At 70.2% G+C, this 53214-nt stretch carries 64 protein-coding genes (1 of these 64 only partly in view); 43 read left to right on the top strand and 21 right to left on the bottom strand.

The window, feature by feature from the left end; genetic code table 11:
- Positions 1 to 99: 99 nt before the first annotated feature.
- Positions 100 to 738 carry an HD domain-containing protein gene (locus J5X75_RS23930; RefSeq protein WP_208469736.1) on the bottom strand — a complete coding sequence of 213 codons (639 nt, stop codon included), beginning with the start codon at positions 736 to 738 and terminating at the stop codon, positions 100 to 102.
- 29 nt (positions 739 to 767) lie between these two features.
- Here J5X75_RS23930 and J5X75_RS23935 point away from each other — a divergent pair, with 29 nt between their 5' ends.
- Both J5X75_RS23935 and J5X75_RS23940 read left to right on the top strand, forming a co-directional pair.
- The gene (locus J5X75_RS23935; protein WP_208469737.1) at positions 768 to 1886 is read left to right on the top strand and encodes an FUSC family protein; all 1119 of its coding nucleotides are present in this window, start codon (positions 768 to 770) and stop codon (positions 1884 to 1886) included.
- Positions 1887 to 1899: 13 nt separating this feature from the next.
- The gene (locus tag J5X75_RS23940; RefSeq protein WP_208469738.1) at positions 1900 to 3294 is read left to right on the top strand and encodes a PrsW family intramembrane metalloprotease; all 1395 of its coding nucleotides are present in this window, start codon (positions 1900 to 1902) and stop codon (positions 3292 to 3294) included.
- On the opposite strand, the gene J5X75_RS23945 is transcribed toward J5X75_RS23940, so the two are convergent.
- Positions 3285 to 3581, bottom strand: coding sequence for a GroES family chaperonin (locus tag J5X75_RS23945; protein WP_183222745.1), 297 nt, complete (start codon positions 3579 to 3581; stop codon positions 3285 to 3287). The two genes, J5X75_RS23940 and J5X75_RS23945, sit on opposite strands and share 10 nt — an antisense overlap.
- Before the next feature lie 156 nt (positions 3582 to 3737).
- On the opposite strand from J5X75_RS23945, the gene J5X75_RS23950 reads away from it, so the two are divergent.
- Positions 3738 to 4994, top strand: coding sequence for an AI-2E family transporter (locus tag J5X75_RS23950; RefSeq protein WP_208469739.1), 1257 nt, complete (start codon positions 3738 to 3740; stop codon positions 4992 to 4994).
- 48 nt (positions 4995 to 5042) lie between these two features.
- Here the strand turns inward: J5X75_RS23950 and J5X75_RS23955 are convergent, their stop codons facing one another.
- The 5 genes from J5X75_RS23955 to J5X75_RS23970 all read right to left on the bottom strand — a co-directional run bounded on the left by J5X75_RS23955 (position 5043) and on the right by J5X75_RS23970 (position 8425).
- Positions 5043 to 5381, bottom strand: a complete 339-nt coding sequence (locus tag J5X75_RS23955) for a DUF1416 domain-containing protein (RefSeq protein ID WP_208469740.1) — start codon at positions 5379 to 5381, stop codon at positions 5043 to 5045.
- A gap of 5 nt (positions 5382 to 5386) precedes the next feature.
- The gene (locus J5X75_RS23960) at positions 5387 to 6235 is read right to left on the bottom strand and encodes a sulfurtransferase (RefSeq protein WP_208469741.1); all 849 of its coding nucleotides are present in this window, start codon (positions 6233 to 6235) and stop codon (positions 5387 to 5389) included.
- A gap of 178 nt (positions 6236 to 6413) precedes the next feature.
- The gene (locus J5X75_RS46415) at positions 6414 to 6491 is read right to left on the bottom strand and encodes an Ms5788A family Cys-rich leader peptide (protein WP_311733677.1); all 78 of its coding nucleotides are present in this window, start codon (positions 6489 to 6491) and stop codon (positions 6414 to 6416) included.
- A gap of 71 nt (positions 6492 to 6562) precedes the next feature.
- Complete coding sequence (locus J5X75_RS23965; protein ID WP_307798228.1) at positions 6563 to 7354, bottom strand: LmeA family phospholipid-binding protein; 792 nt, start codon at positions 7352 to 7354, stop codon at positions 6563 to 6565.
- Positions 7355 to 7423: 69 nt separating this feature from the next.
- Positions 7424 to 8425, bottom strand: a complete 1002-nt coding sequence (locus J5X75_RS23970; protein WP_307798229.1) for a hypothetical protein — start codon at positions 8423 to 8425, stop codon at positions 7424 to 7426.
- Positions 8426 to 8700: 275 nt separating this feature from the next.
- On the opposite strand from J5X75_RS23970, the gene J5X75_RS23975 reads away from it, so the two are divergent.
- The 6 genes from J5X75_RS23975 to pstB all read left to right on the top strand — a co-directional run bounded on the left by J5X75_RS23975 (position 8701) and on the right by pstB (position 14641).
- Positions 8701 to 9417, top strand: a complete 717-nt coding sequence (locus tag J5X75_RS23975; protein ID WP_106315799.1) for a winged helix-turn-helix transcriptional regulator — start codon at positions 8701 to 8703, stop codon at positions 9415 to 9417.
- Positions 9418 to 9432: 15 nt separating this feature from the next.
- Positions 9433 to 10314, top strand: coding sequence for a mycothiol synthase (gene mshD, locus J5X75_RS23980; protein WP_208469742.1), 882 nt, complete (start codon positions 9433 to 9435; stop codon positions 10312 to 10314).
- Positions 10315 to 10551: 237 nt separating this feature from the next.
- Entirely contained in the window at positions 10552 to 11640 is a 1089-nt protein-coding gene (gene pstS, locus J5X75_RS23985) for a phosphate ABC transporter substrate-binding protein PstS (protein WP_208469743.1), read from the top strand.
- A 54-nt stretch (positions 11641 to 11694) separates the two neighbouring features.
- Entirely contained in the window at positions 11695 to 12765 is a 1071-nt protein-coding gene (gene pstC, locus J5X75_RS23990; RefSeq protein WP_208469744.1) for a phosphate ABC transporter permease subunit PstC, read from the top strand.
- Between the two features lie 32 nt (positions 12766 to 12797).
- Positions 12798 to 13847 carry a phosphate ABC transporter permease PstA gene (gene pstA / locus J5X75_RS23995; protein WP_372450942.1) on the top strand — a complete coding sequence of 350 codons (1050 nt, stop codon included), beginning with the start codon at positions 12798 to 12800 and terminating at the stop codon, positions 13845 to 13847.
- Positions 13848 to 13864: 17 nt separating this feature from the next.
- Positions 13865 to 14641 (top strand): phosphate ABC transporter ATP-binding protein PstB, encoded by a 777-nt coding sequence (pstB, locus tag J5X75_RS24000; protein ID WP_208469746.1) that lies wholly within the window; start codon positions 13865 to 13867, stop codon positions 14639 to 14641.
- A gap of 390 nt (positions 14642 to 15031) precedes the next feature.
- Here the strand turns inward: pstB and J5X75_RS24005 are convergent, their stop codons facing one another.
- Entirely contained in the window at positions 15032 to 15808 is a 777-nt protein-coding gene (locus J5X75_RS24005; RefSeq protein WP_208469887.1) for an NUDIX hydrolase, read from the bottom strand.
- A gap of 59 nt (positions 15809 to 15867) precedes the next feature.
- Between J5X75_RS24005 and J5X75_RS24010 the strand changes: the two genes are divergently transcribed.
- The gene (locus J5X75_RS24010; RefSeq protein ID WP_208469747.1) at positions 15868 to 16857 is read left to right on the top strand and encodes a Gfo/Idh/MocA family protein; all 990 of its coding nucleotides are present in this window, start codon (positions 15868 to 15870) and stop codon (positions 16855 to 16857) included.
- On the opposite strand, the gene J5X75_RS24015 is transcribed toward J5X75_RS24010, so the two are convergent.
- The 3 genes from J5X75_RS24015 to J5X75_RS24025 all read right to left on the bottom strand — a co-directional run bounded on the left by J5X75_RS24015 (position 16847) and on the right by J5X75_RS24025 (position 19519).
- Positions 16847 to 17857: an inorganic phosphate transporter gene (locus tag J5X75_RS24015; protein WP_208469748.1), complete on the bottom strand. Its 1011-nt coding sequence runs from the start codon at positions 17855 to 17857 to the stop codon at positions 16847 to 16849. The genes J5X75_RS24010 and J5X75_RS24015 overlap by 11 nt on opposite strands.
- Positions 17858 to 17860: 3 nt before the next feature.
- Positions 17861 to 18487, bottom strand: a complete 627-nt coding sequence (locus J5X75_RS24020; RefSeq protein WP_208469749.1) for a DUF47 domain-containing protein — start codon at positions 18485 to 18487, stop codon at positions 17861 to 17863.
- An 84-nt stretch (positions 18488 to 18571) separates the two neighbouring features.
- Positions 18572 to 19519, bottom strand: coding sequence for a PI-PLC domain-containing protein (locus J5X75_RS24025; RefSeq protein WP_208469750.1), 948 nt, complete (start codon positions 19517 to 19519; stop codon positions 18572 to 18574).
- A 99-nt stretch (positions 19520 to 19618) separates the two neighbouring features.
- Here J5X75_RS24025 and sigJ point away from each other — a divergent pair, with 99 nt between their 5' ends.
- Positions 19619 to 20491 carry an RNA polymerase sigma factor SigJ gene (sigJ, locus tag J5X75_RS24030; RefSeq protein ID WP_208469751.1) on the top strand — a complete coding sequence of 291 codons (873 nt, stop codon included), beginning with the start codon at positions 19619 to 19621 and terminating at the stop codon, positions 20489 to 20491.
- On the opposite strand, the gene J5X75_RS24035 is transcribed toward sigJ, so the two are convergent.
- The gene (locus J5X75_RS24035) at positions 20468 to 20977 is read right to left on the bottom strand and encodes a DUF402 domain-containing protein (RefSeq protein ID WP_208469752.1); all 510 of its coding nucleotides are present in this window, start codon (positions 20975 to 20977) and stop codon (positions 20468 to 20470) included. The two genes, sigJ and J5X75_RS24035, sit on opposite strands and share 24 nt — an antisense overlap.
- Positions 20978 to 21132: 155 nt before the next feature.
- On the opposite strand from J5X75_RS24035, the gene J5X75_RS24040 reads away from it, so the two are divergent.
- From J5X75_RS24040 to J5X75_RS24050, 3 genes are all read left to right on the top strand, one after another.
- On the top strand, positions 21133 to 23028 hold the full coding sequence (locus J5X75_RS24040; RefSeq protein ID WP_238489100.1) for an ATP-dependent DNA helicase: 1896 nt from the start codon (positions 21133 to 21135) through the stop codon (positions 23026 to 23028).
- Positions 23029 to 23097: 69 nt separating this feature from the next.
- Positions 23098 to 23508, top strand: coding sequence for an NUDIX hydrolase (locus tag J5X75_RS24045; protein WP_307798230.1), 411 nt, complete (start codon positions 23098 to 23100; stop codon positions 23506 to 23508).
- A 25-nt stretch (positions 23509 to 23533) separates the two neighbouring features.
- Positions 23534 to 24454 carry a hypothetical protein gene (locus J5X75_RS24050; protein WP_238489041.1) on the top strand — a complete coding sequence of 307 codons (921 nt, stop codon included), beginning with the start codon at positions 23534 to 23536 and terminating at the stop codon, positions 24452 to 24454.
- Here J5X75_RS24050 and J5X75_RS24055 read toward each other — a convergent pair.
- Positions 24448 to 24822, bottom strand: coding sequence for a DsrE family protein (locus J5X75_RS24055; RefSeq protein WP_208469754.1), 375 nt, complete (start codon positions 24820 to 24822; stop codon positions 24448 to 24450). The genes J5X75_RS24050 and J5X75_RS24055 overlap by 7 nt on opposite strands.
- 14 nt (positions 24823 to 24836) lie before the next feature.
- Here J5X75_RS24055 and mtfM point away from each other — a divergent pair, with 14 nt between their 5' ends.
- The 4 genes from mtfM (at position 24837) to ygfZ (ending at position 27061) form a co-directional block, all read left to right on the top strand.
- The gene (gene mtfM, locus J5X75_RS45555; RefSeq protein ID WP_043533180.1) at positions 24837 to 24941 is read left to right on the top strand and encodes a small membrane protein MtfM; all 105 of its coding nucleotides are present in this window, start codon (positions 24837 to 24839) and stop codon (positions 24939 to 24941) included.
- Positions 24938 to 25540: a heme-binding beta-barrel domain-containing protein gene (locus J5X75_RS24060; RefSeq protein WP_208469755.1), complete on the top strand. Its 603-nt coding sequence runs from the start codon at positions 24938 to 24940 to the stop codon at positions 25538 to 25540. Before mtfM ends, J5X75_RS24060 begins: the two co-directional genes overlap by 4 nt.
- Positions 25541 to 25601: 61 nt before the next feature.
- Positions 25602 to 26024 (top strand): Fur family transcriptional regulator, encoded by a 423-nt coding sequence (locus J5X75_RS24065; protein WP_208469756.1) that lies wholly within the window; start codon positions 25602 to 25604, stop codon positions 26022 to 26024.
- An 8-nt stretch (positions 26025 to 26032) separates the two neighbouring features.
- Positions 26033 to 27061: a CAF17-like 4Fe-4S cluster assembly/insertion protein YgfZ gene (ygfZ, locus tag J5X75_RS24070; RefSeq protein WP_208469890.1), complete on the top strand. Its 1029-nt coding sequence runs from the start codon at positions 26033 to 26035 to the stop codon at positions 27059 to 27061.
- Positions 27062 to 27094: 33 nt separating this feature from the next.
- On the opposite strand, the gene J5X75_RS24075 is transcribed toward ygfZ, so the two are convergent.
- Genes J5X75_RS24075 through J5X75_RS46420 form a run of 3 tightly spaced genes read right to left on the bottom strand, consistent with a single transcriptional unit; the run spans position 27095 to position 27817 of the window.
- Positions 27095 to 27328, bottom strand: coding sequence for a DUF397 domain-containing protein (locus J5X75_RS24075; protein WP_208469891.1), 234 nt, complete (start codon positions 27326 to 27328; stop codon positions 27095 to 27097).
- A gap of 28 nt (positions 27329 to 27356) precedes the next feature.
- Positions 27357 to 27734, bottom strand: a complete 378-nt coding sequence (locus J5X75_RS24080) for a Scr1 family TA system antitoxin-like transcriptional regulator (RefSeq protein WP_238489108.1) — start codon at positions 27732 to 27734, stop codon at positions 27357 to 27359.
- Positions 27734 to 27817: a hypothetical protein gene (locus J5X75_RS46420; RefSeq protein ID WP_372450943.1), complete on the bottom strand. Its 84-nt coding sequence runs from the start codon at positions 27815 to 27817 to the stop codon at positions 27734 to 27736. The genes J5X75_RS24080 and J5X75_RS46420 overlap by 1 nt, the downstream gene beginning before the upstream one ends.
- Here J5X75_RS46420 and J5X75_RS44570 point away from each other — a divergent pair.
- The 7 genes from J5X75_RS44570 (at position 27782) to J5X75_RS24115 (ending at position 33925) form a co-directional block, all read left to right on the top strand.
- The gene (locus J5X75_RS44570) at positions 27782 to 28156 is read left to right on the top strand and encodes a hypothetical protein (RefSeq protein ID WP_238489043.1); all 375 of its coding nucleotides are present in this window, start codon (positions 27782 to 27784) and stop codon (positions 28154 to 28156) included. The two genes, J5X75_RS46420 and J5X75_RS44570, sit on opposite strands and share 36 nt — an antisense overlap.
- A 213-nt stretch (positions 28157 to 28369) precedes the next feature.
- On the top strand, positions 28370 to 29203 hold the full coding sequence (locus J5X75_RS24090) for a beta-keto acid cleavage family enzyme (RefSeq protein ID WP_208469759.1): 834 nt from the start codon (positions 28370 to 28372) through the stop codon (positions 29201 to 29203).
- Complete coding sequence (locus tag J5X75_RS24095; protein WP_208469760.1) at positions 29200 to 30108, top strand: asparaginase; 909 nt, start codon at positions 29200 to 29202, stop codon at positions 30106 to 30108. The genes J5X75_RS24090 and J5X75_RS24095 overlap by 4 nt, the downstream gene beginning before the upstream one ends.
- Before the next feature lie 1684 nt (positions 30109 to 31792).
- Positions 31793 to 32176 carry a helix-turn-helix domain-containing protein gene (locus tag J5X75_RS24100; RefSeq protein ID WP_208469761.1) on the top strand — a complete coding sequence of 128 codons (384 nt, stop codon included), beginning with the start codon at positions 31793 to 31795 and terminating at the stop codon, positions 32174 to 32176.
- Positions 32173 to 32643 (top strand): hypothetical protein, encoded by a 471-nt coding sequence (locus J5X75_RS24105; RefSeq protein WP_208469762.1) that lies wholly within the window; start codon positions 32173 to 32175, stop codon positions 32641 to 32643. The genes J5X75_RS24100 and J5X75_RS24105 overlap by 4 nt, the downstream gene beginning before the upstream one ends.
- A 63-nt stretch (positions 32644 to 32706) precedes the next feature.
- Complete coding sequence (locus tag J5X75_RS24110; protein ID WP_208469763.1) at positions 32707 to 33024, top strand: DUF2516 family protein; 318 nt, start codon at positions 32707 to 32709, stop codon at positions 33022 to 33024.
- Between the two features lie 13 nt (positions 33025 to 33037).
- Entirely contained in the window at positions 33038 to 33925 is an 888-nt protein-coding gene (locus J5X75_RS24115; protein ID WP_372450939.1) for an alpha/beta fold hydrolase, read from the top strand.
- A gap of 261 nt (positions 33926 to 34186) precedes the next feature.
- Here the strand turns inward: J5X75_RS24115 and J5X75_RS24120 are convergent, their stop codons facing one another.
- Complete coding sequence (locus tag J5X75_RS24120) at positions 34187 to 34426, bottom strand: hypothetical protein (protein ID WP_208469765.1); 240 nt, start codon at positions 34424 to 34426, stop codon at positions 34187 to 34189.
- Between the two features lie 39 nt (positions 34427 to 34465).
- On the opposite strand from J5X75_RS24120, the gene J5X75_RS24125 reads away from it, so the two are divergent.
- The 3 genes from J5X75_RS24125 to J5X75_RS24135 all read left to right on the top strand — a co-directional run bounded on the left by J5X75_RS24125 (position 34466) and on the right by J5X75_RS24135 (position 36854).
- Positions 34466 to 35266: an EI24 domain-containing protein gene (locus J5X75_RS24125; protein ID WP_208469766.1), complete on the top strand. Its 801-nt coding sequence runs from the start codon at positions 34466 to 34468 to the stop codon at positions 35264 to 35266.
- Positions 35263 to 35784: an O-acetyl-ADP-ribose deacetylase gene (locus J5X75_RS24130; protein WP_208469767.1), complete on the top strand. Its 522-nt coding sequence runs from the start codon at positions 35263 to 35265 to the stop codon at positions 35782 to 35784. The genes J5X75_RS24125 and J5X75_RS24130 overlap by 4 nt, the downstream gene beginning before the upstream one ends.
- Before the next feature lie 77 nt (positions 35785 to 35861).
- Positions 35862 to 36854 carry a calcium-binding protein gene (locus J5X75_RS24135; protein ID WP_208469768.1) on the top strand — a complete coding sequence of 331 codons (993 nt, stop codon included), beginning with the start codon at positions 35862 to 35864 and terminating at the stop codon, positions 36852 to 36854.
- 96 nt (positions 36855 to 36950) lie between these two features.
- Here the strand turns inward: J5X75_RS24135 and J5X75_RS24140 are convergent, their stop codons facing one another.
- From J5X75_RS24140 to J5X75_RS24150, 3 genes are all read right to left on the bottom strand, one after another.
- On the bottom strand, positions 36951 to 37964 hold the full coding sequence (locus tag J5X75_RS24140; RefSeq protein ID WP_208469769.1) for a LacI family DNA-binding transcriptional regulator: 1014 nt from the start codon (positions 37962 to 37964) through the stop codon (positions 36951 to 36953).
- Between the two features lie 22 nt (positions 37965 to 37986).
- The gene (locus J5X75_RS24145) at positions 37987 to 39390 is read right to left on the bottom strand and encodes a GH1 family beta-glucosidase (RefSeq protein WP_208469770.1); all 1404 of its coding nucleotides are present in this window, start codon (positions 39388 to 39390) and stop codon (positions 37987 to 37989) included.
- Between the two features lie 89 nt (positions 39391 to 39479).
- Positions 39480 to 40241 (bottom strand): maleylpyruvate isomerase family mycothiol-dependent enzyme, encoded by a 762-nt coding sequence (locus J5X75_RS24150; protein WP_208469771.1) that lies wholly within the window; start codon positions 40239 to 40241, stop codon positions 39480 to 39482.
- Positions 40242 to 40300: 59 nt separating this feature from the next.
- On the opposite strand from J5X75_RS24150, the gene J5X75_RS24155 reads away from it, so the two are divergent.
- Positions 40301 to 41332: a UDP-N-acetylmuramate dehydrogenase gene (locus J5X75_RS24155; RefSeq protein ID WP_208469772.1), complete on the top strand. Its 1032-nt coding sequence runs from the start codon at positions 40301 to 40303 to the stop codon at positions 41330 to 41332.
- Between the two features lie 4 nt (positions 41333 to 41336).
- On the opposite strand, the gene J5X75_RS24160 is transcribed toward J5X75_RS24155, so the two are convergent.
- Positions 41337 to 41957, bottom strand: coding sequence for a CAP domain-containing protein (locus tag J5X75_RS24160; RefSeq protein WP_307798232.1), 621 nt, complete (start codon positions 41955 to 41957; stop codon positions 41337 to 41339).
- Positions 41958 to 42319: 362 nt separating this feature from the next.
- On the opposite strand from J5X75_RS24160, the gene J5X75_RS24165 reads away from it, so the two are divergent.
- From J5X75_RS24165 to J5X75_RS24230, 14 genes are all read left to right on the top strand, one after another.
- Complete coding sequence (locus J5X75_RS24165; protein ID WP_208469773.1) at positions 42320 to 43018, top strand: response regulator transcription factor; 699 nt, start codon at positions 42320 to 42322, stop codon at positions 43016 to 43018.
- Positions 43019 to 43103: 85 nt separating this feature from the next.
- Entirely contained in the window at positions 43104 to 45449 is a 2346-nt protein-coding gene (locus J5X75_RS46065; RefSeq protein WP_208469774.1) for a chemotaxis protein CheA, read from the top strand.
- Position 45450: 1 nt separating this feature from the next.
- The gene (locus J5X75_RS24175) at positions 45451 to 45888 is read left to right on the top strand and encodes a chemotaxis protein CheW (RefSeq protein ID WP_208469775.1); all 438 of its coding nucleotides are present in this window, start codon (positions 45451 to 45453) and stop codon (positions 45886 to 45888) included.
- Complete coding sequence (locus J5X75_RS24180; protein WP_208469776.1) at positions 45888 to 46760, top strand: hypothetical protein; 873 nt, start codon at positions 45888 to 45890, stop codon at positions 46758 to 46760. The genes J5X75_RS24175 and J5X75_RS24180 overlap by 1 nt, the downstream gene beginning before the upstream one ends.
- Before the next feature lie 13 nt (positions 46761 to 46773).
- Positions 46774 to 47934 carry a protein-glutamate methylesterase/protein-glutamine glutaminase gene (locus tag J5X75_RS24185; protein ID WP_208469777.1) on the top strand — a complete coding sequence of 387 codons (1161 nt, stop codon included), beginning with the start codon at positions 46774 to 46776 and terminating at the stop codon, positions 47932 to 47934.
- A complete protein-coding gene (locus J5X75_RS24190) occupies positions 47931 to 48776 on the top strand; it encodes a CheR family methyltransferase (RefSeq protein ID WP_208469778.1) in 846 nt (281 codons plus the stop codon). The genes J5X75_RS24185 and J5X75_RS24190 overlap by 4 nt, the downstream gene beginning before the upstream one ends.
- Positions 48777 to 48781: 5 nt before the next feature.
- The gene (locus J5X75_RS24195) at positions 48782 to 49168 is read left to right on the top strand and encodes a response regulator (protein WP_196418635.1); all 387 of its coding nucleotides are present in this window, start codon (positions 48782 to 48784) and stop codon (positions 49166 to 49168) included.
- A complete protein-coding gene (locus J5X75_RS24200; RefSeq protein WP_208469780.1) occupies positions 49165 to 49650 on the top strand; it encodes a chemotaxis protein CheX in 486 nt (161 codons plus the stop codon). Before J5X75_RS24195 ends, J5X75_RS24200 begins: the two co-directional genes overlap by 4 nt.
- The gene (locus J5X75_RS24205; protein ID WP_208469781.1) at positions 49647 to 50009 is read left to right on the top strand and encodes a response regulator; all 363 of its coding nucleotides are present in this window, start codon (positions 49647 to 49649) and stop codon (positions 50007 to 50009) included. Before J5X75_RS24200 ends, J5X75_RS24205 begins: the two co-directional genes overlap by 4 nt.
- Positions 50010 to 50016: 7 nt before the next feature.
- Positions 50017 to 50505, top strand: a complete 489-nt coding sequence (locus tag J5X75_RS24210; RefSeq protein ID WP_208469782.1) for a hypothetical protein — start codon at positions 50017 to 50019, stop codon at positions 50503 to 50505.
- A gap of 150 nt (positions 50506 to 50655) precedes the next feature.
- A complete protein-coding gene (locus tag J5X75_RS24215) occupies positions 50656 to 51087 on the top strand; it encodes a flagellar hook assembly protein FlgD (protein ID WP_208469783.1) in 432 nt (143 codons plus the stop codon).
- 34 nt (positions 51088 to 51121) lie between these two features.
- The gene (locus J5X75_RS24220; RefSeq protein WP_208469784.1) at positions 51122 to 52396 is read left to right on the top strand and encodes a flagellar hook protein FlgE; all 1275 of its coding nucleotides are present in this window, start codon (positions 51122 to 51124) and stop codon (positions 52394 to 52396) included.
- 195 nt (positions 52397 to 52591) lie between these two features.
- Positions 52592 to 52873 (top strand): flagellar FlbD family protein, encoded by a 282-nt coding sequence (locus J5X75_RS24225; RefSeq protein ID WP_208469785.1) that lies wholly within the window; start codon positions 52592 to 52594, stop codon positions 52871 to 52873.
- On the top strand, positions 52873 to 53214 hold the start of the coding sequence (locus J5X75_RS24230; RefSeq protein ID WP_208469786.1) for a flagellar motor protein. It continues 447 nt past the right edge of the window; the window shows 342 of its 789 coding nt (coding positions 1–342); it begins with the start codon at positions 52873 to 52875; the stop codon falls past the right edge of the window. The genes J5X75_RS24225 and J5X75_RS24230 overlap by 1 nt, the downstream gene beginning before the upstream one ends.

Here is a 53214-nt window from a genome sequence, read left to right on the forward strand (position 1 = left end):
GTGGGGTGGGGGGGGGCCCCCACCCCCCCCCCGGTGCGCGCGCGTTTGGGGGCCCCCCCCCCCCCGACGGGCGAAATGCGTTGTGGTCGGGCTTAACCCCTACGCCAGTTCCTCCAGCTCAGCCCGAAGGTTGGCGCGGGCCCGGTCTTCCCAGCGGTCGCGGATCTCGGCGTGGCGGTAGATGGACGGCAGGTTCAGGAGCTCGGTGAGGACCCGTGAGCGGCCGCCGCGGAAGGCGTCGTCGGGGACGTGGGCGTACTCGCGGCGGATCGCGCTGGTGTAGCGGACGTACCGGTCGGCGTCGGCGGCCAGGATCGACAGGTCGGCGTCGCAGAGCAGTTCGCCGTCCGGATCGTTCTCCCCGGTCGCGTGCCCGGCGGTCAGGCTCACCAGGCGGGCCACCTCGGCGGCCACCTCGGCCGGGGCGCCCAGGCTGGTCAGCAGACCCTCGGCGAACTCGGCGCTGTCCCGCTCGTTGGCGTCGCCCAGGGCACGCGGGTCGTACACCGCGTCGTGCAGCCAGGCGGCCAGGCGTACCCGGTCGGGGTGGGGCGCCAGGTGGGCGAAGCGGTCGACCACCTCGAGCACCGCGGCGAGATGGGTCACGTCGTGATAGTGGCGCTGCGGCTCGGTCCAGCGGCCGAGCAGGTAGTTCGCGGCGGCGTCCAGGTCCGTGTCGCTCGCGGTGGCGCCGGCGCCGCGGGCCGCGGACCGGAAAGCTTCGGGCAGAGAGGTCACTCAGGCATCCTGACACGTAGGTTGTTGTCATGATCGGCAAGAAGCGGGTCCCGGTGTTTCTGGCCCGGGGCCGGGCCGGGCTGATGCTCGCGATGCAGGCCGGTCTCGCCGCCGGCCTGGCCTGGTATGTGGCACACGACCTGTTCGGCCGCCCGATGCCGTTCTTCGCGCCGATCGCCGCGGTGATCGCGCTCGGCTCGTCGGTGGGCCAGCGTCTGCGGCGGACCGCGGAGCTGGTCATCGGGGTGGCGGTCGGCATCGGCCTGGGCGACGGCATCATCCTGCTGATCGGCAACGGCCCGGTGCAGATCGGGCTGATCGTGCTGCTCGCCGTGCTGCTCGCGACCGCGGCCGGCGGCGGCGCCGCGCTGATCGTGCAGTCCGCCTCCTCGGCGGTGCTGGTCGCCACCCTCACCTCCGGCACCGGACAGCCCTGGACCCGCTTCCTGGACGCTCTGGTCGGCGGTGGGGTGGCCCTCGTGGTGATGACCGTGCTGCTGCCGCTGAACCCGCTGACCGTGGTGCGCCGGGCCGCCGATCCGGCGCTGCGTGCTTTCACCGACGGCCTGCACGACGCGGCACGCGGGCTGGCCGCCGCCGATCCGGACGTGCTCCAGGCGGCCCTGGAGCGGCTGCGGGCGGCCGAGGACACCTTCGCGGCGTTCCAGTCCGCGATCGAGGCGGCCGGGGAGAACGTGGCGTTCGCGCCGGCCCGGTGGCGGGCCCGCGGCGCCCTGACCCAGTACGTCGAGGGCGCCCCCCAGCTCACCTACTCGCTGCGCAACGTCCGGGTGCTGCTGCGCCGGGCGCACACCGCGCTCAACGACCACGAGCCGGTCCCGGCGGTTCTGCCGGTGTCGGTCCGGCACCTGGGTGACGCCGTGGAGCTGCTCCGGCAGGAGTGGGCCCGGGGTGTGGAGCCGGTCGCGGCCCGGGAGCGGGCGCTGCGGGCGGTCACCGAGTCGGGCCGCGCCTACCAGGAGGGGGTCGGCTACTCCGGGGGCGTGGTGGTGGCGCAGACCCGGACCGCGGTGGCCGACCTGCTGCGGGCCACCGGCGTCGAGTACGCGGAGGCGACCCGTCAGGTGCGGGCCGCCGTCGGCTGGCGGGGGCGGCCCCACGGAGCACGCCGTCGTACCGGTCGATGACTAGGCTTGCGGCATGGCCGACGATCCCGCCCCCGAGACGACCGAGGCTGTCCCTCCCTATCCCGAGGTGACCGAGGCCGCGAAGGCGCCGGTCCCCGGGCGCACCGCCGGGTGGCGGCGCTGGCTGCCGGTCGCCCTGGTGATCGCGCTGATCGCCGGCGCGGCCGTCTTCATGCTGGTCTTCCTCGGCTACAACATCGGCATCACCGGCCTGGCCGTCGGCCTGACCGCGGCGATCCTCCCGGTTCCGCTGCTGGCCAGCAGTTTCGTCTGGCTGGACAGATACGAGCCGGAACCCGCGAAGTACCTGGTCTACTGCTTCGCCTGGGGCGCCGCCGTGGCGACCGCGGTGGCGCTCGGGGTGAACAGCGGCGCCGCCTGGCTCTTCGACCGGGTGGGCCTGCCGGACGCGCTGGTCGCGGTGCTGGTGGCCCCGCTCATCGAGGAGTCGATGAAGGTGCTGGGCCCGCTGCTGCTGTTCTGGCGCCGCCGCGGCGAGTGGTCCGGCATCACCGACGGCATCGTCTACTGCGGCCTCTCCGCGCTCGGCTTCGCCATGGTGGAGAACGTGCTCTACCTGGGCGGGCACGGCTACGCGGCGGGCGCCGACGAGTACGGTCCGGCCACCGGCCTGCAGAACGTGTTCCTGATCTTCATCGTGCGGATCCTGTTCACCGGCTTCGCCCACCCGCTGTTCACCTCGATGGCCGGGATCGGGCTGGGGATCGCCGCCCGCTCCGGCGACCGGACCGTCCGGCGGCTCGCCCCGGTCGCCGGCCTGCTGCTCGCGATGATCCTGCACGGCATCTTCAACCTGCTGCCGACACTGGCCGGCGCCACCGGCGAGACCATGATCATGCTGTACGGCTACCTCGGCTTCATGGTGCCGTTCTTCTTCCTGGTGGTCGGGTTCGCGATCGCGCTGCGCAGCTGGGAGGGCCGCCTCGCCGAGCGGGTGCTGTACGAGTACGCCGCCGCCGGCTGGTTCGCCCCGTCCGAGGTGGCCGCCCTCGGCACGCTCGGCCGCCGGCACGCCGCCCGGGAGTGGGCGTCCCGGGTCGCCGGCCCGCTGGGGCGCCGCGCGATGCGGGACTTCCAGTTCGCGGCGACCCGGCTGGCGCTGCTGCGGGACGGGTTGCGGCGGGGGCTCCCGCGGACTCCGTACGAGCTGCACCACGCAGGCGAGGAGGAGCGGGAGTTGTTGACGGCGATCAGCGGGTACCGTGCGGTCTTCGCCGGGCGGGACCCACAGACGCCGCCGTCCTGGTGGGACGGGCGGTATTACCGGATCGCCTTCCCGGACGGGGTGGTGCGGACGGTGGCGCCGCCGCCGGAGCCGGTCATGCCGGTGCCGGTGCGGCTGGGCTACTACATGGGCCCGCCTCCGCCGCTTCCGCCTCAGAGGTAGAGGCCGGTGCCGTCCGGCTCGACCCGGGTGGCCGCGACCGCGTGCACGTCCCGCTCGCGCAGCAGCACGTAGCCCTTGCCGTGCAGCTCCACCTCGGAGCGGTCGTCCGGGTCGAAGAGGACGCGGTCGCCCACCACGATCGACCGGACGTTGGGCCCGACGCCGACCGCGGTCGCCCAGGACAGGCGCCGTCCCATCGAGGCGGTGGCCGGGATGACGATGCCGGCGGTGGACCGCCGCTCGCCCTCCCCACCGTCCTGACGGACGAGGACGCGGTCGTGCAGCATCCGGATCGGCAATCCGGTCTCGGTACGGGCGGTGTCGGCACTCACGATTGCAGACGGTACGCCGCCACCAATTCCCGTCGTCGCGGGGTAAGGCGATACGGACGCCTGCGTACTAGCGTGATTACCGCGCATTCGAGATTCGAGGGGGTATGGCGGTTGAACCGCTTCCGACGGGTCCGGGACAACCTGAGGAAGGCCTACGACTCCGGCCGTGACTCGGTGCGGCAGGGCCGGCCCGACCGTGCCGAGGAGGAGGCCGACCGGTACGAGGAGTTCATCGCACCACCTCCCGCGCCGGAGCTCACGCATCATTCGACGGCCAGCCGGGACGACGCGGACGTGCCGCAGCCGTTGCGGATCGCGGCGGCCTGGAGCTGGCGCCTGATCGTGGTGGGCGTGATCGGCTGGGCGCTGCTCAAGCTGATCGGCATGGTCAGCATCGTGATGATTCCGCTGGCCATCGCGCTGCTGCTGTCGGCGTTGTTCGGCCCGGCGGTGGGCTGGCTGCTGCGGTTGCGCCTGCCCCGGTCGCTCGCCACGTTCCTGGTGATGGTCACCGGGATCGCCGCGGTCGTCGGCACCCTGACGCTGGTGGTGAACCAGTTCATCGCCGGGGTGCCGAAACTGACCGAGAACGCGAGCGCCGGTGTCCGGCAGATCCAGCAGTGGGCGCGGACCGGGCCGCTGCATCTCTCCGACGCCCAGGTGGATCAGGGCATCGACGCCGGCCAGGAGTGGATCAACGCGAACACCACGTCGCTGACCTCCACCGGCATCGCCACCGTGGCGACCATCGCGGAGCTGGTCACCGGCCTGCTGCTGGTCCTCTTCGCGACGTTCTTCTTCCTGCGGGACGGCCGGTCGATCTGGCGGTTCATCGTCCGGCTCTTCCCGGTGAACGCGCGCTGGTCGCTGGCCGACGCGGGCGACGCCTCCTGGGCCACCCTGGGAGCGTACGTGCGGGCCACCGTGCTGGTCGCCTTCATCGACGCGGTCGGCATCGGCCTGGCGCTGGTGGTGCTGGAGGTGGAGTTCGCCTTCCCGCTGGCCGCGCTGGTCTTCCTGGGCGCGTTCATCCCGATCGTCGGCGCCAGCGTGTCCGGTGTCGTCGCGGTCCTGGTGGCGCTGGTCGACGAGGGCTGGGTGGTCGCTCTGATCACGCTGGCCGCGGTGATCCTGGTCCAGCAGATCGAGGGGCACGTGCTCCAGCCGCTGATCATGGGCCGGGCGGTGTCGGTGCACCCGCTCGCGGTGATCATCGGAATCGCCTGCGGTGTGGTGCTGGCCGGGATCATCGGGGCGCTGGTGGCGGTGCCGCTGATCGCGGTGCTCAACACCGGCATCCGGCGGCTGTCCCGGCGGCGTCCGGAGATCCCACCGCACGCCGAGGTGGTCACCACCGGAGTGGCATGAGAGAAGGGCGGGACCCCGAGGGGTCCCGCCCTTTCAACAGAGCGTGGGTCAGGCGGTGGCCACGTTCAGAGCGATCTCGTTGACGCCGAGCACGGCGTCGACCGCCAGCTCGCCGTTGCCGTGCCGGCTGAGGGCCTTCACGGTCCAGGAGCCGGGCGCGGCGAAGAACCGGAACACGCCCTCGGGCGAGGAGACCACCTCGGCGGTGAACTCGCCGGAGGAGTCGAGCAGCCGCACGTACGCGCCGCCGACGGCCTCGCTGTCGGCGTTGCGGACGATGCCGGTGATCACCGTCTCCTTGGCCAGGTCCACGCTGCTGGGGAGGGGCGCGGACTGGTCGGGGGCGGCGCAACCGGCTGCGGTGTTCGCGGTGGTGGGAACGGTCATGATGATCAGGCCTTTCCGGGCTCGTCGCCGAGGGCGATCGGCACACCGATGAGGGAGCCGTACTCGGTCCAGGAGCCGTCGTAGTTCTTCACGTTCTCGTGACCGAGCAACTCCTTGAGCACGAACCAGGTGTGCGAGGAGCGCTCGCCGATGCGGCAGTACGCGATGGTGTCCTTGCCGCCGTCCAGACCGGCCTCACCGTAGATCTTGGCGAGTTCCTCGTCGGACTTGAAGGTGCCGTCCTCGTTCGCGGCCTTGCTCCACGGCACGCTGATCGCGGTCGGGATGTGGCCGGCCCGCTGGGACTGCTCCTGCGGCAGGTGCGCCGGGGCGAGCAGGCGGCCCGCGAACTCGTCGGGGCTGCGCACGTCGACCAGGTTCTTCACGCCGATGGCCTGGACCACCTCGTCACGGAACGCGCGGATCTCCAGGTTCGGCGCCTTGGCGACGTAGCTGGTCTTCGCGCGGACCGGAACGTCCTTGGTGTAGACGCGGGCGTCCAGCTCCCACTTCTTGCGGCCGCCGTCGAGCAGCTTGACCGCCTCGTGGCCGTACAGCTTGAAGTACCAGTACGCGTACGCCGCGAACCAGTTGTTGTTGCCGCCGTACAGGATCACGGTGTCGTCGTTGGAGATGCCGCGCTCGGAGAGCAGAGCGGCGAACTGCTCCTGGTTGACGAAGTCGCGCCGGACCGGGTCCTGGAGGTCCTTCTTCCAGTCGATCTTGATAGCGCCGGGGATGTGGCCGCCGTCGTAGGCGGTGGTGTCCTCGTCGACCTCGACGAAGACGAGACCCGGGGTCTCCAGGTTCTCCTCGGCCCAGTCGGCCGAGACGAGTGCGGTGTCGCGACTCATCGGTTCACTCCCTGATGGTGGGTGATGGGTGAGTCAGCGCACGGAAGTGTCCTGTTCAGTCGCACTCCGCGCGGACCCATGGGTGGTTGGGATCACGGGCTGCTTGTGCGACGGCGCCACTGCCGGGCTAGAAAAGCCCTGGGCTATCAGAAAAGGTGCTCAGCACCGGGTGGCCCCGTCAGTGGACGGGGCGACACAGGCACGCGGCCACGCGGCACAGGTCGACCGCGCGCCTTTTCGTGAGCAACAGGCTCATGGGAAACGACCCTACCAGCGGGCTCAGCCAGCGGAACAGCACCGACCACCATCCGGGAAGGCGCGACCCGGTCAGGCGCCCGCCCCGGTGAGCGCCACGTCGCTGGCGCCGAACGTGACCCGCAGGCCCTCGGGCAGCGGGGTCAGCTCCTGGACCTGGAGGTTCATCGGCAGTTCCGGGACGTCGACGGTGAACGTCATCTGCTTCACGTACGAATCGATCTGGCCCTGGACGAACGGGTTGGGCGCCACGTCCTTGGCCGTCACGTCGGAGAAACGCACCTGAACCTTGCCCTTCACGACGCTCAGGTCGGCGGCGCCGGCCAGTGCGACGGTCTGCAGGCCGGAGATCTTCAACTCGGCCGTGCCGACCACCTTGCCGTCCTTCTCGGCCAGGGTCAGGCCCGGCTGGCCGGTCGCCTCGGCGATCAGGTCGTAGTCGATGGTGCCGGTGCCGGTGACCGATTTCGCCGTCACGTCACCGGTGCCGTCGCGCAGGGCGCTGAGCGGCGCGCTGACGTCGGCGGCCCGGATGTCCAGCGCGTCCATCCGCACCGTGACGTCGGTGTCGGTCGGGGCCGAGAAGTCCGGCAGCGTGATCCGGATCTCCTGGTACCGGCCGGCCAGGACCTGGGTCAGGAACGGGACGCCGGCGATCTCCACCTCCGGGGTGCCGCTGGTGGCGCCCCGGTCGGCGACCTGCTGGGACACCTTCTCGGCGAGAACGCCCTCGGCGTACGACGAGCCGATCCGGTCGATCACCACCACCCCGAGGAACAGGAGCAGCAGCAGCGTCAGGACGACGACCGTCAGGGCGCGCCCACGACGACGGCGGGGACGTCCTGGTACGTGCACCTCGGTCACTGTTCCTCCCGGCTCATCCACCCTGGGGAACGTACATGCCCGGGTCGAGGGTTCACCGAAACAGGTGTGTCAGGTGAGGTAGAGATGGACCAGTGAGTACGCCGCGAACGCGGTGAGCGCGAACCCGCCGAGCGGCCCCTGCATGTGCCGTGCCAGCCAGAAGGTGGGCGCCTCCCCGGCCAGCCGGCGCCCCGCCTCGCCGAAGTTGACGGCCAGGTCGATCAGGTGGGCGGCCACCGCGGCGACCAGGCCCAGCACCGCGCCCTTGGCCGGGGTGAACGGGAGCACCAGGTAACTGCCGAGCAGGGAGGCGGCCAGGGTGCCGAGCATCGCGCCGAGCACGATGCCGGTCGCGCCGCGCGGCACCTGGAGCGCGATCCGCGGTTTCGGGAAGACCGCGTCGGCCAGCCGGGCGGTCAGCAGCGCCACCCCGGCGCCGGTGCAGCAGACCAGGATGGCCTGGGCGCCGAGCGGCTCACGGACCAGCAGAATCATGATCGAGTACGCCGTCGCGCCGCTGACGATGATCAGTGTGGTCCGCCACGAGTCCTTCGCCCGTTGCCGGTCCCCGGCCCGGATCAGCTGCGCCACCAGCGTCACCACGAAACCGCCGAGCGTCACCCAGACCAGCGGGAGCAGCGCGTCACCGCCGGTGACCGCCAGGTAGTCGGCGGCCAGCGCGGTCACCGCGACGATCGCGGCGGTGGCGCCCGCCGCCGGCGGGTGCAGGGCCATGGTCCAGGCGAGCAGGCCGAGCAACTGCACCCCGAAGAGCACGATCGCGTACGACACGCGCGAACCCGGGCCGGTCGCGTGCGCCCCGATGATCAGCGCGACGGCGAGCAGCGCGGCGAAGCCACCGATCGCGGCCGACAGCCTCGGCCGAACCGGGGCTATCGGGATCTCGTCGAACTCGTCGTCCTCGTGATCGGTGGAGTCGGGACGGTCGTCCTTCTCCTCTTCGGGGACAGCGCCGTAGAACCCGGCCTTGGGGCGGCCTGGATTCATCCGGGCGACCTGCTGGGAGGCTTCGGCGTCCCACGGGTCGTCGTTCGGCATGGAGGGAAACACGACTGCGATCGTGCCAGACCCGGGTCCGCGGACCCAATCGCCGGGCGTGGCATTCCTCGGGTAAAAAGCCGGTTAAGGATCGGCCGTTCGGCCACCTTCGACGCGTTCTCTACATCACTTGCGAGTTCGACCCGGGTGTTCAGCCTGATGTTTCGGTTAAGGTAACCGCAACCCACCCGTCGGTGACGCCGGGCCCCAAACTCCGGTGGCGAAGCCTCGCGTGCTGCGCAGACCGGGTCACCCGAGCGGCCTGTGCCGCGAGGACGGAGGTGAGTGTGGAGATCCTTCTGCTGGTCACGGCACGTGCCGGCGAGCCTTCTGCCGTACTGCCCGCTCTGGACCTTCTGCCCCACTCGGTTCGTACCGCTCCGCGCGACGTGCGGACCCTGGTGTCCGGGCCGAGCCCCGACGCCGTCCTGGTGGACGCCCGCTCCGAGCTCTCGGAGGCGCGCGCCACCTGCCGGATGCTGCACGCCACCGGTATCGGCGTCCCGCTGATCGCGGTCGTCACCGAGGCCGGGCTGATCGCGCTGAACGCGGACTGGGGCGTCGACGACGTCATCCTCGCCAGCGCCGGACCGGCCGAGGTCGAGGCGCGGCTGCGCCTGTCGGTCGGCCGTCTCAACAACGCGACCGCCGGCGCCGGCGGCTCGATCCGGGCCGGTGAGCTCAACATCGACCCGGACACCTACGCCGCGAAGCTCAAGGGCCGGCCGCTCGACCTCACCTACAAGGAGTTCGAGCTACTCAAGTTCCTCGCCCAGCACCCGGGCCGGGTCTTCACCCGCGACCAGCTGCTGCGCGAGGTGTGGGGGTACGACTACTTCGGCGGCACCCGCACGGTCGACGTCCACGTCCGGCGCCTGCGTGCCAAGCTCGGCTCGGAGTACGAGTCGATGATCGGCACCGTCCGCCAGGTGGGCTACAAGTTCGTGGTCCCACCGTCGGGCCGCCAGCTGCCGGACAACGAGCCCGTCTCGCTCCCGGTCTGATCTAGAGTTTCCGCCATGACGTCGCGACAGCCGGTCCGTGCCACGGGTCGGCTGTCGTCGTCCGAGGTGGACGACGTGCTGGCCCTGGCCGCGGCCGCCGGGTATCTGGACGGCGTCTACCCACTCTCCGAGGACGTCGTGCTGCGGGTCCGCGGCGGCGTCTCCGATCAGGGGCGGCACCTGCTGGCCTACGCCGGTGACCGGCTGGCCGGCTACGCCTTCGTGGAGGACTCCTCCGGCGAGCTGATCGTCCATCCCCAGTTCCGCCGGTCCGGCGTGGGCACCGAGCTGCTGGCCGCCGCCGGTTCGGGGCCGCTGCGGTTCTGGGCGCACGGTGACGATCCCGGCGCGGCCGCCTTCGCCGCGCGGAACGGTTTCGAGCGCGCCCGGGTGCTGTGGCAGATGCGCCGCTCCCTGCTCGAGCCGCTGCCGGACATCCCGCTGCCCGAGGGCGTGACCGTCCGGGCCTTCCGTCCCGGCGCCGACGAGCAGGCCTGGCTCGAGGTGAACGCGAAGGCGTTCGCCCACCATCCGGAGCAGGGCCGCTGGACCCTCCCGGATCTGCTGACCCGGGAGGACGAGCCCTGGTTCGACCCGGAGGGCTTCCTGCTCGCGGTGGACGTCGCCGACACGGTGGTCGGTTTCCACTGGACCAAGGTGCATCCGGCCTCCGGTGACGAGCCGGCGATCGGGGAGATCTACGTGCTCGGTGTCGACCCGTCCGGGCACCGGCGCGGGCTGGGCGCCGCGTTGAGCGTGGCGGGTCTGCGGCATCTCGCCGGGGCCGGTCTGACGGTCTCCAGCCTCTATGTCGACGAGTCGAACACGGCCGCCGTGAAGCTGTACCGGCGTCTCGGGTTCGAGGTCTACAAGACCGACGTCAACTACCGCCGGTAACGGCACGGACAAGCGGTTGTCTCGCCGAGGTCACGGCTGACCGTATATACCCGACATTTCGGGTAGCAGGAGCGCAGTTCACTTAACGGACAACTGCCTCTAGGGGGATGGCTACCTTCTGGGACTTACGTGTTCACTCCCAGTTCATTTACGGCCGGGAATCCGGTCACCTGGCCTTCTTAGCTTTTCGGGTGTGAGCCGGTGAGAGACCGGCTGCATAACCCCGAAGGGACTACCGTGAAGCTCCAGCGGTCCGGTTTCGTGGCCGGCATTGCTTTGACTGCGGCGATCGCGCTCACCGGGTGCGGGTCCGACAACGAGTCCGCCGGCGGCACCTCGTCAGCGGCGCCGGGCGACTGCGTCGGCGGCAGCCTGACGGCGCAGGGCTCCACCGCTCAGAAGAACGCCATGGACGACTGGATCAAGGCGTACCAGACCACGTGCGCCGACTCCAAGGTGGACTACCAGGGCACCGGCTCCGGCGCGGGCATCGAGGCCTTCATCGCCGGCACCGCCGACTTCGCCGGGTCCGACTCGGCCCTCAAGGAGGAGGAGCAGCCGCAGGCCGACGCCAAGTGCGCCGGTGGCAAGGCGCTCAACCTCCCGATGGTGATCGGCCCGATCGCGGTCGTCTACAACGTCGAGGGCGTCGACGGCCTCCAGCTGTCCTCCGCCACCATCGCGAAGATCTTCGGCGGCAAGATCACCAAGTGGAACGACGCGGCGATCGCGGCGGAGAACACCGGCGCCAAGCTGCCGGACGCCAAGATCGAGACGGTGCACCGGGCGGACGAGTCGGGCACCACCGACAACTTCACCAAATACCTGAGCAAGACCGCCGAGGCGGACTGGACCTACGGCAACGCCAAGGCGTGGAAGGCCCCGGGCGGCACCGGCGTCTCCAAGTCGGACGGCATCGCCACCAAGGTCAAGGGCACCCCGAACACCATCTCGTACGTCGAGCTGTCGTTCGCCGAGAACAGCGGCCTCCAGACCGCGAAGATCAAGAACGGCGCCGGCGAGTACGTCGAACTGTCCGGTGAGAGCGCCGGCAAGACCTTCGAGAACGCCGAGATCAAGGGCACCGACGGCGACCTGGCCCTCAGCCTCGACTACGCCACCACCACCCCCGGCGCGTACCCGATCGTGCTGGTGACCTACGAGATCGCGTGCAGCAAGGGCAGCGCGAAGGCCAAGGAGGTCCAGGCCTTCCTGAAGTACACCTCCAGCAGCGAGGGCCAGAAGGCGCTCGCGGACCTGGGTTACGCCCCGCTGCCGGAGACCCTCCGCACCAAGGTCGCGGACTCGGTCGCCAAGATCTCCTGACCCATCCGTCGATCTTCCTCCCGGCGGCCCTCCTAGACGACAGCGAGCGCGCAGATGGGTGACTACCCTTCCCGCTCGGTGAACGCCACCGCCGGCGACCTGGGCGTGACCCCGCGTCACGCTCAAGGCGCCGGCTACGGCAATTCCCCGAGCAACTACAACGAGCCCCCGCTCGGTGGCGGTGGCGCACTGCCCAAGAAGACCCGCTTCTCGATAGAGACGGGTTTCCGTGGCCTGTCCACGGCCGCCGGTGCGATGGTGCTGGTCATCATCGTCGCCATCGCCGTCTTCCTGATCTCCAAGGCGGTGCCGGCCCTCCAGGCCAACAACGCGAGCTTCCTGACCGAGCTCACGTGGTTCCCGAACGACACGGAACCGGTCTTCGGTATCGCCGCGCTCGCCTTCGGCACCGTCCTCAGCTCGATCATCGCGCTGATCGTCGCGGTGCCGATCGCACTGAGCATCGCGCTCTTCCTGTCGCACTACGCGCCGCGGCGCCTGGCGACCCCGTTGGGCTTCGTGATCGACCTGCTCGCGGCGGTGCCCAGTGTCGTCTTCGGTCTCTGGGGCCGGGACGTGTTCCAGGAGCCGGTCCGCGACTTCTCGATCTGGCTCAACGAGTACTTCGGCTGGATCCCGCTCTTCGGCGGCGAGGGCCCGTTCGGCCAGTCCATCATGCTCGGCGGCCTGGTGCTGGCGATCATGGTGCTGCCGATCGTCACCTCGCTCTCCCGCGAGGTGTTCCAGCAGACCCCGGGCATGAACGAGGAGGCCGCCCTGGCCCTCGGCGCCACCCGCTGGGAGATGATCCGGACCGCGGTCCTGCCGTACGGCAAGCCCGGTGTGATCGCCGCCGTGATGCTCGGCCTCGGCCGCGCGCTCGGCGAGACCATCGCCCTGGCGCTGACCCTCAGCATCGCCTTCAAAATCAACGTCAACCTGATCGAGAACGGCGGCAACTCGATCGCCGCCAACATCGCGAACGCCTTCGGTGAGGCCAACGAGACCGGCCGCGGCGCCCTGATCGCCTCCGGTCTGGTGCTCTTCGTCATCACGCTGGTGGTCAACATGACGGCGCGCGCGATCATCTACCGCCGTCGCGAGTTCCGGGACAGTGCCGCATGAGCATTTTGGAACGTCAGGTGCCGGGCGTCGTCATGACCCCGGACAACATCCGCAGCCGCAAGCTCCCGGTCGTCACCAACGTGCTCGTCGCGGTCGCCGCCTTCGCGGTCGCCGCGGTGGTCGTGCTCGGCACCGGGATCGGCAACTGGGTGCTGGCCGTCGTGGTCGGCGCCGTCCTCTACCTGGTCGGCCTGTACTTCGCCGCCGGCCGGGTGGAAGGCAGGCGGGCCGCCAAGAACCGCACCATGCAGGCGCTCATCTACTCCGCGTGCGTCCTGGCCATCCTGCCGCTCGCCTCGGTGGTGTGGACGCTGGTCTCCAAAGGCATCGAGCGCCTCGACGCGAACTTCTTCAGCACCTCGATGAACAACATCGGCGCCCGGGACCCGCTGGGCGGCGCCTACCACGCCATCATCGGCACCCTGGAGCAGGTCGGCATCGCCACCCTGATGGCGGTGCCGCTCGGCGTGCTCGGCGCCATCTACCTGGTCGAGTACGGCCGCGGAAAGTTCGCCGGCACGGTCCGCTTCTTCGTCGACGTGATGACCGGCATCCCGTCGATCGTGGCCGGCCTGTTCATCCTGTCGTTCTGGGTGCTGATCGTCAGCCCGTGGTTCAACGACGGGCAGCCGCGGTTCTCCGGCTTCGCCGCCTCACTGGCGCTGGCCGTGCTGATGCTGCCGACGATCGTCCGCTCCACCGAGGAGATGCTGCGCCTGGTGCCCGGGCCGCTCCGCGAGGGCTCGTACGCCCTCGGCGTCCCCCAGTGGAAGACGATCCTCAAGGTCGTCCTGCCGACCGCCCTGCCCGGCATCGTCACCGGCGTCATGCTCGCCGTCGCCCGCGCGGCCGGCGAGACCGCCCCGGTGCTGCTGGTCGCCGGCGGCGCGGCGGCGATCAACTTCGACCCGTTCGGCGGGAACCAGCAGTCCCTCTCGCTCTTCGTCTACCAGCAGGCCGGAGACGCCTCCCGATACGCGCCGGCCCGCGCCTGGACCGCCGCGCTGACCCTGGTGGCGCTGGTCCTGATCCTGACCATCGCCGCCAAGTTGCTCGCCCGACGCAACAAACTGTCCCGGTAAAGAAGGTGTACCCCGCCATGGCAAAGCGCATCGAGGCGAGCAACGTCTCCTCCTACTACGGTTCGTTCAAGGCCATCGACAGCGTCTCGATGACGGTCGAGCCGAAGACGATCACCGCTCTGATCGGCCCGTCCGGGTGCGGCAAGTCCACGTTCCTGCGGTCCATCAACCGCATGCACGAGGTGCTGCCGGGCGCCCGCATCGAGGGCCGCCTCACCATCGACGACCAGAACATCTACGACCCGGACGTGGACGTCACCGCCGTCCGGCGCATGATCGGCATGGTCTTCCAGCGGCCCAACCCGTTCCCGACCATGTCGATCTACGAGAACGCGGTCGCCGGCCTCAAACTCAACGGCGTCAAGAAGAAGTCGCTGCTGGACGAGGCGGCCGAGAAGTCGCTGCGCTCGGCGAACCTGTGGGACGAGGTCAAAGACCGTCTCGACCGGCCCGGCGCGGGTCTCTCCGGCGGCCAGCAGCAGCGTCTCTGCATCGCCCGCACCATCGCGGTCGAGCCGCAGGTCGTGCTGATGGACGAGCCGTGCTCCGCGCTCGACCCGATCTCGACGCTGGCGATCGAGGACCTGATGTTCAAGCTGAAGGACCGCTTCACGATCATCATCGTCACGCACAACATGCAGCAGGCCGCCCGGGTCAGCGACAAGACCGGCTTCTTCTCGATCGACAAGACCGGCGACCCGGGCCGCCTGATCGAGTACGACGACACCCAGAAGATCTTCAGCAACCCGTCCCAGAGGAAGACCGAGGACTACATCACGGGCCGCTTCGGCTAGATGTGTTTGATGGCTCCGCTTCGCTCCGCGGCAAAGCTGTGCCTGATGGCTCCGCTTCGCTCCGCGGCAAAACGCCTTGTAACCGGTGTCGAGGCAGGTGATTTCCCGCCGCCAGCACACCCCGCTGGCGTCGGGAAATCACTTGCCTCGACACCGGCGGCGTTTTGCGGGGGGCGTTGAGTGCGCCGCCGGTGGGGTTGGAGGGGTGTCACGTGGGAAGGGTGGCTGGAGTAGCGATCTGCGCCCGGCGGGCGCGGCACAGGCTGGATTCGGCAGGTGCTCGCGCGGAGCGGGCGGGACGGCCAGGATTTTGTGCTTGGCTGCCCTCCGCGTACAAAAGGCGGTTCTGTGGGGTTGATCCGGGCCGAATCGGGTTGAACTGAGCCGGGATCAGGACGGGATGTGGAGGGTGACCTGGCCGTCGGGGGTGACCTCGATGCGGGGGTTGAGCGGGGTCGCGGCGTCGCGGTGGGCGGAGGCGGCGACGACGTCCGGGATGGTCTTGCAGGCGGCCAGCTGGTCGAGGGTGCGCCGGGTGGGCGGCAGCATCGGCAGGCCGGCGGTGTCCTCGATGGTGATCCAGGCGGTGCGGTCGGCCTCGCCGGAGACGTCGCGGGCGGTCTGCGACTCCGGGAGCAGCGCCACGAAGAACCAGGTGTCGAACCGTTTGGGCTCGAAGTCCGGGGTGATCCAACGGGCCCAGGGCAGCAGCAGGTCGTCGCGCAGGCGCATGCCGCGCCCGGCGAGCAGCTCGGTCATGGTGAGCTCGCGGCGCTGGACGGCGGCGCGGTCGGTCTCCCAGTCGACGCCGTCGGTGGCGGCGGCCGTGTGATCCGGTTCGGCGAGCGGGCCGGCCAGCAGGATGCCGGTCTCCTCGAAGAGTTCCCGGGCGGCGGCGCCGACCACCGCGTGCGCCTCCTCGGTGGGCACGCCGAGACGCGCGGGCCAGTCGGCGCGGATGGTGTCGGGACGGTCCGAGGGGTCCACGGTCCCGCCCGGGAAGGCGTAGAGGCCGCCGAAGACCATGGTGGAGGCCCGGCGGAGGACGTAGACCTGGAAGGTGTCGGCGTGCGGCCGGAGCAGGACCACCGTGGCCGCCGGGCGGGCCGGGACCGGTGGGCCGGTGAACTCACGTGCGCGCTGTGACATGGCGGGCGGAAGCGGCATCGAGTCGGTCACCGGTCGATCCTGCCACCACGGGTGGTCCGGGCGATACGGTATCGATCATGACTGGACAGAAGGTGCGCTGGGGGATCCTCGGACCCGGCGGGATCGCCGCCACGTTCGCGGCCGACCTGCCTCTCGTGGCGGGCGCCGAACTGGCCGCGGTCGGCTCGCGGAACCTCGCGGGCGCCGAGGCGTTCGCCGAGCGGTTCGGGTTCGCCCGGGCGCACGGCTCGTACGCGGACCTGGCCGCCGACGACGGCGTCGACGTGATCTACGTGGCCACGCCGCACGCCTTCCACCTGGACGCCGCGATGCTCTGCGTGGAGGCCGGCAAGGCGGTGCTCGTGGAGAAGCCGATCACCGTGGATCTGGCCTCCGCCACGTCGCTGATCGAGGCGGCCCGGGCCCGTGGGGTGTTCCTCATGGAGGCCATGTGGATGCGCTGCAACCCGGCGATCCGCAAGATCGCCGAGTTGATCGCCGGCGGCGCGATCGGTGACGTCAGCGCCATCCACGCCGACTTCGGGCTCCAGGGCCCGTTCGAGGCCACGCACCGGCTGCGTGATCCCCGGCTGGGCGGCGGCGCGCTGCTCGACCTGGGCGTCTACCCGATCCATCTGGCGCATCTGATCCTGGGTGCGCCGGCTTCGGCGCACGCCTGGTCGCATCTGACCCCGGAGCGGGTGGACGAGAACACCGGCGTCCTGCTGGGCTACGAGGCCGGCGCCGTGGCCGCGCTGACGTGCAGCATCAACGGCGCCAGCCGGAACGCGGCCTCGATCACCGGGACCGCCGGGCGGATCGACCTGCCGGTCGGCTTCTTCGTGCCGCGCTCGTTCGTGCTGAACCGGCCGGACCGCGCCCCGGAGACGTTCGAGTTCCCCTTCGAGGGCAGCGGCTACCAGTTCGAGGCGGCCGAGGTGCAGCGCTGCCTGCTCGCCGGTGAGCTGGAGAGCCCGCTGGTCTCGCAGGCCACCACGCTCGAGGTGATGGCCCTGCTGGACGCGCTGCGCGACCAGATCGGTGTGGCCTACCGGTTCACGGACTGAACAGCGGCCGGACCACGAAGTAGATCACGCAGGCGATGAACGCGGCGGCGGGGAACGTCGTGATCCACGCGATCACGATGTTGCCCGCCACGTTCCAGCGGACCGCGCTGAGCCGCTTCGTCGCGCCCACGCCCATGATCGCCGAGGTGATGGTGTGCGTGGTCGAGATCGGCGCGCCCAGCACCAGGGCGTTGAAGTAGAGCACCGAGCTGGCCACGGTCTCGGCCGCGAACCCCTCGGACGGGCCCAGGTCGATGATCTTGCGGCCCAGGGTGCGGATGATCCGCCAGCCGCCGGAGTAGGTGCCGGCCGCCAGCACGGTCGCGGACGTCCAGTACACCCACTCGGGGATGTGCGTGGGGTCGTCCTGGATGCCGCCGGTGTAGAGGGCCAGCACCACGATGCCCATCGTCTTAGCGGCGTCCTGCACGCCGTGCCCGACGGACATCGCCGCCGCCGACACCGTCTGCGCCCACCGGAAGCCGCGGTTCAGCCGGCCCGGGTGGCCGCGCCGGAAGATCCACATGATCGCGACCATCATCGCGAAGCCGAGCATCAGCCCGACCACCGGCGACACCACCATCGGGATGAGCACCTTGTTGACGATGTTGTCCCACTGGACCTCGCCGGCCGTGGCGAAGAGGGTGGCGCCGACCAGGCCGCCGAAGAGCGCGTGCGACGAGCTGGACGGCAACCCGAAATACCAGGTGATCAGGTTCCAGGCGATGGCGCCGAGCACGCCGGCGAACACGACGCCGAGGCTGGCGATCCCGGTCGGCAGGTCGACCAGGCCGTCACCGACCGTCTTGGCCACCTCGGTGCCCAGGTGGGCGCCGATGAAGTTGCCGACCGCGGCCATCGCCAGCGCGACCCGCGGGGTCAGCGCCCGGGTGCTCACGCTGGTGGCGATGGCGTTCGCGGCGTCGTGGAAGCCGTTCGTGTAGTCGAACGCCATCGCGGCCACGATCACCGCCACGACCGCTATGAATTCGGGATCCAAGGTCTAGGACTCCTTGACCGCGATGGTCTCGACCGTGTTGGCCACGTGCTCGAAGGCGTCGCAGGCCGCCTCCAGCTCGTCGACGACCTCCTTCATCTTCAAGACGGTCAGGGCGTCGTACTCCCCGGAGAAGAGCCGGACCAACAGCATCCGGTAGGCGCGGTCGCCGTCGTTCTCCAGACGGTTGATCTCGATCCAGTAGTCCTCGAGGCCCTTCATCGAGCGCAGCCGGGGCATCGCCTCGGCGGTGATCTTCGCCTGCTGGTCCAGCACGGTGACCAGCTCGTGCATCTCCCGCGGAAGCGACGGCAGGTCGGTCAGCCCGTACAGGTACAGCAGGTTGCCGGCCGCCTCCAGGTGGTCCATCACGTCGTCCAGCTGGGAGCCGAGCGAGTAGATGTCCTCCCGGTCGAACGGCGTGATGAAGGTGGAGTTGATCTTCTTGTACAGCTCGTGGGTGATCGAGTCGCTGTCGTGCTCCACGTCGCTCAGCCGGTCGGCGACCGACTGGACGTCCACTCCGGGCAGTGCGAGCTCGTTGAGCAGTTCGGTTCCCTTCACCAGGTTGGACGCGGCCTTGGTGAAGAGTTCGTAGAAGGCGCCCTCGACGGGACGGAATGAGAACTTCACGGCGCGGACCTCGATCGACGGTCTTGTGGATGGATCTCCGGAGGCATGCTATCGGTCCACGCGGGTTCACCCTTCGCGACGGGCTTAAACCTGTTCGTGATGTACGACCGCGCGGGGTGCGTTCGGGCGCGGGACGGTTCGGCGTACCGCCCGGGTCGGAAGATGCGGCCGCGGTGTTCCGCTGACCGGGTTCCGCCGCAGGTGCCGGGCCAGTCCGGTCAGGTCGCCGTCGGCGATCACGTCCACACCGGCCGCTCCCAGCTCGCTCCACACCGCCGCGCGGGCCTTGCGGGAGCCGTCCGGCAGCCCGGAGATCCGGACCGTACGCCCGTCGTCGTGCGCGGCCCGGACCAGCGCGTGCAACTGGTGCCGTTCCTCGGCGGTGATCGGATCCTGGCCGTCCCACCCGAACCGCCAGCTCCAGCACTCGCTCACCATCGGCACCAGATCCGGCGGGGCGGAGCGGGAACCCAGGTCGTCGAAGGTGCCGTCGGCGAACGCGTACCGCTCGGGCTGGGCGGCGAGCAGGTCACGCACGTCGACCACGCCGGTCACCGTGACGGTCACCGCGCCCGCGGTCAGCACCCCGTCGCGGCTGCGGCTGAGCAGGTCGGCGTGGTCGCGCAGCTGCCGGTCCAGCATCCGGTAGGCGCGCAGCAGCGCCTGCGGGTCCCGGTTCTGCCCGCCGAACTCGACCACCAGCCGGAACGGCGTCTGCTGGTTCGGCCAGAGCCGGCCGTTGGCGGCGATCGCCCGGTTGAAGAGCGGGCCCAGCACCAGGCGGCGCAGGGTGCGGCCGGGCTGTGGGGCGCCGGGCCCGAGGAAGAGCTCGCCGCGGGGGCCGGGGAAGACCCGTACGGTCATCCCGCCCAGTCCGAGCTTGAGCACCGCGGGCAGCGGGTCGGCGAGGGCCGGCCCGGTCAGCGCGTGCCCGGAGGTCAACCAGGAGCGGCGGGAACGGCGGAGTACCGCGACCGAGACCGCGCCACCGGCTCCGGCGAGACCGGCCAGGCCGCCGGCGAGAGTCGCCATGTCCTGCAACACGCACCATCCGATTCGTACTTTATGGGTGTTTCATACTGTGGCACAGTCGACTGCCCGGAACCGGCAATCTCCCGCAGAATTTCCTTCATGCCGTCGCCGACCGTGACCGAGTTCGAGACCCACCGCCCCTACCTGATGGCCGTCGCCTACCGGATGCTCGGCAACCGGGCCGAGGCCGAGGACGCGGTCCAGGAGGCCTGGCTGCGCTACGCGCAACAGCCCGAAGGCGAGATCCGGGACGCCCGGGGCTGGCTCACCACGGTCACCGGCCGGATCTGCCTGGACCAGCTCAACTCCGCCCGGGTACGCCGTACCGCGTACCCCGGCGAGTGGCTGCCCGCCTTCGTGATCGAACCGGACGCCGGCCCCGCCGACCGGGCCGAGATCGCCGACCAGGTCAGCCTCGCGCTGCTCGTGGTGCTGGAACGGCTCACCCCGGAGCAGCGGGTCGCGTTCGTCCTGCACGACGCGTTCGGTGTGCCGTTCGGCGAGGTGGCCGCGGTGCTCGACGGCACACCGGCGGCGGCCCGCCAGCACGCCTCCCGGGCCCGCCGGGCGGTCTCCGGCGGTGGTGTCCGGCACACCGCCGGGCCGGCCGAACAGCGCCGGGTGCTCGACGCCTTCCTCGCCGCGGCACAGAACGGCGATCTTCGTACCCTTGCCGCGGTGCTCGCCCCGGACGTGGTCGCGATCAGCGACGGCGGCGGGGTGGTCCGGTCCGCGCTCCGGCCCATCCTCGGCGCGGAGAAGGTGGCCCGGTTCTATCTCGGGCTGGCCCGGAAATTCGCCGCCGTCCGGGACGTCACGATGGAACCGGTGCTGGTCGGCGGCGGGGCCGCGATGCTGATCCGGGGCGAAGGGCTCCGGGTGGCGCTCGGCGTCGCCGTCGACGACGGGCGGATCACCGGGATCTTCAGCCAGCAGAACCCGGAGAAGCTAGTCCTCGGTGACTTCGAGTAGGTGCTTGCGGTAGTGCGAGGCGAACGGCTCGGTGCCGTCGCCGAGCACCCCGAGCAGGTAGTGGGACGCGGAGTAGGCGTGCTCCACGAGCTCCTCCGGGTACCCGAACGCGACCCGGTGCTCGGCGAACTCGTCCTCGTCGCGCAACTCGACCAGGCCGGTCTCGCGGCGGCGGACCGCGTCCAGATCCAGATCGATGATGTGCACCGTGTCACCCTCCCAGCGGGCCGGGGTGGTGATGTCGCAGTAGACCTCGCTGGTCCGCGGGGGTGGGTTGAACATCCCGGTCCACCAGGCGTGATGCGGGATCAACAGGACGAACGGGATCTGCTCCACCGAGGGGCGGCCGTGGTATACCGACGCTGTGCCGCGCGTCACGCCGACCCAGATGCCCAGGTCGTCCTCGGCGAGGCGGCGGGCCGGGTAGTCACGATGAGCCGAACCGTCGTACTTCGTGTAGATGACCCGGACCATCTCGCTCGGCATGGCTTGCACCCTAGCGGTGACCCGGATATGTCGGTGGTGGCGGGTACGGTTCCACCGTGCCCGCAGCCGCCAAGAAGAAGACCACCGCCGGACAGCTCCTCGCCGCCGCCGTCGGCGCGGTTCCCGGAGGAGCCACCCGCCCAGGTCAGCAGGCCATGGTCGAGGCCATCGAGAAGTCGATCAAGGACCGTGAGCACCTGCTCGTCCAGGCCGGCACGGGCACCGGCAAAAGCCTCGGCTATCTGACCCCGGCCCTGCTCGTCGACGGCCCGGTGGTGGTCTCCACGGCCACCCTGGCGCTGCAGAACCAGCTGGTCGAACACGACCTGCCCCGGCTCGCCGAGGCGGTCCAGCCGGTGCTCGGGCGCAAACCCACGTTCGCCGTGCTCAAAGGCCGCCACCACTACCTCTGCGTGGCCAAGCTCGAGCACGCCGACGAGGAGGGGCCCACCGACACCCTGTTCGACGCCGCCCCCGCGCCCAAGGCCGGCCAGTGGCTCGGCGAGGCGGGCCGGCTCGGCAAGCAGATCCAGCGGGTCCGCGCCTGGTCCGAGAAGACACAGACCGGCGACCGCGACGAGCTCGACCCCGGCGTCGACGACACGGCCTGGCGGCAGGTGTCCATGCCGGCACGCGACTGCGTCGGGGCCGGCCGGTGCCCGTACGGGGCGGAGTGCTTCGCCGAGGCCTCCCGCACCCGGGCCCGCGAAGCCGACATCGTCGTCACCAACCACAGCCTCCTCGCCGTCGACATGCTCGCCGGCCGGCAGATCGTGCCGCCGCACAAGCTGCTCGTCGTCGACGAGGCGCACGAGCTCGCCGACCGGGTCTCCTCCGCCGCCCAGGCCGAGCTCACCCCGGAGGCCCTCGAGCGGGCCGGCCGCCGCGCCCGCACCCTGATCCCGCAAGCCGCCGCCGAACAGTTGGCCGAGGCCGCCGACGCGCTCACCGTGGGCCTGGCCGACGTGCCCGCCGGCCGGCTCACCGACGGCCTTCCGGAGGCGCTGCGGCGCGCCGTCACGACCCTGGAGCTGGCCACCCGGTCCGGGCTGTCGGCGATCGGCGAGATCAAGGCCGACGACGCCGACCCGGTCGGCAAACAGCAGGCCAAGGCGGTCCTCGACGAGCTGTCCGGCACCGCTCAGCGGCTGCTCGAGGAGAATGCGTACGACGTCGCCTGGGTGGAGAAGTCCGACATGGGCCACGGCCGCCGTGCGCTCGTGGTGGCGCCGCTGTCGGTCGCCGGCACCCTCTCCGAGAGCCTCTACAAGGACCGCACCGTGGTGGTCACGTCGGCCACCCTCACCCTGGGCGGCCGGTTCGACACGGTGGCCCGCTCGCTCGGGCTGCCCGCGGCCGCCGACGGCGCCTCCTCCGGAGACGGGTGGACCTCCCTCGACGTCGGGTCACCCTTCGACTATCCCAAACAGGGCATTCTGTACGTTGCAGCGCACCTGCCCAGGCCCGCGGCGTCCGGCCTGCCCGACGCGGCAGCGGCCGAGCTGCTCCGGCTGGTCGAGGCGCTCGGCGGGCGCACTCTCGGGCTCTTCTCCTCCCGCAAGGCCGCCACCCAGGCCGCCGAGCTGCTGCGCGCCAAGACCGACCTGCCGATCCTGTTGCAGGGCGAGGAGACGCTGCCGATCCTGGTCCGCAAGTTCAAGGAGGACCGGGCCAGCTGCCTCTTCGGGGTGATGTCGCTGTGGCAGGGCGTCGACGTGCCGGGCGACGCCTGTCAGCTCGTCGTCATCGACCGCCTGCCCTTCCCGCGCCCCGACGAGCCGCTGGCCGCCGCCCGCTCGGCCGCCGTGGACGCCTCCGGCGGCTCCGGCTTCTCCGCCGTCAGCGTCCCGATCGCGGCGGTCCGCCTGGCCCAGGGGGTCGGCCGTCTGATCCGCTCCACCGGCGACAAGGGCGTGGTCGCGGTCCTCGACTCCCGCCTGGAGACGGCCCGCGGCTACGGCTCCTTCCTCCGCAAGTCCCTGCCCCCGTTCTGGTACACGACCCGTCCCGACGTCGCCGAGGGCGCCCTCCGCCGCCTGGCCCAGACCTGACGGACTGTCCGGCCGGGAGCCGGCCGGGGAAGATGGGCCGCACTGATGGTCTGAAATGGAGGGACGCTGGTGCTTCTCATCGCCTGCACGTTCGTGGTGGATCGGGACGGGGCTCTGCTCCTGCAGTTGCGTGATGACAAGGCGCCCTACTTTCCGAACGTGTGGGGGCTTCCCGGCGGGGCGATCGAAGCGGGGGAGACGCCGGAGCAGGGCGCGGCCCGGGAGTTGTGGGAGGAGACCCGGCTGCGTGTCGACGGGCGGTTGCGGCTCTTCGCCCGGCAGGAGCTGCCCGAGCAGGAGCGCGTCAAGAACTACTTCTACGGGGCCACCTCCGCGCGGCAGGAGGACGTGGTGCTCGGCGAGGGAGCGGCCATGGTTTTCGTGCCGCCGGCCGAGGTGCTCGACCGGCCGTTCACCCCGGGCAGCGCTGAGATGATCGAGCGGTTCCTTCGGTCCCCGGAGTATGCGTCCCTCACCTAGGGTTCCGCCGGGCGCACGTGTCACCATGACTGCCGTGACAGGGGCGGTGCGGCGTCGATGGATGATCGGTGGGGTCACCGCCTGGGCTGTGCTGCTGCTGGGCGGCGGGTTGTGGTCGGTGCGTTCCGATCCGCCCACGGTGCCGGAGCAGCGGGACGCCGGACAGGCGCTGCCGGTGCTGCGGGAGGCCGCCGGGGCGGTCGTCTCGGCAGCTCAGGGCGGTGAGTGGGCACTGCGGCTCGGGGCGTTGCGGGTCGAGGAGTGCGCGCTCACCCCGGCGTGGGACGGGGCCGAGATCAGCCGTGAGGTGACCGTCTACGTGCCGGAGGGGGAGGCCCGGGCGGCGCTCGACGGCATCGCGGCCGGGCTTCCGGCCGGATACCGGGCCGGGATGACGGTGACCCGGGGCGCCACCCGGTTGTCGTTGTTCGCGGATGCCGGAGAGTTCGTCGGGGTCACGGCCGAGGCGTCGTCCGCCGACCAGGTGCTGCGAATCCTGATCTCCAGTGGGTGCCGGCCGGGTGTGGAGCGGCTCGACCGGGCCGACCCGGCTTCCGGACCGGCCCCGGAGCTGCTGACCGAGACGCTGGCGGCCCTCGGCAAACCGAGTCCGGCCGATGGCAACCCGAGCCCGGCCGATGGCAACCCGAGCCCGGCCGATGGTGGCCCGAGCCCGGCCGACGGCGGTCCGAGCACGGCCGACGGCGGCCCGAGCACGGGCGAGACCCGGGCCGTCGCCTGTCCGGACGGGGGGACCGCGGCGACGTTCGTGGCGGACGGCGGAGCGGCCCAGCCGGACAGCGAGCCGCTCGGCATGCCCGAGGGGACGCTGCCGGTGTGGGTGGAGCCGGGCGCATGGGCGTACCGGATCGGGTCTGAATCGGTCGTGGTGACCACCGAGGGTGGGCGGTGGCAGGTGAGCTTGACCACCGGCTGCCGTCAGTAGACGAGGGCCTGCGCGCCCTCCGACATGATCTCCTCGACGAAGACCGCCGCCCCGGCGATGCGGATGCCGGGGATGACGTCGCCGGGGCCGATCCCGCGACGGGCCGCGCACTGCGTGCAGAGCGTGACCCGGGCCTCCGCCAGCAGGACGTCGAGCAGGTCGGGCAGGGGTGCGGCGTGCGGCAGGTCGAACTCGGCGGCCCGGCCGGGCAGGGCGAACCACGCGGACTCCCCGGTGAGCCACAGGGAGACGCCGATGCCGGCGGTCACCGCCGTGCTCGCCACGTTGAAGGCCTGCGAGCAGCGTTCCGGCGCATCGGCGCCGGCGGTGGCCTTGACGACCAGCAAACGTGCCATACCGGCCAGCATAAGATGGGCCGGACATGGTTACCGAGATCGGGTTCGTGAGTCTGCTGGTCGCCGCCCTGGGTGGGCTGGCCGGCGGATTCGGCTATCTGGCAATGCGTATTTCGAGGGGGCGCTGGTGAGCGGCAGCGAGACGGAAAACCCACTGGGCCCGCCACCGTGGCTGCACGCGCCTCCGGTCGACCCCTATCCCTACGAGGACACACACGACCTGCGGTCCGGCCCGGACCTGCATCCGTCGCTGCTCGGCCTGCTGCCCTTCGTGGGCCTGTGGCGGGGCCGTGGCCAGGGCGGGTTCCCGGTGGACGAGGACTACAACTTCGCCCAGGAGATCCGGATCAGTCACGACGGCCGGTCGTTCCTGCGCTACGAGTCGCGGGCCTGGCTGCTCGACGACGAGTCGAAGCCGATCGGGCGGGCGCTCGTCGAGTCCGGGTTCTGGCGTCCGGTGCTGGTCGACGACCGCCCCGGTGACGAGATGGAAGCCACCATGATCCGGCCGGACGGGGTGGCCGAGCTCTACCTGGGCAAGGCGAACAACACCCGGCTGGAGATGACGGCCGACGCGGTCGCCTACACGCCGTCGGGTCTGCACGTGACCGGCGGGCACCGGCTCTTCGGGATCGTCGAGGGCGCGCTGCTCTATGCGCACGAGATCTCCGTCGACAACAGCAAGCTGCACCCGCACATGTCGGCCCGGCTGCTGCGGATCGGCGGCTGAGCGACCTTCGGCACCGATGTGGCGGGACACCGCGGGAGATCCAGCGAACTATGCTCGTAACGTGTCCGCCACATCGCTAGCCGCCATGCTCCGGGAGCGGGGCCTGCGACTCACCCCACAGCGTCAGCTGATCCTCGAAGCGGTGCACGAACTCGGTCATGCGACACCGGAGTCGGTGCACAACGCGGTCCGTGAGCGGGCCGCCGGAGTGAACATCACGACCGTCTACCGCACCCTCGAGCTGCTCGAGGAGCTGGGGCTGGTCAACCACACCCATCTCTCGCACGGTTCGCCGACGTACCACGCGGCCGGCGAGGACCAGCACGTCCACCTGGTGTGCCGGTCGTGCGGATCGATCGCCGAGGTCGATCCGGCGGTGATGGACCCGGTCACCGGGCAGCTCCTGCGGGAGCGGGGGTTCCGGGTGGACGTCGGGCACGTCTCCCTCTTCGGCCTGTGCGGCAACTGCAAGGAGTCCGAGTGACCGTCGTGATGGTCGAGGACCTCGACCCCGGTTCGGCCGACGCCGGTGTGCCCGCGCACTTCGGCGACCCGATGCGCGAGCAGCGCCTGCTGGAGACCGGGGTGGGCCTGGTCGACCGGTCGAACCGCGAGGTGATCGCGGTTCCCGGCGAGGAGCGGGCGAGCTGGCTGCACACGCTGACCACCCAGCACCTGTCCGGGCTCACCGCGGGTCAGGGCAGCGAGCTGCTGGTCCTCTCGCCGAACGGGCATGTCGAGCAGCACGCCTTCGTCACCGAGGACGGGACGACCGCGTGGCTGGACACCGAGCCCGGCGCCGGTGCGGGCCTGCTGAAGTACCTGGAGATGATGCGCTTCTTCACCCGGGTCGAGCCCCGGGACGCGAGCGCCGAGATCGCCGTGTTGTCGCTGGTCGGCCCCGGTGCGGCCGAGCTCTTCCCGGACCTCGCGGCCGCTCGGGTCAGCGCGGTTCCGGCGAGCCGGTTCGCCGCCGGGTCCGTTCCACCCCAGGCCACTTCGCTCTATTCGGTACGGGCATGCGAAGGCGGCCTGGCCCGTCGCGTGCCGCTCGGCGTGGACCTGCTCGTGCCACGGTCCGCGAAGGCGGCCGTCGTCGAGAAGCTGGGCGTGGCGCCGGCCGGGCTCTGGGCCTACGAGGCGGTGCGGGTCGCGGCCCGCGTCCCGCGTCTGGGCTGGGAGACCGACCACCGGACGATTCCCGCCGAGATCGGGCTGATGGCGGCCGGCGTACACCTCGAGAAGGGGTGTTACCGCGGTCAGGAGACGGTCGCCCGGGTGCACAACCTGGGCCGTCCGCCGCGCCGCCAGGTTCTGCTGCACCTCGACGGGGTCGCCACCGACCACCCGCCGGCCCGAGGCACGGCCGTGGAGCTGGACGGGCGGGCCGTCGGCTTCGTCGGCACCGCCGTGCGCCACCACGAGCTGGGCATGATCGCGCTGGCCGTGGTGAAGCGCAACGTGCCCGACGACGCCCGCCTCACGGTGGGGGAGTCGGCCGCCGCCATCGACGCCGAGTAGGAGCGGGCCCGGCCTGGCGGTCGGGCCCTGCCCTCAGAACTCGCCGTTCTTGATGCCGCTGATGAATGCCGCCCACTGCGCCGTGGTGAACGTCAGTGTGCCGCCGTCCCGATCCTTGCTGTCCCGAACTGCCACGACATCGGGGAGATTGTCGGCCACTTCAACACAGTCACCGTTGGCGTTAGACCGGCTGCTCTTGCGCCAGACAGTGCCGACTTCGACACAATCACCGCTGGCAGTGGATCGGCTGCTTTTGCGCCATGTCATGTTATTGCTGGTCATGACGATGTATCCCCTAAATCTGATGATCAAGATAGAGCGCCCCGGTGATGTTTTCGCTGTAGACCGTAGGGGGCTCGCTGCTGCCGCGGTCACTTGGCGGAAACTCAAGAATGGTGAAACCGCCGGAGGCGGCAGCTGAGTGCGGGCCTACGGAGGGTAAGACGCGCAATCGTAGGTGCGGCAACTCGTCTGTCGCTTTGAGAAGGTGCCACAGTTGCTGCTGCATGGCGCCCGGCGTTTCAATCTTTGCCCGGATCACAGCCTCGGCCATGATCACATCCAGTTGCGGTGGTGGCGGGAAGCCTCGCGTCAAAAGCACCTGACGTTCTTGTTTGACCCTGATTCTCCGACCGAACTCCTCGACGGGAATCCGTGGCCGCTCGGCCGTCATCACCGCCTCAAGGTCGGAGCACCTTTCTCGAGTCGCCAGATTTTCTGTTGAAAGCACTCGATGTGTTCATACGCGTCCTTGATCGTTTTTCCGGCGGCCCCTCGATATCGCCGCAGAAACCGCCCGAGTCGGCGTCGAGGAACCGTCGATCCGGAGCTGGGGGTGGCTTCGAGCACGGGCACCGTCCTCTCCTGGAATACTCCGTGCGCCTTCCTGGAATAGGTACACGCGGATATCGCGAAAACCAAGGCATCGACCAGGATTTCAGCCTTTGGATTGTTGCGGTGATTTTCCCGGGCGGCCACGATGCGGTACAGCTGCGGATCGTGAGGTGGGACGCCCTGGAGGAGGCCGTGAAGATTCTGCCGCCCACGCCGCCCACCGAACTGTTCGAACGATTCCTGCACTGGACCGACCGATGAGCGGGGACCTCGCGCTGATGGGTGTCACCGAGATTCACCGGCGTGTCGGCGGATCGCGCGGCCGCGTACGAAATCTGGTTTTGCGAAAGGATTTTCCGGAACCTGTCGTGGTGCTCCGCCAAGGGCGGGTTTGGCTCGAGGACGAGGTCGAGGCATGGATCCGGGCGCTCCCGGCAGCGGAGAACGTGCCGTCCCGCATGGCAGGATGACCGCATGACCGGGACCTTGATCACCGTCGCCCCGACCGGCGCGGAGAGCAGCAAGGCGGACGCGCCGGCTCTGCCAGTGACCCTGGACGAGCTGGTGACCACCGCCAAGGAGTGCGAGGCGCTGGGCGCTTCGATCATTCACGTCCACATCCGTGACGACGCCGCCCGCCCGACCCTGGACCAGGGCCGCCTGCGGGCCACCGTCGCCGCGCTGCGCGAGGGCACCGGCCTGATCGTGCAGTTGTCCTCCGGTGGTTCGGTGCACGACCCGGAGGCGGACCGGCTGGCCGTTCTGGACGCCGCCCCGGAGATGGCCTCCTGCACGATGGGCACCGTCAACTTCGGTGACGACGTGTTCATGAACCGCTGGGAGTTCATCGTCGACCTGCACACCCGCATGCAGGAGCGCGGCATCGTGCCGGAGTACGAGATCTTCGACCTGGGCCAGCTCACCACCCTGCAACGGCTGCTCAGCCGGTACGGTCTGCCCGCCGGCGGCCACGTGCACGTCGACCTGGTGATGGGCGTGCCCGGCGGGATGCCCGGCACCGCGGCCGCCGTGGTCGCCTGTGAGCAGGCCATCCGTGACCTGCCGGAGGGCACCACGTTCTCGGCGACCGGTATCGGCCGCAGCACCATCCCGGTGATGCTGGCGTCCCTGTCGGCCGGTGGGCATCTGCGCGTCGGGATGGAAGACACCCTGACGTACGCGAAGGGCCGTCCCGTCGAGTCGAACATGCAGCTGGTGGCCCGTGCCGTCGGCTTCGCCCAGCTCGCCCAGCGCCCGCCGCTCACCGCGGCGCAGGCCCGTGAGCTGCTCGGAGTCCCCGCCCGATGATCGTCGCCGAAGTGGTCCGTTCCGGCTTCGTGGAGAGCACGCACCACGGTGTCGTCGCGGTCGACGGCGGCACGAGCATCGGTGACGTCGACACCCCGTTCTTCCCCCGGTCGTCCAACAAGCCCCTCCAGACCGTCGGCCTGCTGAACGCCGGCCTGACGCCGCGGGAGGAAGCCGACCTCGCCCTGATCAGCGGCAGTCACGACGGTGAGTGGTTCCACGTGGAACGGGTGCGGGCCATGCTCACCGCCGTCGATCTCGGGCCGGAGGCGCTGCGCTGCCCGGCCGACCTGCCGCTCGGCGAGACCCCGCGGCACGATTGGCTGCGTGGCGGCGGCACGGCCGAACCGATCCTGATGAACTGCTCCGGCAAGCACGCCGGGATGCTCGCCACCTGTGTGGTCAACGGCTGGCCCCTCGACACGTACCTCGACATCGACCATCCGTTGCAGAAAGCCCTCGCCGACGCGGTCAGCCACCTGTCCGGCGAGCCGATCGCGGCACTCGGAGTCGACGGCTGCGGCGCGCCGATCTTCGCGATCTCCCCGATCGGGCTGGCGCGAGCCTTCCGGCGACTGGTCGAAGCCGAGCCCGGCAGCCCCGAACGCCGGGTGGCCGACGCCATGCGAACACACCCCGAGCTGGTCGCCGGCACCGGCACCGAAGACACCGTCCTGATGAACGCGATCCCCGGCCTGCTCGTGAAGAAGGGCGCCGACGGGGTGGCCGCGGCCGCCATGGCCGGGATGGGAGCGGTGGCGCTGAAAATCTCCGACGGCGCGAGCCGGGCCCGCGTACCGGTGCTGCTCGCCGCCCTGCGCCGACTCGGCCTGGAGGTCCCCACCATGCCGGAGCCGGTCCTGGGCGGCGGCCTCCCGGTCGGCGAGGTCCGCGCGGTCTTCTAAACCCTTTCCGGTACGGGCGACATCGTCCCGTTCTTTTCGAATCGTCCCGCCGGTGCAACGCGCTGGCGGGGTGGTTCGGCCTGTGCCGCGTCCGCCGGTGCAACGCGCTGGCCGTACGGTCCGGTCTGTGCCGTGCCCGCCGGTGCGGCACGCTGGCGGGGTGGTCCGGTCTGTGCCGTGCCCGCCGGGCGTAGATCGGCGGGCCGTCTCGCGCACCTGCCACTGGTCGCGCTGCGCGGGTGGTCGCGGTAGACGCTCGCCAGGCACCCGGGCTGCCCACTCCCGCCCATAACGCCGGTCGAGGCGGGCGGGTGGTCGCGGCGGCGTTGCCCGACGGCCGCCCCCACACGAACGCACCCGCTAAACCCCTCAATCTTGGACGATTGACCACCGCTTTCGGTGGTAGGACGCACAAGATCGCGCGGCCTGGCAGGTGCGGGCGCGCAGCACCCCACTCGCGCCTGACTGCCCGTCACTCGCGCTTGGCAGCCCGTCAATCTTGGACGTTTTACCGCCGCTTCGGGTGGCAGGACGTTCAAGATCGCGTGGCGTAGTGGGTGGGGCGCGCAGCAGGCCGCACGCACTTGGCAGCGAGCGCTCGCACTTGGCAGCACGCCGCTCGCGCTTGGCAGCCCGTCAATCTTGGACGTTTCGCCACCGTTTCCGGTGGCAGGACACCCAAGATCGCGCGGTCTGGTGGGGTGGGGTGGGGCGCGCAGCACGCTGGTCACGCCTGGCAGCACGCCGCTTGCGCCTGACAGCCAGTCATTCTTGGACGTTTCACCACCGTTTTGGGTGGCAGGACGTTCAAGATCGCGTGGCGTGGTGGGTGGGGGTGCGCAGCACGCCGCTCGCACTTGGCAGCGCGTCGATCTTGGACGTTTCACCACCGCTGCCGGTGGCAAGGCGGCCAAGATCGCACGGCCTGGCGGGTGGGGATGTGTGGCTCGCTGCTCGCGCTTGGCGACGTGTCGATCTTGGGCGATTGACCACCGTCTTGGGTGGTGTGGCGTTCAAGGTCGCGTGGTCTGGTGGATGGAGTTGGTGGGCGGTGGGTGGTGCACGGCCTGGTGCACCGTCGGCCGTGGCGCCGACTGTGGCCCTGTGCGCATCGCGCATGGCGCTACGGCCGGGGCGGGCAGGCGGGTGCCTGGGGAGCGAGACGGTGGCCCAAGGCTGGGCGGGACTGGCGGCAGGGGCCGGAAGTGGGCAGGCGGGTGCCTGGGGAGCGAGACGGTGACCCAAGGTCGGGCGGGACTGGCGGCAGGGGCCGGGAGTGGGCAGGCGGGGTGCTTGGGAAGCGGGACGGTGACCAACCGGTTGGGCGGGACCGGGGGCAAGGGCCGGGAGCGGCAAACGGGGCGCCTGGGAAGTGAGGCGGTGGCCGAAAGGCCGGGCGGGGCGGCGGCAGGGGGCCGGGGCGGCGGCAGGTGGGTGAGGGGCGTGTGTGCCGGCCTGCGTGGGCACCGATCTGAGCCCGGCGGGCGCGGCACGGGCGGGACCACCCGGCGAGCGCGCGCGGCACGGGCGGGGCGGTCGCAGGAGGGCGGGGCGGGGTCGCGCGTACCGGGAAAGGGCGTGAGAGGCGCGCGAACCTTGACCATGAAACGGGGTGACCGGGTTCACGCTAGCTATTGCAAGCATTCCGCTTGCAACAGCTAGCACTCCCGGCTAGTTTCGAGTCATGGCCACACCGAAGGACCTGCCGGAGGACATCGGATCGTTCATCCGAGACCTGCGGCAGACCGCGAAGATCTCGCTCCGGCAGCTCGCCGACAAGGCCGGCGTCAGCAACCCCTATCTGAGCCAGATCGAGCGTGGCCTGCGTAAGCCGAGCGCCGAGGTGCTGCAACAGATCGCCAGTGCCTTGCGAGTGTCGACGCCCGCGATGTATTTGCGGGCCGGGCTGCTCGATGGCGAGGGCCAGCAGGGCGTGCTGGCCGCCATCGCGGTCGACCCGGAGCTCACGATCGCGCAGAAGCAGTCCCTGACGCAGATCTACGAGACATTCCGCAACGAGAACGCCCGTAACGCGCCACCCGCAGAAGACGCTGAGGAGACGAAATGACCGAGCAGACCAAGACCAAGATCCCCGCTCCGCTGTACGCGGCGGCCGGTGCCGGTGACGCGGCCTACGAGCAGCTCCGCAAGCTGCCGGCCGTGCTGACCGAGCTCAGCGACCGGGCCACCGCCTCGCTGAAGGCCTACAACGAGCAGGCCGGCACCAAGGCCGCCGAGCTGCGTGGCAAGGCCCAGGAGACCGACTTCGTGGCCCTGCGTGACAGCGCCACCACCGCGGCCGTCAATTTCGCCCAGGTCGCCCAGGAGCGCGCGATCGCCGTCTACAACGACCTGGTCGCCCGGGGCGAGCGCGTGGTCGGCACCGGTGTGGTCGAGGCCGCCGAGGTGGTCAACGCCGACATCGAGGCCACCGAGCAGCCGAAGGCCGTCGAGGCCCCGGTGACCGAGACCCCGGCCGTGGAGACCGCGCCGAAGCCGCGCAAGCGGGCCAAGCCGGCCGCGTCCGCCGAGTGATCGACAATTGGATGATCCGCGGGCCCCGGCGGTTGCCGGGGCCCGCGGCATAGACTCTTCCTCATGGCCACATCCGCCGCGCCCATCTTCTTCGACGACGTCCGCATCTACCTGAATGCCGCCGTGTGGTTGGTGTCCATGGCTGTCCAGGCGGTCGCGCTGATCCATTGCCTGACACAGCGCGGCGCGGGCTTCCAGGCTCTCGGCACCCTGCCGAAGGGTGCGTGGGCCGCGATCATCGGTGTCTGTCTGGCGCTGACCGTGATCACCATGGGTGGCCTGCTGATCATCACGATGATCGGTGTGGCCGCGGCGCTCATCTACATGCTCGACGTCCGCCCGGGCCTCAAGGATCTGTCCGACGGCAAGGGCTTCTGGTGACCTGGGCCGGGAGTTGAGGAATCGTTTCGGCCCGCCTCCTCCGGACGGCGGGCCGCGCCTTCAGCGCATGGATCGGAGCGGCCCGCGGACCGGTCGCCCCACGTTGCCGGGTCCGGCCACCGAGCTGGTCACTCTGCCTTCAGGGGTACGAGTGGAGCAGCTCGTCACCGGCGCCGGCGACCCGGTGACGGTGTTCGCGCACGGGCTGGCCGGGGACGTCTCCGGCACCCGCCCGCTGGGCAGTGCGGTCGCCGGCCGCCGGGTGTTCTTCCACTTCCGCGGGCACGGCCGTTCCGACGTGCCGCCCGGCCCGTGGTCCTTCGGTGACCTGGCCGATGATCTGCGCGGTGTCGCCGACCTGTCCGGGGCGACCCGGGCGCTGGGCGTCAGCATGGGCGCCGCCGCGCTGTGCCGTCTGCTCGCCGGGGCTCCGGACCGGTTCGAGCGGGTGGTCCTCTACCTGCCGGCCGCGTTGGACGGGTCCCGGCCGGATGCCTCGGTGCAGCGCCTGTCCCGGCTGCTGGCGTCGGTCGAGTCGGGGGAGGCCGCGGTGATCGCCGAGGCGGTCGAGCAGGAGATGCCGTCCGCGGTGCGCAACACCCCGGCCGGTTGGAGTTTTCTGCGGCAGCGGGTCGAGCAGCTGCAACGGGACGGGCTGGCGCCCGAGGTGGAGTCGTTGTGGTCGGCGCCGCCGGTGGCCGACGAGTCGTTGTTGCGGCGGTTCCGGGGCCGGGCGCTGGTGATCGGCTGTCTCGGCGACGAGGTGCATCCGGTGGCGTGGGCGGAGCGGATCGCCGGTCTGCTGCCCGGCGCCGAGCTGGAGGTGTACGACCGGCCGGCCGTTCTCTGGAACAGCCGGGCCGAGTTGCGGGAACGCGTGTCGGCTTTCCTCAACGCTTGACTTCGGGAGCTATGTCCGAAAAGCCGTAACTTTTCCCGCGGTCGTGCGGTGTGTATACGTGCGCTTGTCCCCCAAATCCGTCTTTTTCGCTTTGGTGGTTCTCGGGCTGCCGTTCGCGGTTGTGGCCGGCTGGGCCCTCGGAGCGCCCGCCGCGCGCCAGGCCAGCCTCGGCGTCCCGGACGGGTCCGGCGCCCTCCCCGGTGACGGCGGTCTGGGCGCCGCACCGGGCGGGGCGACCCCGACCCGGGACTCCGCCGCCGACTACACGGCCCGGCCACCGCGCGGCACCCCGGACCCGGGCCCGTCACCGTCGGCTCCGGCGGCCGGGCCCAGCACGGTCATCGCCACCGTGACGGTCGTCCAGACCGTACCGCCGCCGCTGATCGAGGCCACCGTGCCGCCGCTCACCGCGCCGCCGGTGCCCACGCCGACCCAGCCGGACCAGCCGCCGAGCCCGTCCGCCACGCCGCCGTCGCCGAGCGCCTCCGCCACCCCCTCCACATCGACTCCGGTAGCGATGGGGTTCTAAGCTCACGCAACGTGAGCGGTGATCAGAAACGTCCGGCTACGGCCCTCCGTGAGTTCTTCACCGGAGCCGGGTTGCTGGGCCGTGGGCTCGGTCTGGTTCTGGGCAGCCCCCGGCTCTTCCTCATCGGGCTGATCCCGGCGCTGATCTCCGGGGTCCTCTACACGACCGCGATGGTCTTGCTGCTGCGGTTCCTGCCGGATCTGTCGGCGCAGGTCACCTGGTTCGCCGACGACTGGTCCGGCTGGCTGCGCGGCACCTTCCGGGTGCTCGGCGGCACCGCGGTGCTCGGTCTCAGCGTGCTGCTCGGCGTCCTGACCTTCACCGCCGTGACCCTGCTGATCGGCGACCCGTTCTACGAGAAGATCTCGGAACTCGTCGAGGACCGGTTCGGTGGCGTGCCCGAGGCGGTGAACCTCGGCTTCTGGGAGTCGCTGCGCCGCAGCCTCGTCGACTCGCTCAAACTGATCGGCATCTCGATCCTGGTCGGCATCCCGCTCTTCCTGCTCGGGTTCCTGCCGTTCGTGGGCCAGACCGTCATCCCCGTGCTGGCCGGTGGGGTCGGTGGCTGGCTGCTCGCCCTGGAGCTGACCGGCGTCCCGTTCCAGCGGCGTGGCCAGCGGCTGCGGCACCGTCGCCTCGTGCTCGGCCGGCATCGCGCGCTCGGCCTGGGCTTCGGCTCGGCCGTCTTCGCCTGCTTCCTGATCCCGCTCGGCGCCGTCCTGGTGATGCCGGCCGCCATCGCCGGTGCCACGCTGCTGGCCCGGCGGTCGCTGGGCAAGCCCATCGAGATCACCAGCACCGCCTCGCTGTGAGGATCGACCTGATCGAGGGCGACATCACCGCCCGGACCGCCGACGTGATCGTCAACGCGGCCAACTCGTCGCTGCTCGGCGGCGGAGGTGTGGACGGGGCGATCCACCGTAAGGGCGGGCCGGAGATCCTGGCCGAGACCCGGATGCTGCGGGCCTCCCGTTACGGCCGTGGACTGCCGGTCGGTCAGGCCGTCGCGACCACCGCGGGCCGGCTGCCGGCCCGCTGGGTGGTGCACACGGTCGGGCCCGTTTTCAGCGCCACCGAGGACCGTTCCGCGTCGCTGCGTGCCTGCTACACGAACTCCCTGCGGGTCGCCGACGACCTCGGCGCCGTGTCGGTGGCGTTCCCGCTGATCTCGGCCGGTGTCTACCGCTGGCCGGTCGAGGACGCCGTCCGCCAGGCCCTCACCGCACTGGCCGCCGCCACCCCGGTCCACGTCCGGACAGCGACTCTGGTCCTGTTCGGGTCCGAGGCGGCGACCGTGGGCCGCGCGGTCTACGACGTTATGTTTTCGTGACCTGAGAGTCAGAACCACTCCGCCCACAGCGGCATCGCACTAGATGTCGCAGCAACCGGGACAACGGGGGAAGAGCAATGACTTTCAGCATCAAATCTGCCGGAATCATCGCCGCAGGGATCGCGGCCATCGCGTCGGCGGCGTTCCTGCCGGCGCCCGCCTACGCGGCCGCGGCCGGGACGGCGGAGGTCGTCGACTACAGCATCGAGTTCACGGCGGCTCGCGGCGCGGCCAACGACGTCGTGATCACCCGCTCCGGGAAGACCGTCACGATCGACGACCGGGTGGCGGTGAAGCCGGGACCGGGATGCTGGGCCGTGTCCGGGGACAGCACGAAGGTGCGGTGCACGCTCGACCAGGTCTATTTCATCCAGGTGCGGCTCGGTGACCGGAACGACCGGTTCGTCAACCGCAGCGGCGAGGACGTCGGGGTCATGGGTGAAGCGGGCAACGACCGGATCGTCGGCGGCACCGGCCCCGACAGCCTCTACGGTGGCAGCGGGAACGACGTCCTGTACGGGGGCGCCGGACGCGACAGCCTGATGGGCGGCCGCGGCGACGACGTCCTCGACGGTGGCTCCGGCAACGACAACCTCAACGCCGACGCCGGGCGGGACATCCTGCGCGGTGGCAGCGGAACCAGGGACCTCGCCTACTACGGAGGCCGGCGCGGCGCCGTACGGGTCGACCTCGACGGCGCCAAGGGCGACGACGGCGCGCCGGGGGAGCGGGACACCGTCGGCGCGGACGTCGAGAGGATCGTCGGCGGCTCGGGGAACGACCGGCTCACCGGCAACGCGGCGGCCAACGAGATCTACGGTGGGCCCGGCGACGACCGCATCTCCGGTGGCGGCGGCAAGGACCTGCTCGTCGGCCAGGCCGGGCACGACACCCTGCGCGGGGACGCGGGCGCCGACCGGCTCTACGGTGAGCAGCAGGACCCCAGCCGGCCGGGCTCGGACGGTGACCCCGCCGACGACCCGAAGGCCCGGGACCACCTGAACGGCGGCACCGCCACCGACACCTGCGTGGGCGGCCCGGTAACCACCAAGGTCAGCTGCGAGCGCTGAACCCAGCCGGATCCGGTGGCCCGTGCGGTGTCGGCCGCACGGGCGGCTCACGTAGGCGTACCGGAAGGGGTAGGGGGCCGTGACGTCCGGTAATGATCAGGCTGAGGCGCGGACGATGAGCTCGGTGGGCAGGATGATCGCGGGTGGCACGTCGGGGTCGCCGGAGATGAGGCGGAGCATCTCCCGGGCCATCGTGCGGCCGGCCTCGCCGATCGGCTGACGCACCGTGGTGAGCGGCGGGTCGCTGTAGCGGCTGACCTCGAAGTCGTCGAAGCCGATCACGGCGACGTCCTCCGGGACCCGGCGACCGGCGTTGCGCAGGGTTTGCAGGGCGCCGTGGGCCATCAGGTCGGAGGCGGCGAAGACGGCGTCCAGCTCCGAGTCGCGGTCGAGCAGGTCGCGCATCGCGGTGACGCCGGAGTCGCGGGTGAAGTCGCCGGTGGCGACGAGTTCCGGGAGGCCGGCGGCGCGCAGCGCGTCGTGGTAGCCGGTGAGGCGTTCGAGGCCGGCCACCATGTCCTGTGGGCCGGCTATGGTCGCAATACGCCGGCGACCGGAAGTGATCAGGTGCTGGATGGCCGCGGCGACGCCGCCGGCGTGGTCGACGTCCACGTACGGAACCGGCGGGTCGGCGATCATCGGGCGGCCGCTGCAGATCACCGGGATGCCGCGGCGGGCCAGCAGGCCGGGCAGCGGATCGGCGCCGTGGATCGAGGCGAACATGACGCCGTCGACGTGGCCGGCCACCGCGTAGCGCTCGACCCGGGCGTAACCGGCCGCCGAACCGGCCATCATCAGCACCAGCTGCTTGTCGGCGGCCTCCAGCTCGGAGCCGACGCCGCGGATGATGGCCGGGAAGAACAGGTCGTCGGAGAAGACCCGGTTCGCCGTCTCCGGAAGGATCAGGGCGATCGAGTCGGTCTGCCGGGTGACCAGGCTCCGGGCCGCCTGGTTCGGCACGTAGCCGAGTTCGTCGACGGCCCGGTTGACGGCCTCACGGATGGAGGCCGCCACCGTGGTGGAACCGTTGACGACGCGGGACACCGTCGCGCGGGAGACCCCGGCTCGACGGGCAACCGCTTCCAGGGTCGGGCGTTCCCGCGTCGTCACAAGCCCCCCGCTCTGAAATGGCTCAGTCCAGGCCGTTGCGCCGGATCACCTCGCTGTACCACTTCGCGCTGTCCTTGAGCACCCGCTGTTGCGTGGTGTAGTCGACGTGCACCATACCGAAACGCTTCGCGTAGCCCTCGGCCCATTCGAAGTTGTCCATCAACGACCAGGCGAAGTATCCCCGCAGATCCACTCCGGCCGCCAGAGCGTCGTGGCAGGCACGCAGGTGGGAGTCCACGTACTCGATCCGGCGCAGGTCGTGGACCTCGCCGTTCTCGGCCGGGCCGTCCGGGTACGCCGCGCCGTTCTCGGTGATCATCAGCGGGACGCCCGGGTAGTCCCGGTGGAGGCGGGTCAGCAGACGGGTCAGCGCGGCCGGCTCGATCTGCCAGTTCATGTCGGTGACCGGGCCGACCGGGGCGCGGAACCGGACGCCGTGGCTGCCCGGGTAGTCGAGCGGGCCCGGGTGGCCGGGGGCCGCGGAGACGTACGCCGGGGTGTAGTAGTTGATGCCCAGCACGTCGATCGGCGCGTTGATGATCGTCTCGTCGCCGTCGCGGATCCAGACCGGGTCGGCGATCCGGGCGATGTGCGCCAGCACGTCGGCCGGGTAGTGGCCCTTGAACAGCGGGTCCAGGAAGATCCGGTTGGCCAGGCCGTCGATCAGGTGGGCGGCCGCGCGGTCGGCCTCGCTGTCCGGGTCGAGCGGGGCGACGGCGCACGGGTTCAGCGTGATGCTGATGCTCTTCGCGCCGGCCGCGCGCAGCGCCCGGGTGGCCAGGCCGTGTGCCAGGTTGAGGTGGTGCACCGCGGTCAGGGCGGCGACCGGGTCCTGCACGCCGGGCGCGTGGATGCCGGAGCCGTAGCCGAGGTAGGCCGAGCACCACGGCTCGTTCAGCGTGGTCCAGGTGGCGACCCGGTCACCGAGGCGGCGGTGGACGATCTCGGCGTAGTCGGCGAACGCCTCGGCGGTCTCCCGGTTGGTCCAGCCGCCCCGGTCCTCGAGCGTCTGCGGCAGGTCCCAGTGGTAGAGGGTGACCACCGGGTCGATGCCCTTGCTGAGCAGCTCGTCGGTGAGCCGGTCGTAGAAGTCCAGGCCACGGACGTTGACCGGGCCGGTGCCGTCCGGGCGGACCCGCGGCCAGGCGATCGAGAAGCGGTACGAGGCCAGACCCAGGTCGGCCATGAGCGCGACGTCCTCGGCGTACCGGTGGTAGTGGTCGCACGCGACGTCGCCGGTGTGGCCGGCGAAGACCCTGCCCGGTGTGCGGCTGAAGGTGTCCCAGATGGACGGGCCGCGGCCGTCCTCCCTCGCGGCGCCCTCGATCTGGTACGAGGCCGTGGCCGCCCCCCAGACGAAACCTTCGGGGAAGGTGATCCCCGCGGGGGCCGGCTGCGCCGACGTGGACGTGACGGTTGCCGTCATGTCTTCTCCGCTTCCTGATGATCCGCTGAACTTAACCGGTTCATCTTACGGCCTGGCGACGCGGTGACAACGGATCTTGACATCGAACCTCAGCCGGTGTGCAGAGCCTGCACCAGCCGCGGATCGCCGGTGAGGGCGAGTTGATCGGCCCGTTTCCGGCCCATCAGGGCCAGTTGCAGGTCGCTGGCCGTGCCGGTGATCCGCGCCCGCGGGTGGTGATCGTCGTCGTCCAGGATCGTGCCGGTGTCCAGCAGGGCGATGCCGGTGCCGCGCAGCCGGACGAACCACTCCTGCGCCGCGTCCGTGCCGACCAGATGCACGACGCCGTGCAGATCGGTCGGGCCCTGGCGCTTGCCGGCCGGCAGCCAGGTGTCCAGGATCTCGCTCACGCCGTCGGAGGCCAGCTTCGTCTCGATCGGGGTGGCCCGGCCGGCGGCCGACTCGGCGTCCCACCGGTGCACCGAGATCTCGTGGGCCATCCGCCGATGCCAGAAGACGGCCCGCTTCGGCTGTGGCGCCCAGTTCCAGGCCGGGAGATCCGGGTCGAGCGCCTCCAGCGTCTCCACCGTGCCGGTGATCTCGCGGCGCAGGCGGTCGAGCGCCTCGGACCACTCGGCCGGGCGCTCCGGATGGACGAATCCCTCGTAGCGCACGGTCACGCCGCGGGTCACCGTGCCGCGAACCCAGTTCAGCACCGTGGCCACATGGTGGGTGAGGTCGGCGACCGTCCAGTCCGGGCAGCCCGGGACCGTCGCGTCCGGCCCGCTCTCGGCGACGGCGTCCCAGAGTGCCGGGCCGTCGGCACGCAGCGCGGCCAGCCAGAAATCCTTCGTCGCGTGCAACCTGTTCATCGCAGTCGTCTCCCGCTCGGCCGGACCGCAGGTGTCACCCCCCGCAGTGTGAGCTTAGGGTGAGCGTCGTGACTGACACTTCCCTGGCGGCGTACACGACGCTACGCCTCGGCGGGCACGCCGGCACAGTGACCGAGGCGGTCCATCCGGACGAGGCCGTCGCCGCGGTCCGTGAGGCCAGCTCGGCGGGGCGGCCGTTGCTGGTGCTGGGCGGCGGCAGCAACGTCGTGATCGGCGACTCCGGCTTCGACGGCGAGGTGCTGCTGCTGCGCGACCGGGGTGTCGAGGTGGTCGGCGAGGACGCCTCCGGTGTCCTGGTCCGGGTGTCGGCCGGCGAGCCCTGGGACGACTTCGTGGCGTACGCCGTGGCGAACGGATGGTCCGGCGTCGAGTGCCTGTCCGGGATCCCGGGCGCGGCCGGCTCGACCCCGATCCAGAACGTCGGGGCGTACGGCCAGGAGGTGGCACACACCATCGAGGCGGTGCACGCGTACGACCGGATCGCCGACGAGACCCGGGTCATGTCCCCGGCGGACTGCCGTTTCGGCTACCGGTCCAGCGTGTTCAAGCACGACGACCGGCATCTGGTCACCGCCGTCGACTTCCGGCTCGCCCGCTCGGCGGAGTCGGCCCCGATCCGGTACGCGGAACTCGCCCGTACCCTCGGCGCCTCGGCCGGCGATCGGGTGCCGCTGCGGCAGGCCCGCGACACGGTGCTCAAGCTGCGGGCCGGCAAGGGGATGGTGCTCGACCCGGAGGACCGGGACACCTGGTCGGTCGGGTCGTTCTTCACCAATCCGGTGGTGCCCGCGGAGTTCTTCGCGACGCTGGGCGAGATGCCGCACTGGCCGGGCCCGGACGGGACCGTGAAGATCCCGGCGGCGTGGCTGATCGAGCAGTCCGGGTTCCCGAAGGGGTACGCCGGCGACGGCGTCGCGATCTCCGGCAAGCACACCCTGGCGCTGACCAACCGCGGTGACGGCACCACGGCGGCGCTGCTCGACCTGGCCCGGACGATCCGCGACGGGGTCCGTGCCCGGTTCGGTGTCGAACTGCACCCGGAGCCGGTCCTGATCAACTGCGCCCTCTGACCGTTCAGCGCCAGCCGAACACCTGCGTGTAGTACGGGGTGCCGTCGGCCGCGTACGCCACACCGGCCCCGACCGAGCGTGCCCGGCAGTTGAGGATGTTGCGCCGGTGGCCCGGGCTGGCCATCCACGCGGCCAGCACCTCGTTCGCGGTGCGGTAGCCCCAGGCGATGTTCTCCCCGGCGGGCTGCTGGTATCCGGCCTCCTCACTGCGGTCCACGAAGGTCGAGCCGTCCCGCCAGACGTGACTGAAGAGCCGCGTCCGGGCCATGTACCTGCTCTGCCGCAGGGACGCGGCCACCAGATGCTCGTCGACCGTGAGGTCCGGACAGCCGGCGGTGCGGCGGGTCTCGTTGGTGAGGCGGACCACCTGGCCCATCACGGACCGGGCCCGTAGCGGGGGCCGCCGGGCGGGTTCGGCGCGCGCCGGTGGCTCCAGGGCGGGTTCGTCCCGGATGAGGCTGTCGGGCACCTCCGCCGGGCTCGGCGCGGATGTGACGGTCCGTGGTGGGGCGGCCTGCGGTCGTGACGGGACGGTCGGCCCCTGGGCCATCGCCGGTGCGGTGAGAGCGAACAGCACGGATGCTGCCACGAGCGTGCCGACGCGTCGTAATACCAGGTCGAACACGAGTGCCTCCCAGATCGCGGTATGGGCGTGGATCGCCCGTTACTCCTCATCGCACCCCGTTACGCGCGTCGTGTCACATCTTTCGGGGAATGGGCGGTAACCCGTACGAGAAATGTCAGGCTGTAGGGATGTCCGGATCGGGCGTAACGGACTAGCCCGATCAGGTCCGCCGGCCGGATCCGCGCGGACCGGCTCCCGCCCCGTCCCTCGGCGCTAAACTGTCACTGTCCGTAAATAGGTGAACACATCACGCTATGGTGTGTTTGCGCCGTCGGACTATTCTTCCCGCTCGCGTTCACGCGGCGGAGATCGGCCGTGCCTGTACGGGCACGAGCGCGAGTTGGGGGCAGGGTGAGCAAACGATGAGTCGCCTTCTCGTGGTCGAGGACGACCCGGACATCGCACTCGCTCTCCGGATGTTGTTCAGCCGGGCCGGATACGAGGTGGCGCACGCCGCCGACGGCCGCTCCGGGCTGAAGGAGGCCTACGCCGAACACCCTGACCTGGTGGTGCTCGACGTCGGCCTGCCGGAGATGGACGGCTGGCAGGTGCTGGAGCGGCTGCGGGACGTCTCGGACGTCCCGGTGCTGGTTCTCACCGCACACGGCCAGGAGGCGGAGAAGGTGCGCGGCCTGCGCGGCGGCGCCGACGACTACCTGACCAAGCCGTTCGCCAACAACGAGCTGCTGGCGCGGGTCGAGGCGCTGCTGCGGCGGTCCTCCTCCGGGCAGAACACCTGGGCCAGCCAGATCTATGACGACGGTCTCGTGCACCTGGACCCGACCAAGCGCCGGGTCTACGTCAAAGGCGACGAGAAGCGCCTCACGCCCACCGAGTTCCGCCTGCTCAACGCGCTGGTCCGGCATGCCGGCGCGGTCCTCAGCCCGAACCAGCTGCTCACCCAGGCGTGGGACGACCCGACCGGCATCGGCCAGGAGCGGGTCAAGTTCGCGGTGCTCCGTCTGCGCCGGAAGCTGGGCTGGTCCGATCCCGACGACTCGCCCATCGAGTCGGTCCGGGGTTTCGGCTACCGCTACCGGCGCCCGGGTGGCGAAGGCTGATTGTCGCCGCACCGGCCGAGTCTTCTCAGTTGACGCCCGCTCGAGTCGATGAGGGCAGTGAAGCCGAGCAGGAGGGTAGTGAGTCGTGGAAGACCTTGGCGAGATCGTCGGCGAATTCCTGATGGAGAGCCACGAGAACCTGGACCAGATCGACCGGGACCTCGTCAGCCTCGAGCAGGAACCGGACTCGCGTGACCTGATCTCCCGCATCTTCCGGGCGATCCACACGATCAAGGGCACCAGTGGATTCCTGGCGTTCTCTCGTCTGGAGAAGCTGGCGCATGCGGGTGAGTCCCTGTTGTCCCGGCTCCGTGACGGCGTACAGCCGGTCAGCCCGGAGACCATCACCGTCCTGTTGCTCTGCATCGACGGTGTCCGCTCCATCCTCGCCTCCATCGAGGAGAACGGTTCCGAGGCCGAGGTTGACATCGAGAGTGTGATTGTCAAGATCCAGGCGCAGATGAACGCACCGTCGGACAGTGCTCCGGCGGCCGCCCCCGCACCGGCCGCCGAGGCCGAGGCGCCGGTGAGCGTGGAGCAGGAGACCCCGGCGGCCGCCCGCCCGGTCGCCGAGCCGGTCACCGACCAGCGTCAGCCGCTCGGCCAGATCCTGGTCGACGCCGGCGCGGCGCAGCCCTCCGACGTGGCGTCGGCGCTGCAGCAGCAGATCGAGGGTGACGAGCGCAAACTCGGCACCATCCTGCTCGAGGAGGGCAAGGCCCAGCCGGCCGCGGTCAGTGAGGCGCTGCAGTCCCAGTCCCCGAAGCGGAGCATCGCGGACAGCGCGATCCGGGTCGACGTCGACCTGCTGGACACCCTGATGAACATGGTCGGTGAGCTGGTGCTCGCCCGGAACCAGCTGGTCCGCGGCGTGATGGAGACCGGTGACTCCGGTCTGGTCCGCAGCGCCCAGCGGCTCGGCATGATCACCAGTGAGCTGCAAGAGGGCATCATGAAGACCCGGATGCAGCCCATCGAGCACATCTGGTCCAAGCTGCCCCGAGTCATCCGGGACCTGAGCAACTCGCTCGGCAAGCAGGTCGCGCTGGTCATGGAGGGCAAGGAGACCGAGCTCGACCGGAGCCTGCTGGAGGCGGTCAAGGACCCGCTGACCCACCTCGTGCGCAACGCGGTGGACCACGGCATCGAGGATCCGGAGCAGCGGATCGCCAGCGGCAAGGGGCCGGAGGGGACGCTCACGCTCCGCGCGTACCACGAGGGTGGTCACGTGGCGGTCGAGGTCGCCGACGACGGCGCCGGCCTGAACGTCGAGCGGATCGCGCAGAAGGCTGTGGAGAACGGCCTGCTCCGCCCGGAGCAGATCCCGAACATGGACCGGCGCGACATCATGGCGATGGTCTTCCAGCCCGGCTTCTCCACCGCCTCCAAGGTCACCAACGTGTCCGGCCGCGGTGTCGGCATGGACGTGGTGAAGACCAACATCGAGAACATCGGCGGCGCGGTCAGCGTCGACTCGACACCCGGCGAGGGTACGGTCTGGCGGCTCACCATCCCGCTGACGCTCGCGATCATCCAGGCGCTCACCGTCGACTGCGGCGACCAGCGCTACGTCGTGCCCCAGGTGGCGGTGCTCGAGCTGGTCTTCATCGACGGCAACACCACCAAGGTCGAGTACGCCTCGGGCGCGCCGGTCTACCGGTTGCGCGGCAAGCTGCTGCCGCTGGTCCGGCTGGACCGTGCGCTCGGCCTCGAGGTCGGCGGCGACCAGGGCGTCTACATCATGGTGCTGCAGGCCGACGGCCGGCGGTTCGGCCTGGTCGTGGACCGGGTACTGAACACCGAAGAGGTCGTCGTCAAAGCCCTCAACACCAGATTCAAAGACATCGGACTGTACGCCGGGGCGACGATCCTGGGCGACGGCAAGGTGGGTCTCATCCTGGACGTCTCCTCACTGGCCCGGCGCTCGCACCTCGCGGTCGACTCGGAGCGGGAGAACGTCGCCGAGAAGCGCGGCCAGGGCGGCGGCGGCACCGAGCGCCTGCTGGTCACCGCGGTCGGCGAACGCCGTGTGGCGATCCCGCTGGACACGGTCACGCGACTGGAGGAGTTCCCGCGCGACCGCATCGAGCACGCCGGATCGCGCGAGGTGGTCCAGTACCGGGGGCAGATCCTGCCGCTGGTGCGCCTGTCCCACCTGCTGGGGGCGTACGGCGAGGAGTTGGAGGGCGACACCGTCTCGGTGGTCGTCTACAGCGAGGGCGGAAAGAGCGTGGCACTGGTCGTGGACCGGATCGTGGACATCGCCGAGAACTCGACCACCGCGCGACGGGACGCGGAGGAGGACGGCCTGGTCGGCACCGCGGTGATCCAGCAGCGGGTCACCGAACTGCTCGACGTGCGCCGGGCCATCCTGGCCGCGGATCCGAACTTCTACAGCGATTCCATGGACGAGATGATGGTGGAGGTCTGACATGGCGAGTCGTCAGTTCGCCACCTTCGAGGTGGACGGCCAGCTCTTCGGGGTCGAGGTGCACACGGTGCAGGAGGTGCTCTCGTACAACGAGTACACCCCGGTGCCGCTCGCCCCGCCGGCCGTGGGCGGACTCTTCAACCTGCGCGGCCAGGTGATCGCCGCGGTGGACCTGCGGGTGCAGCTCGGGCTGGCCCGCCAGGCCCTGCAAGGCCCGGTCATGAACGTCATCCTGCGCGGTGACGGTGAACCGGTCTCCCTGCTGGTGGACAAGATCGGCGAGGTGGTGGATCTCGACGACGATACGTTCGAGCCGCCGCCGGACACGCTGAGCGGTCCCACCCGGGAGCTCGTGGTCGGCACGTTCAAGCTGGACGGGCGGCTGATGCTGGCTCTCGACGTCAACCAGGCCGTCGACACATACCGCGCCACCCACTGATGTACAGCCTGGTCAGTGCCCCCGTACTGGGCTTCGACCTGACCCGCCTGGAAGGCGGGCCGGCCGCCGCCGAGGTCCTGCTGCGCGCGCTGCGCCTGCAGGCCGGGGACCTGCCGGTTCTCGCTGAGCGGTTGCCGGACGAGGAGGTCCGCGGACCGCTCTGGGTGGCGGTGGAGAGCGCCGCCCACCGCATGCCGTCACTCAAGGCGATGTCGAAAGACGACCCGGCCGGAAACCTCGCATTGGTCGAGCGCGCGCCGATCGGTACGGTCGACGCCCTGCTGACCTGCCTGCGCTACGACGTGATGTCGTGGACCTGGGAGGGCGCCGGCCGGGACGCCCGGCAGAGCGAGGACGCCGCAGCGGCGACCGCCCTGCTGTGTGACGCGGCGGTCGCCAGCTACCTGCGTGAGGTGCTGGACGACGACACCCGGCGACGGCTGGGGGCGGGCTGGGTGGCGGCGGTACGGAAGCTGCCGACCGGCGCGCCGATCGATCTGGGCCCGCACCACTACACGGTGTCGGCCCTGCTCGACCGGTTACGCACGCTGCGGACCGAGGACCGGCAACGGGTCTCGACCGCGGCCGACGACGCCCGGCGGAACACCGCCGGCTGGTCGCCCGCCGTGCATTCGGCATCGTGGGCGGCGTACCTGTCCGACCGGGTCCGAACCGCCGCCGCGGCACAGATGTTGCTGGTGCAGGCGGTGGACACGGCCGGGATTCCGCTGGCCGACCGGGCCGGCGGGGTCTGGAACATGCTCAGCGGCGCCGTTCAGGCGCTCGTGGTCCGCGATCTGCTGGACACCGCGACGGCACACCGGCTGCTAGCACCGGTCGTGGCGGCGCTCGGTCCGGCCTGGCTCGGTTGAAGGGAGTGGTCGAATGATCTCGGTTCTCGTTGTCGACGATTCCGTCGTGGTTCGTCGACTGATCGTCGACGCTCTCGGGGAGGCGCCGGGTATCCAGGTGGTCGGCACGGCCGCGAACGGTCTGCTCGCACAGGCGAAGATCGATCAGCTCAAACCCGACGTGATCACCATGGACATCGAAATGCCGCAGATGAACGGCATCGAAGCGGTCCGTGAGCTGCGTAAACGGCACACCACACCGGTGATCATGTTCAGCACGCTCTCCGCGGCGGGCGCGAACGCCACCCTGGAGGCGCTGGCCGCCGGTGCGACCGACTACGTCACCAAGCCCAGCAACGTGGGCTCGGTGGCGGAGTCCATCGCGGCGGTGCGCGAGCAGCTCGTACCGAAGATCCAGGTGCTCAGCGGGCGCCGCCGCCCGCCGGCCGGTCCGGCTCCGCGAGGTCCGTTGCCGGCGGCGGGGCTCCGTCCCGGCGCCGCGCCGTTGCGGCCCGGCGGTCCACCGGCCATGGCCGGACGGCTCGCGCCCGGCGGATCCGCGCCGGTCCGGCCGGTCGGCCGTCGCGCCCCGGGCGGGAAGGTCGACATCCTGGCGATCGGCTCCTCCACCGGTGGGCCGGACGCGCTGACCAAGGTCCTTCTCGGGCTGCCGGCCGATCTGCCGGTCCCGATCGTGATCACGCAGCACATGCCGCCGGTCTTCACCAAGATGTTCGCCGAACGCCTGGACCGGAGCACCCCGCTCAAGGTGGTCGAGGCGGGCGAGGGCATGGAGCTCACGGCCGGCACCGTCTACATCGCCCCGGGTGATCGTCATCTGGTCTTCGAACGCCGCGGTACGGCCACCCTCACGCAGCTCAGCGGAGCGCCGCCGGAGAACTCGTGCCGCCCGGCCGTGGACGTGATGTTCCGCTCGGTGGCGGCGCTGTACGGCGGTTCGGTGTTCGCGACCGTACTCACCGGAATGGGACAAGACGGACGGAGTGGTGCGAAGGTGCTACGAGATTCGGGCGCCGAGGTGCTGGCACAGGACGAGGCGACGTCGGTGGTCTGGGGCATGCCCGGCGCCGTGGTCGGTGCGGGACTGGCGGACGAGATCCTGCCCCTGGACCGGATCGCTGGCGCGTTGCTCAACCGGGTACGGGTGGGCCGGACAGCGGCGGTGGCCCGATGACCCTTTCCCAAGCGGAGTTCGCCTTCGTCTCCAACCTGGTGCGCAAGGAAGCGTCGATCGTCCTGGCGCCGGGGAAGGAGTACCTGGTCGAGGCCCGGCTCATCCCGGTGGCCCGGGCGGTCGGGGCGGCCAACGTCAACGAGTTCATCGGCGACCTGCAGAAGCGGCCCGACCCGGGGCATCAGATCAAGATCATCGACGCTCTCACCACCAATGAGACGTCGTTCTTCCGGGACCGGGAGCCGTTCGCGGCGCTCACCGACGTGGTGCTGCCCGAGCTGATCAAATCCCGGTCGGCGGTGCGCAAACTCCGCTTCTGGTCGGCCGCCAGCTCCAGTGGGCAGGAGGCGTACAGCCTGGCCATCACGCTGCAGGAGACGCTGCCGACCGGCTGGACCTACGAGATTCTCGGCACCGACATCTCCACCGCGATGGTGGAGCGCGCGACCAAGGCCGAGTACAGCCAGGTCGAGGTGAACCGCGGTCTGGCGGCCACCCAGCTGGTGCAGTACTTCGAACGGGCCGGCGCGCACTGGCGGATCATTCCGGCACTGCGCAGGAACGTCTCGTTCAAGCACATGAGCCTCACCGCGCCGTTCCCGCCGATGCAGCCGTTCGACGTGATCTTCCTGCGCAACGTCCTTATCTACTTCGATGTGGCGACCAAGCGCCAGGTCTTGCGGAACGCCGCGAAGATCCTGCGCCCGGACGGCCTGCTCTTCCTCGGTGCGGCCGAGACCACGATCGGAATCGACGACAACTACGAGCGAGTGGCCGCCGGCCGCACCTCTGCCTACCGGACTCGTACTGCGGCGCCCGTCGGTGCCGCGAGAAGGGGATGACGCCGATGCGCGCCATGGTGATCGACGACTCACGCGCGATGCGCATGATTCTCAAGCGCATCGTCACGAAGCTCAACTTCGAGGCGGTGGAGGCGGGTGACGGCAAGGAAGCGCTGGATCTTCTCGCCGACATGACGGAGGTGCCGGAACTGGCCCTCATCGACTGGAACATGCCCAACATGAACGGGCTGGAGTTCGTCACCAAGGTCCGGGCCGACCCCCGGCTGCGGGAGATGACCCTCGTGATGGTGACCACCGAGAGCGAACAGAGTCAGATCGTCCGTGCCCTCGCCGCGGGCGCCCATGAATACGTGATCAAGCCCTTCACCGAAGGCGCCATGATCGAAAAGCTGGCCCTGCTGGGCCTCGTCCCGACCGGAGCGAACTCATGAGCATCGAAGTCGAGGTCGACGAGAGCGACCTCGCCGAGATGGTGGAGCAGGTCTGGGAGTCGTACCTGGACCCCGAGGGCGTCAGCCCCCTGATTCCGACATATGACGAGAATCAGCCGTCCGAGGTGCACTCCTCGGTCTCGATCACCGGGACCTGGACCGGGCATGTCGTCTACGCGTCCTCCCGCGCGGCCGCCCAGCGCGCCGCGGCTGCCTTCCTCGCCATGGACCTCGACGAGGTGAGCGAGGAGGACATCTCCGACACGCTCGGCGAGTTGGCCAACATCGTCGGTGGCAACGTCAAGGCGATGTTGCCGCCGGGGTCGCAGTTGTCGCTCCCGCAGGTGAACCTCACGCCGGAATCGTCGGCGCGGTTCCCGAACACCCAGCGCATCGGTGGTGTCTACGGGGTGTGGGAAGGCGAACCCGTGTCCATCTCGATGTGGCAGAGCCGCATCGACAACAAGGAGGAGGGCGCATGAAGATCCTTGTGGCTGACGACAGCCGGGTCATGCGGCAGATCGTCGTCCGGACCCTGCGCCAGGCCGGGTTCGGTGACCATGACCTGATCGAGGCGGCCGACGGCCAGCAGGCGTTCGAGATGGCCACCGAGCAGCAGCCCGATCTGATCATCTCCGACTGGAACATGCCGCACATGACCGGCATCGATGTGCTGCGCCGCCTTCGTGGCGCCGGCAACAAGGTCAAGTTCGGCTTCGTCACCTCGGAGTCGACCGCTGAGATGAAGACGGCCGCCGAGGAGGCGGGCGCGGACTTCTTCATCATCAAACCTTTCACGGCTGAGCGATTCGACGAAGTGTTCGCTCCTATCCTGGGATAATCACGACATGTCAGACGTATACGTTCTTCCCGGCTCTCTAGCCGTACGCAATCTGTTCGAGGACCTTCTCGGACGAGAGGTGAACGTCAGTCCCGGGGAACCGATCGGCGCTGAGGAGGTGCCGACCTCGTCGGTAGCGATCTTCACCGACAACCGGCAGCAGATCTACGCGGCGCTCGCCCTGGATCTCAGCCTGGCCGCCAACGCCGGGGCCGCCCTCGGCCTGCTGCCGGCCGGCGCCGCCGAGGACGCCATCGACGAGAAGGAACTCTTCCCCAACCTCGCGGAGAACGTCTTCGAGCTGTGCAACATCTTCACCAGCCTCCTCAACAAGGAGGGCGCCCCGCACATCAAGCTCTACCAGGTGATCTATCCGAAGCAGGAGCTCCCGGCCGACGCCCGTGCGATCCTGCTGGCCCTCGGGCGGCGGCTCGACCTCACGATCGAGGTCACCCGCTACGGAAAGGGAAAACTCAGCCTGGCTCTCGCGCCCTGAGCACCAGGCGTACAGAACTGAAGATCGTGATGTTGCGGGCCCGCCGACCGGTGGGCCCGCAAATTCGTATCCGGGACCCGATTTGCAACTAAGCATTGCCGGAGGCGGGCCGAAGCTTAGGTTGAGCCAGCTACGGGACAGGAGAAGTCGATGACCTCACCGATGTCCGGACCCACCGGCGCCGATGCCTATCAGGGAGTGGCCGCCGCCAACACGGCCGCGGCCAAGAGCAAGACGCTCGCCGACAAGGACACGTTCATGAAGCTCCTGGTCGCGCAGTTGAAGTACCAGGATCCCACCAAACCCACCGACTCGACCGCGTTCATGGCGCAGACCGCGCAGTTCACCCAGGTCGAGAAGCTCGAGGACATGGTCGAGATGCTGCAGTCGCAGCGCATGATCGGCGCCAGTTCGCTGGTCGGCAAGACGGTCAACTACATGGACGAGTTCGGCTTCATGCAGACCGGTGTGATCAGCTCAGCGAAGCTCAACGGAGACAGCGAACCGACCCTTCGGGTCGGGAACACGGATGTGCAGCTGTCCAAGGTCACGGAAATCATGACCGACGCCAAGAACGCCTAGTCCGTCTTTCTTCCCAGCCTTAAGGACCTCATTCATGCTGCGTTCCCTTTACTCCGGCATCAGCGGCCTCAACGCTCACCAGCGCATGATCGACGTGACCGGCAACAACATCGCCAACGTCAACACGGCCGGTTACAAGTCGTCCCAGATCCAGTTCACCGACACGCTGAGCCAGATGATGTACGCGGCCGGCTCCCCGCAGAACGGCCAGGGCGGCACCAACCCCGCCCAGGTCGGTCTCGGTGTCAAGGTCAGCGGCATCAACACGAACTTCGCCCAGGGTTCGACGCAGACCACCGGCCGAGCCGGCGACATGCTGATCCAGGGCGACGGCTTCTTCGTCACCCGAAGTGGCAACGAGATGCTCTACACCCGGGCCGGCTCGTTCTCCGTCGACGCGAACGGAACACTGGTCACCAGCAGCGGTGAGCCGATCCAGGGCTGGACCGGAGTGAACGGCGTGGTCAACTCGGCCGGGCAGCCGGGCGACATCAAGATGCCGGTCGGCGCCTCCATCCCGCCGGCGAGGACCTCGAACATGGGGCTCAAAGGCAACCTGTCCAGCGACGCGCCGCCGCCCCCGGGAACCGTCGACACCGTGACCATCCCGATTCGGGTTTACGACAACAGCGGTGCCACCAGCACGGTCACCGCCACGTTCACACGCGACGCGGCACAACCTGCCCCCGCGGACAAGATGTGGACCGTGACTCTGCCCGACGCGACGGGCGCTCTCCAGACGATGCAACTCGACATGTCGACGGGCCGGCCCGTGGCCGACCTGGTCAATGTCCCCCCCGCCCTGCCCAGCCCCGGCCTGATGGACGCGGACGGGAACCTCACCTTCGGCACGGCACCTGACGAGTACAAGGTCAACGTCGCTGACCTGACCATGTATTCGGGGGAGTCCGACGCCCGGGTGTTCAGCACCGACGGCCAGACAGCCGGCACGCTGACGTCGACCGGGTTCACCGTCTCCAACACCGGCGAGATCGTCGGTGTCTTCAGCAACGGCCTCAAGCAGGTGCTCGGTCAGGTCGCCCTGGCGACCTTCACCAACCCCAACGGTCTGGAGAAGGCGGGCAACTCGCAATTCCGGAGCACGGTCAACTCCGGCTACGCCCAGGTGGGCGTGGCGGGTTCGAGCGGCTTCGGCCAGCTCGTCGGCGGCGCGCTGGAGATGTCGAACGTCGACCTCGCACAGGAGTTCACCAATCTGGTCGTCGCTCAACGCGGCTTCCAGGCGAACTCCCGCATCATCACCACCTCTGACGAACTGCTCCAGGAACTCGTCAGCATGAAGCGTTAACACGGCGGCTCGGCAAGGCCGGCCGGGATGGGCATTCGTGCCCGTCCCGGCCGCTTTCTGTGTGTGCCCCGGGGCGGACCTTCGCACCCGGATAGCGACCACCTTGATCTCAACAGCAACCGGCGGTCAGCCGAATTGTCAGGTGTCGGGCCACGGACGGTCCTACCAGCCGAAGACGTACCAAGGACGGATGTCGTGATTCTCGTAACCCGCATCAATGGCGCCGTGTTCGCACTGAACCCGGACCTGGTCGAGCGCGTCGACTGCACGCCCGACACGGTCGTCACCCTGGTGGACGGCACCAAGTACATCGTCGCCGAGTCCGTGCCCGAATTCATCGACTCGGTGCGTCACTACCGCGCTTCTCTGATCGCCCAGGCCAGCCGCCTGGAGCCCGAGCCCGCGCCCAGCTCCTCGTCCGCCCTGGACAGCGAACTCGAAGCCAAGGTGCTCCCGATGCACCGGAAGGAACGCTGATGGACCTCGCTAGCATCGTCGGTATCGTCGCCGGATTGGCGATCGTCTTCACCGTCCAGATCCTGGAGGGTGGCTCGCCCGTCTCCATCCTGCTGTTCCCGGCGATGCTGCTGGTCTTCGGCGGGGCCTTCGCGGCAGCCATGGCCGGCGGCGTCATGAAGGACGCGGGCGGCTTCGTCAAGCAGCTCAAGAAGGCCTTCACCAGCAAGGTGACCCCGCCCGCCGAGCTGCTCGACAGCGTGGTGAAGCTGGCCGAGCGGGCCCGCCGTGAGGGCCTGCTGGCTCTCGAGGACGCGGTCAAGACGGTCAAGCACCCGTTCCTCAAGCGGGGCCTGCAGCTG

Source organism: Actinoplanes flavus (assembly GCF_017592555.1).
Classification (GTDB): Bacteria; Actinomycetota; Actinomycetes; order Mycobacteriales; family Micromonosporaceae; genus Actinoplanes; species Actinoplanes flavus.

What these genes read in the sequence shown, in the direction of transcription:
- J5X75_RS24090 (WP_208469759.1), top strand. Translation starts at nt 28,370, where the DNA reads ATGACCGGGACCTTGATCACCGTCGCCCCGACCGGCGCGGAGAGCAGC.
- J5X75_RS24080 (WP_238489108.1), bottom strand. Translation starts at nt 27,734, where the DNA reads ATGACGGCCGAGCGGCCACGGATTCCCGTCGAGGAGTTCGGTCGGAGA.
- pstC (WP_208469744.1), top strand. Translation starts at nt 11,695, where the DNA reads ATGGGTGACTACCCTTCCCGCTCGGTGAACGCCACCGCCGGCGACCTG.
- J5X75_RS24055 (WP_208469754.1), bottom strand. Translation starts at nt 24,822, where the DNA reads ATGCTGGCCGGTATGGCACGTTTGCTGGTCGTCAAGGCCACCGCCGGC.
- J5X75_RS23940 (WP_208469738.1), top strand. Translation starts at nt 1,900, where the DNA reads ATGGCCGACGATCCCGCCCCCGAGACGACCGAGGCTGTCCCTCCCTAT.
- pstB (WP_208469746.1), top strand. Translation starts at nt 13,865, where the DNA reads ATGGCAAAGCGCATCGAGGCGAGCAACGTCTCCTCCTACTACGGTTCG.
- mshD (WP_208469742.1), top strand. Translation starts at nt 9,433, where the DNA reads ATGACGTCGCGACAGCCGGTCCGTGCCACGGGTCGGCTGTCGTCGTCC.
- J5X75_RS24190 (WP_208469778.1), top strand. Translation starts at nt 47,931, where the DNA reads ATGACCCTTTCCCAAGCGGAGTTCGCCTTCGTCTCCAACCTGGTGCGC.
- J5X75_RS23955 (WP_208469740.1), bottom strand. Translation starts at nt 5,381, where the DNA reads ATGACCGTTCCCACCACCGCGAACACCGCAGCCGGTTGCGCCGCCCCC.
- J5X75_RS24220 (WP_208469784.1), top strand. Translation starts at nt 51,122, where the DNA reads ATGCTGCGTTCCCTTTACTCCGGCATCAGCGGCCTCAACGCTCACCAG.
- J5X75_RS46415 (WP_311733677.1), bottom strand. Translation starts at nt 6,491, where the DNA reads ATGAGCCTGTTGCTCACGAAAAGGCGCGCGGTCGACCTGTGCCGCGTG.
- J5X75_RS24025 (WP_208469750.1), bottom strand. Translation starts at nt 19,519, where the DNA reads ATGGCGACTCTCGCCGGCGGCCTGGCCGGTCTCGCCGGAGCCGGTGGC.
- J5X75_RS24195 (WP_196418635.1), top strand. Translation starts at nt 48,782, where the DNA reads ATGCGCGCCATGGTGATCGACGACTCACGCGCGATGCGCATGATTCTC.
- J5X75_RS24035 (WP_208469752.1), bottom strand. Translation starts at nt 20,977, where the DNA reads ATGCCGAGCGAGATGGTCCGGGTCATCTACACGAAGTACGACGGTTCG.
- J5X75_RS24095 (WP_208469760.1), top strand. Translation starts at nt 29,200, where the DNA reads ATGATCGTCGCCGAAGTGGTCCGTTCCGGCTTCGTGGAGAGCACGCAC.
- J5X75_RS24075 (WP_208469891.1), bottom strand. Translation starts at nt 27,328, where the DNA reads ATGACATGGCGCAAAAGCAGCCGATCCACTGCCAGCGGTGATTGTGTC.
- J5X75_RS24040 (WP_238489100.1), top strand. Translation starts at nt 21,133, where the DNA reads ATGGTCGAGGCCATCGAGAAGTCGATCAAGGACCGTGAGCACCTGCTC.
- J5X75_RS24145 (WP_208469770.1), bottom strand. Translation starts at nt 39,390, where the DNA reads ATGACGGCAACCGTCACGTCCACGTCGGCGCAGCCGGCCCCCGCGGGG.
- J5X75_RS24210 (WP_208469782.1), top strand. Translation starts at nt 50,017, where the DNA reads ATGTCAGACGTATACGTTCTTCCCGGCTCTCTAGCCGTACGCAATCTG.
- J5X75_RS24135 (WP_208469768.1), top strand. Translation starts at nt 35,862, where the DNA reads ATGACTTTCAGCATCAAATCTGCCGGAATCATCGCCGCAGGGATCGCG.
- J5X75_RS24215 (WP_208469783.1), top strand. Translation starts at nt 50,656, where the DNA reads ATGACCTCACCGATGTCCGGACCCACCGGCGCCGATGCCTATCAGGGA.
- J5X75_RS23935 (WP_208469737.1), top strand. Translation starts at nt 768, where the DNA reads ATGATCGGCAAGAAGCGGGTCCCGGTGTTTCTGGCCCGGGGCCGGGCC.
- J5X75_RS24165 (WP_208469773.1), top strand. Translation starts at nt 42,320, where the DNA reads ATGAGTCGCCTTCTCGTGGTCGAGGACGACCCGGACATCGCACTCGCT.
- J5X75_RS24005 (WP_208469887.1), bottom strand. Translation starts at nt 15,808, where the DNA reads ATGCCGCTTCCGCCCGCCATGTCACAGCGCGCACGTGAGTTCACCGGC.
- J5X75_RS24150 (WP_208469771.1), bottom strand. Translation starts at nt 40,241, where the DNA reads ATGAACAGGTTGCACGCGACGAAGGATTTCTGGCTGGCCGCGCTGCGT.
- J5X75_RS24105 (WP_208469762.1), top strand. Translation starts at nt 32,173, where the DNA reads ATGACCGAGCAGACCAAGACCAAGATCCCCGCTCCGCTGTACGCGGCG.
- J5X75_RS24100 (WP_208469761.1), top strand. Translation starts at nt 31,793, where the DNA reads ATGGCCACACCGAAGGACCTGCCGGAGGACATCGGATCGTTCATCCGA.
- J5X75_RS24205 (WP_208469781.1), top strand. Translation starts at nt 49,647, where the DNA reads ATGAAGATCCTTGTGGCTGACGACAGCCGGGTCATGCGGCAGATCGTC.
- J5X75_RS24185 (WP_208469777.1), top strand. Translation starts at nt 46,774, where the DNA reads ATGATCTCGGTTCTCGTTGTCGACGATTCCGTCGTGGTTCGTCGACTG.
- J5X75_RS24175 (WP_208469775.1), top strand. Translation starts at nt 45,451, where the DNA reads ATGGCGAGTCGTCAGTTCGCCACCTTCGAGGTGGACGGCCAGCTCTTC.
- J5X75_RS24110 (WP_208469763.1), top strand. Translation starts at nt 32,707, where the DNA reads ATGGCCACATCCGCCGCGCCCATCTTCTTCGACGACGTCCGCATCTAC.
- J5X75_RS23960 (WP_208469741.1), bottom strand. Translation starts at nt 6,235, where the DNA reads ATGAGTCGCGACACCGCACTCGTCTCGGCCGACTGGGCCGAGGAGAAC.
- J5X75_RS24180 (WP_208469776.1), top strand. Translation starts at nt 45,888, where the DNA reads ATGTACAGCCTGGTCAGTGCCCCCGTACTGGGCTTCGACCTGACCCGC.
- J5X75_RS24200 (WP_208469780.1), top strand. Translation starts at nt 49,165, where the DNA reads ATGAGCATCGAAGTCGAGGTCGACGAGAGCGACCTCGCCGAGATGGTG.
- mtfM (WP_043533180.1), top strand. Translation starts at nt 24,837, where the DNA reads ATGGTTACCGAGATCGGGTTCGTGAGTCTGCTGGTCGCCGCCCTGGGT.
- sigJ (WP_208469751.1), top strand. Translation starts at nt 19,619, where the DNA reads ATGCCGTCGCCGACCGTGACCGAGTTCGAGACCCACCGCCCCTACCTG.
- pstA (WP_372450942.1), top strand. Translation starts at nt 12,798, where the DNA reads ATGACCCCGGACAACATCCGCAGCCGCAAGCTCCCGGTCGTCACCAAC.
- ygfZ (WP_208469890.1), top strand. Translation starts at nt 26,033, where the DNA reads ATGGTCGAGGACCTCGACCCCGGTTCGGCCGACGCCGGTGTGCCCGCG.
- J5X75_RS23945 (WP_183222745.1), bottom strand. Translation starts at nt 3,581, where the DNA reads ATGCTGCACGACCGCGTCCTCGTCCGTCAGGACGGTGGGGAGGGCGAG.
- J5X75_RS24010 (WP_208469747.1), top strand. Translation starts at nt 15,868, where the DNA reads ATGACTGGACAGAAGGTGCGCTGGGGGATCCTCGGACCCGGCGGGATC.
- J5X75_RS24050 (WP_238489041.1), top strand. Translation starts at nt 23,534, where the DNA reads ATGACTGCCGTGACAGGGGCGGTGCGGCGTCGATGGATGATCGGTGGG.